At 60.9% G+C, this 57,671-nt stretch carries 42 protein-coding genes and 1 tRNA gene (1 of these 43 running past the window's edge); 17 read left to right on the top strand and 26 right to left on the bottom strand.

The genetic code is table 11. The annotated features are described in order from the left end of the window. Together cynS and A37A_RS0111975 are read right to left on the bottom strand one after the other, a co-directional pair. A protein-coding gene (gene cynS, locus A37A_RS0111980) for a cyanase (RefSeq protein WP_020494392.1) crosses the window boundary here: on the bottom strand, window positions 1-97 show its beginning. The gene continues 347 nt to the left of window position 1, outside the view; only the first 97 of its 444 coding nucleotides appear in the window; the start codon lies at window positions 95-97; the stop codon falls past the left edge of the window. A 40-nt stretch (window positions 98-137) separates the two neighbouring features. Beyond that, a tRNA-Leu gene (locus tag A37A_RS0111975) sits at window positions 138-219 on the bottom strand. A 135-nt stretch (window positions 220-354) separates the two neighbouring features. On the opposite strand from A37A_RS0111975, the gene A37A_RS0111970 reads away from it, so the two are divergent. Further along, window positions 355-1,452 carry a beta-propeller fold lactonase family protein gene (locus A37A_RS0111970; protein WP_018291732.1) on the top strand — a complete coding sequence of 366 codons (1,098 nt, stop codon included), beginning with the start codon at window positions 355-357 and terminating at the stop codon, window positions 1,450-1,452. An 18-nt stretch (window positions 1,453-1,470) separates the two neighbouring features. Here the strand turns inward: A37A_RS0111970 and A37A_RS0111965 are convergent, their stop codons facing one another. The 7 genes from A37A_RS0111965 to A37A_RS0111935 form a co-directional block, all read right to left on the bottom strand. Then, window positions 1,471-2,214, bottom strand: a complete 744-nt coding sequence (locus A37A_RS0111965) for a hypothetical protein (protein WP_018291731.1) — start codon at window positions 2,212-2,214, stop codon at window positions 1,471-1,473. Window positions 2,215-2,290: 76 nt separating this feature from the next. Further along, complete coding sequence (locus A37A_RS17385; RefSeq protein WP_196799614.1) at window positions 2,291-2,794, bottom strand: c-type cytochrome; 504 nt, start codon at window positions 2,792-2,794, stop codon at window positions 2,291-2,293. Window positions 2,795-2,831: 37 nt separating this feature from the next. After that, window positions 2,832-4,445, bottom strand: a complete 1,614-nt coding sequence (locus A37A_RS17380; protein ID WP_018291729.1) for a quinoprotein dehydrogenase-associated putative ABC transporter substrate-binding protein — start codon at window positions 4,443-4,445, stop codon at window positions 2,832-2,834. A 21-nt stretch (window positions 4,446-4,466) separates the two neighbouring features. Continuing rightward, entirely contained in the window at window positions 4,467-6,290 is a 1,824-nt protein-coding gene (locus tag A37A_RS0111950; RefSeq protein WP_018291728.1) for a PQQ-dependent dehydrogenase, methanol/ethanol family, read from the bottom strand. A gap of 202 nt (window positions 6,291-6,492) precedes the next feature. Beyond that, window positions 6,493-7,875 carry a sigma-54 dependent transcriptional regulator gene (locus A37A_RS0111945; RefSeq protein WP_018291727.1) on the bottom strand — a complete coding sequence of 461 codons (1,383 nt, stop codon included), beginning with the start codon at window positions 7,873-7,875 and terminating at the stop codon, window positions 6,493-6,495. Continuing rightward, window positions 7,850-9,322, bottom strand: coding sequence for an ATP-binding protein (locus A37A_RS0111940; RefSeq protein ID WP_020494390.1), 1,473 nt, complete (start codon window positions 9,320-9,322; stop codon window positions 7,850-7,852). The genes A37A_RS0111945 and A37A_RS0111940 overlap by 26 nt, the downstream gene beginning before the upstream one ends. A 57-nt stretch (window positions 9,323-9,379) precedes the next feature. Further along, window positions 9,380-11,824: a TonB-dependent receptor gene (locus A37A_RS0111935; protein WP_018291725.1), complete on the bottom strand. Its 2,445-nt coding sequence runs from the start codon at window positions 11,822-11,824 to the stop codon at window positions 9,380-9,382. Window positions 11,825-12,050: 226 nt separating this feature from the next. Here A37A_RS0111935 and A37A_RS20745 point away from each other — a divergent pair, with 226 nt between their 5' ends. Beyond that, window positions 12,051-12,653 (top strand): hypothetical protein, encoded by a 603-nt coding sequence (locus A37A_RS20745; RefSeq protein ID WP_018291724.1) that lies wholly within the window; start codon window positions 12,051-12,053, stop codon window positions 12,651-12,653. On the opposite strand, the gene glgB is transcribed toward A37A_RS20745, so the two are convergent. The 6 genes from glgB to A37A_RS18510 form a co-directional block, all read right to left on the bottom strand. Continuing rightward, window positions 12,650-14,629, bottom strand: a complete 1,980-nt coding sequence (gene glgB, locus A37A_RS0111920; RefSeq protein WP_018291723.1) for a 1,4-alpha-glucan branching protein GlgB — start codon at window positions 14,627-14,629, stop codon at window positions 12,650-12,652. The genes A37A_RS20745 and glgB overlap by 4 nt on opposite strands. After that, on the bottom strand, window positions 14,626-16,185 hold the full coding sequence (locus tag A37A_RS0111915) for a hypothetical protein (protein ID WP_018291722.1): 1,560 nt from the start codon (window positions 16,183-16,185) through the stop codon (window positions 14,626-14,628). Before A37A_RS0111915 ends, glgB begins: the two co-directional genes overlap by 4 nt. Before the next feature lie 66 nt (window positions 16,186-16,251). Further along, complete coding sequence (locus tag A37A_RS0111910) at window positions 16,252-18,192, bottom strand: alpha-1,4-glucan--maltose-1-phosphate maltosyltransferase (RefSeq protein ID WP_020494385.1); 1,941 nt, start codon at window positions 18,190-18,192, stop codon at window positions 16,252-16,254. An 89-nt stretch (window positions 18,193-18,281) separates the two neighbouring features. Further along, window positions 18,282-19,637, bottom strand: a complete 1,356-nt coding sequence (locus A37A_RS0111905) for an Nramp family divalent metal transporter (RefSeq protein ID WP_018291720.1) — start codon at window positions 19,635-19,637, stop codon at window positions 18,282-18,284. After that, window positions 19,627-20,388: a metal-dependent transcriptional regulator gene (locus A37A_RS0111900; protein ID WP_018291719.1), complete on the bottom strand. Its 762-nt coding sequence runs from the start codon at window positions 20,386-20,388 to the stop codon at window positions 19,627-19,629. The genes A37A_RS0111905 and A37A_RS0111900 overlap by 11 nt, the downstream gene beginning before the upstream one ends. 76 nt (window positions 20,389-20,464) lie before the next feature. Next, on the bottom strand, window positions 20,465-21,133 hold the full coding sequence (locus A37A_RS18510; RefSeq protein ID WP_018291718.1) for a 4'-phosphopantetheinyl transferase superfamily protein: 669 nt from the start codon (window positions 21,131-21,133) through the stop codon (window positions 20,465-20,467). Between the two features lie 133 nt (window positions 21,134-21,266). On the opposite strand from A37A_RS18510, the gene A37A_RS0111890 reads away from it, so the two are divergent. After that, window positions 21,267-24,455: an efflux RND transporter permease subunit gene (locus A37A_RS0111890; RefSeq protein WP_018291717.1), complete on the top strand. Its 3,189-nt coding sequence runs from the start codon at window positions 21,267-21,269 to the stop codon at window positions 24,453-24,455. A gap of 242 nt (window positions 24,456-24,697) precedes the next feature. On the opposite strand, the gene A37A_RS0111885 is transcribed toward A37A_RS0111890, so the two are convergent. Further along, the gene (locus A37A_RS0111885; RefSeq protein WP_018291716.1) at window positions 24,698-26,038 is read right to left on the bottom strand and encodes a sugar phosphate isomerase/epimerase; all 1,341 of its coding nucleotides are present in this window, start codon (window positions 26,036-26,038) and stop codon (window positions 24,698-24,700) included. A gap of 69 nt (window positions 26,039-26,107) precedes the next feature. Further along, the gene (locus A37A_RS0111880) at window positions 26,108-26,851 is read right to left on the bottom strand and encodes a hypothetical protein (protein WP_018291715.1); all 744 of its coding nucleotides are present in this window, start codon (window positions 26,849-26,851) and stop codon (window positions 26,108-26,110) included. A gap of 273 nt (window positions 26,852-27,124) precedes the next feature. On the opposite strand from A37A_RS0111880, the gene A37A_RS0111875 reads away from it, so the two are divergent. The 5 genes from A37A_RS0111875 to A37A_RS17370 all read left to right on the top strand — a co-directional run bounded on the left by A37A_RS0111875 (window position 27,125) and on the right by A37A_RS17370 (window position 32,332). After that, window positions 27,125-27,337: a hypothetical protein gene (locus A37A_RS0111875; protein WP_018291714.1), complete on the top strand. Its 213-nt coding sequence runs from the start codon at window positions 27,125-27,127 to the stop codon at window positions 27,335-27,337. A gap of 125 nt (window positions 27,338-27,462) precedes the next feature. Then, complete coding sequence (locus A37A_RS0111870) at window positions 27,463-28,932, top strand: PAS domain-containing sensor histidine kinase (protein ID WP_018291713.1); 1,470 nt, start codon at window positions 27,463-27,465, stop codon at window positions 28,930-28,932. Continuing rightward, entirely contained in the window at window positions 28,917-30,260 is a 1,344-nt protein-coding gene (locus A37A_RS0111865) for a sigma-54 dependent transcriptional regulator (protein WP_018291712.1), read from the top strand. The genes A37A_RS0111870 and A37A_RS0111865 overlap by 16 nt, the downstream gene beginning before the upstream one ends. Before the next feature lie 160 nt (window positions 30,261-30,420). Next, a complete protein-coding gene (locus A37A_RS0111860; RefSeq protein WP_018291711.1) occupies window positions 30,421-31,671 on the top strand; it encodes an AAA family ATPase in 1,251 nt (416 codons plus the stop codon). Further along, window positions 31,664-32,332 (top strand): hypothetical protein, encoded by a 669-nt coding sequence (locus tag A37A_RS17370; RefSeq protein WP_018291710.1) that lies wholly within the window; start codon window positions 31,664-31,666, stop codon window positions 32,330-32,332. The genes A37A_RS0111860 and A37A_RS17370 overlap by 8 nt, the downstream gene beginning before the upstream one ends. On the opposite strand, the gene A37A_RS0111850 is transcribed toward A37A_RS17370, so the two are convergent. Beyond that, the gene (locus A37A_RS0111850; protein ID WP_018291709.1) at window positions 32,329-32,892 is read right to left on the bottom strand and encodes a flavin reductase family protein; all 564 of its coding nucleotides are present in this window, start codon (window positions 32,890-32,892) and stop codon (window positions 32,329-32,331) included. The two genes, A37A_RS17370 and A37A_RS0111850, sit on opposite strands and share 4 nt — an antisense overlap. 182 nt (window positions 32,893-33,074) lie before the next feature. Between A37A_RS0111850 and A37A_RS0111845 the strand changes: the two genes are divergently transcribed. After that, window positions 33,075-33,968, top strand: a complete 894-nt coding sequence (locus tag A37A_RS0111845) for an NAD(P)-dependent oxidoreductase (RefSeq protein ID WP_020494383.1) — start codon at window positions 33,075-33,077, stop codon at window positions 33,966-33,968. Between the two features lie 5 nt (window positions 33,969-33,973). Here A37A_RS0111845 and A37A_RS0111840 read toward each other — a convergent pair whose 3' ends face one another. Beyond that, the gene (locus A37A_RS0111840) at window positions 33,974-34,789 is read right to left on the bottom strand and encodes an alpha/beta fold hydrolase (RefSeq protein WP_018291707.1); all 816 of its coding nucleotides are present in this window, start codon (window positions 34,787-34,789) and stop codon (window positions 33,974-33,976) included. A gap of 178 nt (window positions 34,790-34,967) precedes the next feature. Between A37A_RS0111840 and A37A_RS0111830 the strand changes: the two genes are divergently transcribed. After that, a complete protein-coding gene (locus tag A37A_RS0111830) occupies window positions 34,968-35,741 on the top strand; it encodes an SDR family oxidoreductase (protein ID WP_018291705.1) in 774 nt (257 codons plus the stop codon). 419 nt (window positions 35,742-36,160) lie between these two features. Then, window positions 36,161-39,259: a DUF748 domain-containing protein gene (locus A37A_RS0111825; RefSeq protein ID WP_018291704.1), complete on the top strand. Its 3,099-nt coding sequence runs from the start codon at window positions 36,161-36,163 to the stop codon at window positions 39,257-39,259. Window positions 39,260-39,359: 100 nt separating this feature from the next. On the opposite strand, the gene A37A_RS18505 is transcribed toward A37A_RS0111825, so the two are convergent. Both A37A_RS18505 and A37A_RS0111815 read right to left on the bottom strand, forming a co-directional pair. Further along, window positions 39,360-39,884: a DUF29 domain-containing protein gene (locus A37A_RS18505; RefSeq protein WP_020494382.1), complete on the bottom strand. Its 525-nt coding sequence runs from the start codon at window positions 39,882-39,884 to the stop codon at window positions 39,360-39,362. An 87-nt stretch (window positions 39,885-39,971) separates the two neighbouring features. Further along, entirely contained in the window at window positions 39,972-40,151 is a 180-nt protein-coding gene (locus A37A_RS0111815) for a hypothetical protein (RefSeq protein ID WP_026195807.1), read from the bottom strand. A gap of 235 nt (window positions 40,152-40,386) precedes the next feature. On the opposite strand from A37A_RS0111815, the gene A37A_RS0111810 reads away from it, so the two are divergent. Then, the gene (locus A37A_RS0111810) at window positions 40,387-40,794 is read left to right on the top strand and encodes a hypothetical protein (protein WP_018291701.1); all 408 of its coding nucleotides are present in this window, start codon (window positions 40,387-40,389) and stop codon (window positions 40,792-40,794) included. Between the two features lie 100 nt (window positions 40,795-40,894). Here A37A_RS0111810 and A37A_RS17360 read toward each other — a convergent pair whose 3' ends face one another. After that, window positions 40,895-41,893 carry an aminoglycoside phosphotransferase family protein gene (locus A37A_RS17360; RefSeq protein ID WP_018291700.1) on the bottom strand — a complete coding sequence of 333 codons (999 nt, stop codon included), beginning with the start codon at window positions 41,891-41,893 and terminating at the stop codon, window positions 40,895-40,897. A 963-nt stretch (window positions 41,894-42,856) separates the two neighbouring features. Then, window positions 42,857-43,774 (bottom strand): sugar phosphate nucleotidyltransferase, encoded by a 918-nt coding sequence (locus A37A_RS0111800; protein WP_231363924.1) that lies wholly within the window; start codon window positions 43,772-43,774, stop codon window positions 42,857-42,859. Window positions 43,775-43,913: 139 nt separating this feature from the next. On the opposite strand from A37A_RS0111800, the gene A37A_RS18500 reads away from it, so the two are divergent. The 4 genes from A37A_RS18500 to A37A_RS0111780 all read left to right on the top strand — a co-directional run bounded on the left by A37A_RS18500 (window position 43,914) and on the right by A37A_RS0111780 (window position 48,061). Continuing rightward, the gene (locus tag A37A_RS18500; protein ID WP_196799611.1) at window positions 43,914-44,735 is read left to right on the top strand and encodes a Slp family lipoprotein; all 822 of its coding nucleotides are present in this window, start codon (window positions 43,914-43,916) and stop codon (window positions 44,733-44,735) included. A gap of 145 nt (window positions 44,736-44,880) precedes the next feature. Then, window positions 44,881-45,720: an arsenite methyltransferase gene (locus A37A_RS0111790; RefSeq protein WP_018291698.1), complete on the top strand. Its 840-nt coding sequence runs from the start codon at window positions 44,881-44,883 to the stop codon at window positions 45,718-45,720. Window positions 45,721-45,957: 237 nt separating this feature from the next. Then, complete coding sequence (locus A37A_RS0111785) at window positions 45,958-46,272, top strand: hypothetical protein (RefSeq protein WP_018291696.1); 315 nt, start codon at window positions 45,958-45,960, stop codon at window positions 46,270-46,272. 283 nt (window positions 46,273-46,555) lie between these two features. Next, window positions 46,556-48,061, top strand: a complete 1,506-nt coding sequence (locus A37A_RS0111780; RefSeq protein WP_231363916.1) for an IS1634 family transposase — start codon at window positions 46,556-46,558, stop codon at window positions 48,059-48,061. 267 nt (window positions 48,062-48,328) lie between these two features. Here the strand turns inward: A37A_RS0111780 and A37A_RS0111770 are convergent, their stop codons facing one another. The 3 genes from A37A_RS0111770 to A37A_RS0111750 form a co-directional block, all read right to left on the bottom strand. After that, complete coding sequence (locus tag A37A_RS0111770) at window positions 48,329-53,515, bottom strand: AAA domain-containing protein (RefSeq protein WP_018291694.1); 5,187 nt, start codon at window positions 53,513-53,515, stop codon at window positions 48,329-48,331. After that, the gene (locus tag A37A_RS0111765) at window positions 53,505-53,795 is read right to left on the bottom strand and encodes a hypothetical protein (RefSeq protein ID WP_020494379.1); all 291 of its coding nucleotides are present in this window, start codon (window positions 53,793-53,795) and stop codon (window positions 53,505-53,507) included. Before A37A_RS0111765 ends, A37A_RS0111770 begins: the two co-directional genes overlap by 11 nt. 1,375 nt (window positions 53,796-55,170) lie before the next feature. Then, the gene (locus tag A37A_RS0111750) at window positions 55,171-55,842 is read right to left on the bottom strand and encodes a HEPN domain-containing protein (RefSeq protein ID WP_018291690.1); all 672 of its coding nucleotides are present in this window, start codon (window positions 55,840-55,842) and stop codon (window positions 55,171-55,173) included. A 719-nt stretch (window positions 55,843-56,561) separates the two neighbouring features. Between A37A_RS0111750 and A37A_RS0111735 the strand changes: the two genes are divergently transcribed. After that, a complete protein-coding gene (locus A37A_RS0111735) occupies window positions 56,562-57,398 on the top strand; it encodes a hypothetical protein (protein ID WP_018291688.1) in 837 nt (278 codons plus the stop codon). Window positions 57,399-57,671: the final 273 nt, after the last annotated feature.

Genomic DNA, 57,671 nt, shown 5'->3' with positions numbered 1-57,671 from the left:
CTTTGCTCGCACCAAGGGTCCGAGCGATCGATTCCCACGGGAGCTCTTTTCGGATCTTCGCAGCAAGAATGAGTTGGGTGAGTTCGGATCGGGTCACGGATCGTTCCCTCTTCGCGGAGTGGATGCGCTGCAGGAACTGCGCTCGAGAGGACTCGAACCTCCACGGGTTTCCCCACAAGCACCTCAAGCTTGCGCGTCTGCCGGTTCCGCCACGAGCGCGCGCGTCCGACGTAGAGGACACTTTACGTTCGGCCGGAACTTCGGCGCAACCCAAAAGCCTATGCGATCGGGAAATCCGTGGAGGGTTGCACCGGCCTATTGTCATTGCCGGTACTGCTTGGTAAGACAATGCTTATGAGGAAAGCGGGTGTTGTCGTTCCGAGTTTCTGGCTTCGGTGCGGCTCCGCCATCGCGGTTTTCACAACCATCGCATGGCTCGTCACGGCGAATCCGGGAGATGCCGCTACCGCCTACGTGAGTGTGGAGCCTGTCGGGGTCGTGGCGATCAACTTGGAAAAGATGGTGATCACGCGGCGTTTCCCTCTCCGCAAGTCGGGGCCTCGAGGGATCGGGGTGACTCGAGATGGCCGCTACGTCGTGACCGCCGACAAGGCGAGCCAGGACGTGGCGGTGATCGATCTGAAGAAAAGGCATGTCGTCCGGCGGATCCCGATCGGTCCCAAGCCCGAGTTCCTCAAGTTCAGCCTGGATGGACGCCACTTCTTCGTCGCCCACGAGCCGGCTTCCGAAGGGCCTCCCCCGAAGGGACCGCAGACCGAGGCCGAAAAAAAAGCCCAAGAGGAGGCTGCCGAGAAAACACCCGCGCGGATCGTGGAAATTGACGTGGCAAGCTGGCAAGTCGTCCGGACTTTTCCTGCGAGCGTGGATACGGAAGGGATCGAACTCTCCGCCGATGGAAAAAGGCTTCTCTGCGCCAACGAATCGGAAGATTCGCTGCGGGTCTACGACTTGGAGACCGGCGCCGAAGTTCAGCGGGTGAATCTCCGTCCGTACGGCAGCCGCCCGCGAGGGGTCAAGCGCTCTCCCGACGGAAGAGAGATTCTCGTCTCACTGGAAAGTTCTAGCAACGTGGTCGTGCTGGATCAGCAGATGAACTTTGTCGCCTCGGTACCTACTGGGGCAGGGCCGTATGGAATCTCATTCGATCCGGACGGCGAGCATTTCCTGGTCGCTACTTCCCGCGCGGAAAAACTGCAGGTTTTTGACGCCCGGAGCCGGAAGCTGGTCAAAGAGATGAAGGTAGGAAAGAGGTGCTGGCATTTTACCTTCACGCCCGACGGGGAACGGATTCTCGCGGCGTGTGGACGTTCCAACGAGGTGCTGGTTTTTGACGCCAAGAGCTACCGGCTGCTCAAGGTCTTGGGCGACATTCCGCTGCCTTGGGGTGTGGTTTCCTATCCCCGGGCTTACGGGAGCCTGGATCTCCCGTAGACGAAGGGGAGGCGGCGATTAGCGGTACCAAGCTTTCCATTCCACGTGGAGCGTGGTGTAGGCTTCCGGAGAGGAGATCCGCCGGAAGTGCCACCAGACCGTGCTTCCTTGGACCCGATATCCGGCGGGAAGAACGCGGACCACTTGATTCGTGAGAAACTCCTGAAAGGTGGGCGGGGGGCTACCTCCCATCCCGAATGCGGGAGTTTGGCGAAAGGAGGCATACATCTTTCCCAGGTCGACGACGATCCAGTAATCTTCGATTGGAGGACGCCAGCCGCCCCATTGGATCGTGTCTTCAAAAAAATCGATCTTTTGGCTCGGGGCGCGCGGAAGGACCCGCTGGAGAGCATCGGTCCGGAGCTCGATTGGTCGACCGGAGGGAAACCTTATGTTGTCCCAATACTGGTTGCCGATTTTCTGTACGCGGAGCAGGCGCCCGTCGATTGAATCCCGGTATTCGAGATAGGGCTGTCGGGGGAGCTCGGCATGATAGGTGGGCAACACAACCGTCGGGCCGAAATTGCGGAAACGCGAGAGGAAGACCTCCCGCAACAGCGGTTCTCGGCTTCCGTCGTGTCCCGGGGAAAGAAAGAGGGTGTAGTATTTTCGGGCAGAGACAAGCTGAACGAATTGGGCGAGGGAGGGCTGGACCGCTACTGAGAACGTAAGGCCAAAAAGCAGGAGAGCGCCAGCCGCGCGGAAGAAGGAATCGCAGCGCTTCCTGTGGGGGCTCCCGAGGGAAGGGGGCGAGGCGGCCACAGGAAGACCCGGGAAGGCCGTTTCGAAAACGGGCCCGCAGCCTGACCTCCTGCCGACCGCCTCGATCGCGGTGCGACTACCAGTTCCGAAGCTTGGGATCGCCTCGGTAGATGGAGCGCACGTAGGCGAGCACCTTCCAGATTTCATCGTCGCTCATGACGCTGCCGAAGGGCGGCATCGGTGCCACGACGTTCTCACGCCCAATGCGCGTGTACCCCTTCTTCTGGAGTTCGACGCTACCGTACTTGACGAGCTCGAAGAGGGTCTTGTCTTCGCTGCCGTAGACCCAAGTGTCGTTGATGACGGGTGGACACATCCCTCCACCCCCCATTCCTCCATGGCAGCCGTTGCAGCTTCGGCCAAACCAGAGTTTTCTCCCTTCCGCGATTGCCTGCGGATTGTCGGTGTATGGGTTCTTCATCGCGCCACCTCCGGCGGAAGCGGACGGTTGTCCGGCGGGCGCCGGGGTCGACTGGGGTGCTGCGGGCTGCTGCTGCGCCCCGGCAGCGGTCAGCCAGAGGCCAGCCAAGCCCGGTATCAAATAGCGTGTCCAAGACGTAGTTCGTTTTCCTCTTTTCATGATCTCCAGTAGTTGTCGCCTCGAATTCCGCCCGAATTTATCGGACGGGAGGCGTAGTCTTCCTTAGCGGACCACTCGCTCTTTCCAATAGGGAAGCGAGAGTGTGATATCCCCTTTCCTGTGCGAGGGCGAGTGCCGTCTTCCCTTCACGGTTTCGCTGGTCAGGTCGGCCTCCCGCGCGCAGAAGAAGTTCAACGATCGGTTGTCGGTTGCGAGAGACCGCCAGCATGAGCGGGGTAATCCCTGCGGGATTGGCAGCGTTGGGGTCGGCAGCCTTATCGAGCAGCGTGCGGACGACGGCCTCTGAACCGGAAGCCGCAGCAAACATCAAAGGGGTGTAGCCTCCGGAGCCACTCCTCCCATTCACCGGAGCCCCATGGGAAAGCAGAAGCAAGACGAGTTCGGGATCGGAGCCGCTCGCCGCAAGCGCCAGAGGAGACCAGCCGTCTTTGGCCGTTTGGGAGGGATTCGCTCCGTGTTCGAGCAGGAGCCGCGCGGTTTCGTGATTCCCTTTGGAGACCGCGAAGAGAAGTGGAGTCCATCCATCGGGGTCGGACAGGTTCGGGTTGGCTCCCTTTTCCACGAGAAGCCGGGCCATTGGCCATTCTTCCGTGCGGATGGCATTGAGCAAGGGGGTGAAGCCAAGGTTGTCGGGTTGATTGATGGCCCGCGGATCCTTGGCCAAGAACTTTTCGGCGGCCGAAAGATCCCCTGCTGCCACGCAGTCCTGCAAGGAACCGTGTTCGGTCGTCACGGCGCGGGAGGGGGTCGGAGGAGTAGGCAGCGGCTTGTAGGCTCCCTCATGGGCGGGGAGATCGCCATCGACGATACATTCCGAACAGTGGACGAGCGGCACGCCGAACTCGGTCAAGATCCTCCTGATTTCGGCCTTGTGCTCTTCCATTGCGCGATTGAGACCATCGCGAAGGCTCTTGTCCCCCTTGGGGACGGCGAGCGCCATCGCGTATTCCAGCGGAACGGTCTCTTCCATCGTGTTGAGAGGTGTGATGTCGAGTGGGGCTCCGGTCTTGGCGACATAGTATCCGGCCATGGGCCCCCAGATCGCGCAGGCATCGAGCGTACCCTGGATCACCTGCTCGACTTGCTCGGCGGGATGCTGCTCCGGATGTACCCGCGAATCGTAAAAGATGTAGTGGACGACCGTGTTGTGCTGGATTCCATGGTTCCGGAGCGCATCGCGTGCGGCCGAGGCTTGAAAGACGCCGATCCGGAGGTTCTTGAGGATAGGGTCGTCGAGCGACCGGATGTGGAGGTTGCGATCCTTCCGGGTCACGAGGACAAAAGTCGACTTGTAATAAGGCTTGGTCGGAAGAGCCAACTCGAAGTCGGGCGGCATGTCGAAGAGGACGTCGCAGCGGTTTGCGTTCAGGGTGGTCCGGACAAGCCCTCGTTCGTAGTAAGTGTACCAGAAGTATTCGAGCGGCTTGCCCAGCCCTTGGGCCAGCAACGCGGAGATCTTGTTTTGGAAGCCTTCGCCCCGGCTATTGGAGAGGGGCATATTCCCCGGGTCGCCGCAGACCCGCAGGGGAAGGTCTGAAGGCTGCGCGGAGAGAACACAAAGGGAGGACAGAAAAAGGAAGAGGGCGGACCGCCCCCAGGGGAACAGTCCGCCCTTTCCTGTTAGATGCATGGATCTAAACGATCTATCGATTTACTGCACGCAAAACGTGTAGAGCGTGCCTCCCATCGGGACGTTGTAGAAGCCATTCTCTCCAGCCATGCCGGCGACACCGAGTGCGCCGTACGGATCCGCCGGGTCAAGGCCGGCGGTCACCGGGAGACCGATCCACCCGCCGATGCCGGTCAGGATCGAAATGTACTGCTTGCCACCCACCTCATAGGAGATCGGGTTGCCGATGATGCCGGAGCCTAGCTTCTGCTGCCAGAGAACCTTGCCGGAGTTGCGGTCGACCGCTCGGAACCATCCATCGAGGGTCCCGTAGAAAGCAAGGCCACCGTCGGTAACCAAGGCGCCGCTCCAGGTCGGGAAGCGCTCCGGAATGTCCCAGCGTGCTTTGCCCGTGATGACGTCGAACGCCTTGAAACGTCCCATGACTCCAGGCTTTTCCGGCTTCATGAGAACGTTGGCGAAGACGTAGACGCTGCCCTGGTTGGTGTGGGCGCGCTCCATCGGCTCCAAGGTCATGCCCCAGTTGTTGGTGGGCGCATAGAAGACGTTGGCTTCCTTCGGGTCGACGGCGACGGGCTGCTGGTCTTTGCCGCCTTGAGCCGAGGGGTAGGCTTGCACGGCTTTGCCGACCTCGAACGGAGAGTGCTCCTTGACCTTCACAGGACGCCCGGTCTTCATATCGATCTTCTCGGCCCAGTTAGCCGTCACGAACTTGTTGGCGCGAATGATCGTGCCGTCCGTGCGGTTGAGCACATAGCAGAACCCGTTGCGATCGAAGTGAACCAGGCAAGGCTTCTTGGCGCCATCGACGTTGATGTCGACGAGCACGTCTTCATTGATGGCGTCGTAGTCCCACTCATCGAACGGGGTCAGCTGGTAGCCCCAAACGGCCGCGCCGGTATCAGGTTTCCGGGCGAAAACGGTCATCGACCACTTGTTATCCCACTTCCACGGTTCGTTGGCCTCCTCGAAGGTCTTGGCCTCGGTCCGGTAGCTGGGGCTCCAGAGGCCGGGATTGCCCGTGTTGTAGTAGACCAGGTCGAGCTTGGGATCATAGCTATACCAACCCCAGGCGCAGCCACCGCCGCGCTTCCACTCCTCGTCGGGGTAGCTTTTGACTCCGAGATCCTGACCGGCCTGACCATACTCGGGATGCTTGCTGTTGAAGTCGGAGCCGAGAAGGACGTCCGAGTCGGGGCCAGTGCTGTAGGCCTGCCAGACCATCTTGCCCGAGTTGAGATCGAAGGCGGCAAAGCGGCCGCGCGCGCCGAACTCATCCCCACCGTATCCGGTGAAGACCTTGTCCCTGACGATGATTGGGGCGGGAGTACTCGTCTCGCCCTTGTCGAGATCGGCAAACTTGGTCTTCCAGAGCTCTTTGCCCGTGTTGGCGTCCAAGCAGACCACATACCCGTCCAGGGTATTGAAGACGACCTTGCCATCGGCGTAGGAAGCGCCGCGGTTGACTGTGTCGCAGCAGGCGGTAGAAACCGCCTTGTCGTCCTGTTTGGGCACATACTTCCACAGGACTTCGTACGATCCTCCCTTGGAGAGATCGAGCGCCCACACGATGTTGGGATAGGAACTCACCACATACATGCGGTCGCCGATGACGAGCGGCTGACCTTCATGGCCGCGAAGCGTTCCTGTGGAGAACGACCACGCCATGTGCAGGCTTTTGACGTTCTGCGTATTGATCTGCTTTAAGCTGCTGTGGCGCGTGTTGCCGTAATCTTTGCCCGGAGCTGCCCAGTTCTTGGGATTCTCCGTGAGTTTTAGTACTTCCTCGTTCGAATACGCCGACGGAATCGCCGCCGCGGCGCCAACTGCCAGTGCCAGGAGCATCCTGGCAGAGAGCTTCTTCCTGCTTTTTGGGAACCACATTTGGGTAACCTCCTCCGTTTGGGTTGCTGGAGTCTTGCCCTACGGGCATTTCTCCTCAAGGTGCATTGCAGGCGATAGCTTCTTTGCAGGTGACGGTCAAGCGCAAAAATGGTGCTGCGGAGTAAAGGAAAGGAAGGGACGAGACCCGTACGCGGTGGCGCTCTCATCCCGCGGCAATGCCGTGCTTTTCCATGCGGTAGCGGAGGATGTCCCGAGTCATGCCTAACTGGCGGGCGGCTTGGGAGATGTTCTGCCGCGATGTTTCCAGTGCCTGTTGGAGCAGCCGTTTTTCGATCTCGGCGAAGGACAGCCCTTCCCGCAGAAGCAGACGGATCGCATCGTCGCCACTCGTCAAGGGCTCCACCAGTCCGCCAACGGGGTGCCCCGGCCAGGCAAAGTCCGCGGGGTGGAGCGTCTCCTCTTTCGACCAGAGAACCGCCTGTTCGATCGCGTGCGAAAGCTCCCGGACATTGCCCGGCCATGGGTATCCCTGCAAGGTCGCGACGGCGTCTGCAGAGAGCGTTCGGCCAATCTTTCCGTAGCGGGTGCCGTGGATGCGGAGGAAGTGATTTGCCAGCAGAAGGACGTCGTCGGTCCGCTCCCGCAAGGGGGACAGCTCGAGATGAACTACGCGGAGTCGATAGTAGAGGTCGGCTCGAAAGGTTCCTTCTCGAATCGAGGTTTCCAGGGGCCGGTTGGTTGCGGCGAGAATCCAAGGATCGACCTTCCGATCGCGAACGCTTCCCAGACGCCGGACCGTCTTGCGTTCGATCGCTGTCAGGAGCTTCCCTTGCAGGGGAAGAGGGAGATCCCCGATCTCGTCGAGAAACAGAGTGCCCTTGTCGGCGGCTTCCATCAGCCCGAGCTTGGCCGCCGAAGCCCCGGTGAAAGCTCCCCGCTCGTAGCCGAAGATCTCGGTTTCGACCAGGCTTTCCGGAAGCGCCACGCAATTGATGGACAGGAAGGCCTCGTTGCGACGAGAGCTCCGATGATGGAGGAGCCGGGCCACCACATCCTTCCCAGTGCCGGTCTCTCCGGAGATCAAAACGGTGGGGAGCCCTTGGCTTCCGTCGAGCTGGCTTAGCTGCTCGATCTTTTCGCGCAGAGAGCGGATGGCCGATGACTCGCCGATCAGGATCGGCTCGTCGAGACTCCGGTAGTAGGCGAGCTCCTGCTTGAGGCGGACTGTCTCTTCGACCCGATCGACCAGCATACGTAGCCGGTCGAGGTCGAGGGGCTTTTGAAGATATTCGAAGGCGCCGAGCTTCATCACGGCGACCGCGTCCTCGACGGAGGCATAGGCAGTGAAGACCACGGCCGATAGGCCGGGATGGATGGCCCGCGCTCGGCGGAGAATCTCGGGTCCTGAGAGGCTCGGCAGACGGGCATCCAGGAGAAGCAGGTCGGGAGCGGAGAGTGCGGCTTGGCGGAGGCCTTCTTCACCGTCGAAGGCGAGAGCCACTTCATGGCCTTGGGCCGTGAGAAGCTCGTGGATCGACCGGGCGAGGTTTCGTTCGTCCTCAACCAGGAGAATGTTGAGCCCCATTGCTCCCTTCGGTGGCGGAGGGGAAGAGCAGGGTAATCCGTGTTCCCTGGCCGCGCCGGCTCTTCACCGTCATCTCTCCTCCGTTTCGGCTAACGTAGCGTTCCACGATGGCCAGACCCAAGCCCGAACCTTCGGGCCGTGTCGTGAAAAAGGGCTCGGTCACGCGAGGCAGATGCTCCTCAGCAATCCCTTCTCCATCGTCTTCGATTTCCAGGTAGACCCGACCGTCCCGTCGGACACCCGAACTCAGCCGGATGCGGCCGCGTTCGCCGAGGGCCGCCAGGGCATTCGCCAGAATTTCGAGCAGGACCTGCTCCATCTGGGCCGGATCGAAACGGACCAGGGGGAGCTCGGGGTTCAGGGAGAGATCGATCACGACGTCCTTCCCTTCGCCTTTGGCCAGAGACGGTACGGTGGTTTCGGCGAGCGCATTGAGGCTGCCGACCATCGGTCTCGGCGAAAGCGGCTTGGCGAAAGTCAGTAGCTGGCGGATCCTGCGGTCGAGCCGATCGGTTTCGTGGAGGATCTCCTCGAGGGTATCCGTAGTCGAGGCGGAGGGGCCGGGCTTGAGGAGAGCGACTTGCGCCAGTGCGCGAATGCTGGCCAACGGGTTGCGAATCCCGTGAGCGACGGCGGCGGCGGTGGCGCCGATGGAGGCCATCCGCTCGGTTTGGACGATCTTCTCCTGCGAAGCCTTAAGCTCGCTGGCCATCTGGCGGAAGGCCAAGGCGAGGTCGCGGAGATCCCCCGAGGGAGGGATCTCCGGAACCGCCTCGAGATCCCCGCGGCCGATGCGCCGGGCGGATTCGACTAGGTTGAGCAACGGACGTCCGATCCCCTGAGCGAGCCAGAGCGAGACGAGTGTCGCCAGCCCCAGTCCGGCAAGAAAGCAGAACGGAACCAGGAGAGTCGCGGTCTCCTTGAGGAGGCGGGCCTTCTCTCGAGCCCGATCGATGGCCCCTTGATGAAAAAGCCGTTCGAGAGTTCGGGCCGATTGGCGGAACGGGCCGTCGAGGAACGCTTCCAGAGCGTCGACTCCGGCAAACGAAGGATTGCTCCCCGGAAGAGCGGGCCGATCGAGAAGCTCCCGGCCACGCCTTTCGAGCAGAAGCGCATTTCCCTCGACGGCGGCGAGCGCCTCCTTTTCTTCCTTACCGTGAGCGAGGGAACGGCAGCGGCCAAGGAGCGCGCGCATCTGATCGGCAAAAGAAACAAACTGGGCGCGGGCCTTGGGATCCTTGCCCCCGAGGGCATCGGCCACTTCGCCGACTTCGCGCAGGGCGAAGAGCTCGAGATCGCTCAGCTGCGAAAGCTGGGTAAGCTCCTCTCCCACCTGCTCGACCCGCTTCTGGCTGCGCAACGCGATCCAGGCTGCCTCGACGGAGAGCGCTGCGGCCAGGACGAAGAACAAGCCCGACGCGAGGCGGATCCGTGTTGCGATCTTCACGATGGCTGGTTTTGCCACGGAGCGCCGATTCCTTCCTCGCAACCGGCGTCGGGGCGGTCAAAACTGGAGGCGGACCCCACCCCAGACACCGAAGGGCGATCCCGGCGTCACGAACGGAACGATGGTTCCTCCGTGGGGAGCTCCGGTAAAGACATTTTGGCTGATGAGGCCCGCACTCGCGTATTGCTCATCATAGAGATTGGTCGCAAAGGCGAAGATCTGGCAGTGCTTGTTGATCGTATAATAGGTTTGCAGGTTGAGCACGGCGAAGCCGGTCAGCATTGGATAGACATTGGCCCAGTCCCCGTAGAGCACCCGGCTCGAATAGTACTGGAAGTCCATCGAAACCTGCCACTGCGGAAGGAGCTGATAAGTGATTCCCGCCTTTACCATCATCTCGGGCAGGTTGGGTTGCCGGTCTCCCGGCTGGACGGGCACTGCCGCGCTCACGGCGTTTTGCAGGACGAGCGGGCTTTGAAAGGTTGCTTCGAGGAAGGACCAGTTCGCGAACCAGGTGAGCTTCTTGTAGCTGCCCTGGAGGGTGACCTCGACGCCCTGATTTTGCTCCTCGCCGATGTTCTGGAAAAATCCGGCGCTCGAATGGCCGGTCTGCTCGAACATAATGTTGTTGGAGATGCCGGTCCGATAAAAGGAGAAGGCCCAGTCTATGCTCCCCGGAGTGAGCTTGCCGCGGAAGCCGCTCTCGAAGGTCTGGGCCAGCACCGGAGAGAGGGCGGGATCGCCCAGTTGTGCCACGGGCAGGATCACCGGAATCGCGGGGTTGGCTCCGGTGATCTCGCCCACCATGGGCGGTCGGAAGCTCTCGCTGTAGTTAAAGAAGAAGGTGAGATCCTTAAGGGTCGGGTCGGAAACGCCGAAGGCGGCGAGCGGCTGGAGGGTAAAGCCCGCGGCGGGGGTGACCTGCTGAAAGCGCTCGGCCGCCGCCAGGGAAACCGTCTCCCCGCTGTTCTCGACCCCGGTGCCCCCGATCACCATCTGCGCGTAGTTGTCCCTCAGGGCACCCGTTAGGTGGAACCAGGGCGTGGGCGAAAAGGTGTCGGTTAGGTAGAGGCCAACGTAATCGCTGAACGTCGGCACGGAAAACTGATCCTGGAAGGGATAGCCGGGAATCGTGATGTTGTTGTAATTGGCTCCCATCGCGGCCGGGTAGAAGCCCGAGCCGAAAAAACATTGCGCCCAATCGAAGCTGGCTCCCGCCACCGCATAGTTTTCCATGCCGGCGAAGCTCTTCTCCCACTGGAGCTGGAGCCGGGCTCCCGCACCCGTCTGGGCGATCGAGCCGAAATCCCATTCTCCCGCAGGGATGGGCATCCCGTTTGCATTCAATGCCTGACCAGCCAGAGGATAGTTGAAGCCCAAGAATTGATCGACGTTGTTGGCGATATTGCCGTTGCTGAAGTTATAGTTGGACTCGCGGAAGTAGGCGTTTCCTCCTAGCGTAAGCTCATCGGTGAGCTTTTGCGAGGCGAGCAGGTTGACCATGTTGAGATTGTCATATTGGGGATTCGGCCCGGTATAGATCATCGAGTTCCCGCCGGTGGCAATCATGTCGAGGGGAGTGGGCCCCAGGATGTTCAGCAGGTTGTCGGCCCCGATGTATTCCAAATGAACGTCGGTCTGCTCCGTATGGTAGCCGACCTTGGCGAAGAGCTGCTTGACGTAGCTCGAGCTCTGCTGGCGCCAGCCGTCCTGGCTCATCCAGTTGCCGCTCAAGAACCAGTCCCAGTGTCCCTTGTAGCCTCCGTGCTGGAACTCCAGGTCGTTGGTGCCCCAGACCCCCGCGTAGTCCTGAAGCATCGAGCCCGGGCTGCTTCTGCCGTTCTTGGTCTGCATCACGAGGGCTCCTCCCAGTGTGTTCTGGCCGTAAATCGGGTTGGAGCCCGGGACCATCTCCATGTTCTGGATGGCGAGCTCTGGAACGTAGTCCCAGAGCAGGTTGTTGGTAAAGGGCTCGTTGATCCGGACGCCATCCAGGAAGACGGAGATCCCCACGGGAGTTCCGGGAACGGGCGAGGCGGCGAATCCCCGGTAGTTGATGTTGGGGAGGAAGGGGTTTCCGTTCATGTTGACCTCGTTGACACTCGCCATGTTTCGCTCCATGAATTCGGGCAAGCTAAACTCTTCCTGCTGCAGCCAGGTCTTCCCCTGCTGGATCTGATAATCGCCCGGCAGGTTTTGCAGCGGTTGTCCCATTCCCGGCAGAGGGGTGACGGCGACCACCTCGACCTCGGGCATTTGGGACATTGCCTTTTCGAGATCGGATTGGCTTTTGGCCGGATGCTTCGGTTGCTGGAGGGCGCTGCGGAGCTTGCGGTCGGTTGGGGTGTCTTCCGCCGGCGGTGGGGCTTCGCCGGATGGGCGCAAGGATGCGCTCGGCGGGTCGTCGACTCCTTGGGCGACGGAACTCGGCGCGGCCGAGGCGGCCAGGAGGAGAAGCGGAAGGACGAGGACCGGCACAAGGGACTGTCGCAATCGCGCCATTGCGGGTCGTTCTCTAGCAAGAAGCAGGCCAAAGAGAATGCTGTCTTGTTGGAACGGTCATTTCCAGGTCAAGGAAGCGAGACGTTGAGCGAACCGGCCCACGAGATCTGCTTCAGGGTCGGGGCACCATACGCGGAACCGGGTGAAATTTCACTCAGGAAAAGGTAGTTGTCCGAGCCAGCAAAAGGGAGTTGCGCGGCGGAGAGGCATCGTCCCACGGCGAACCATGGCTAAGCAATCGGGAGAGACAGGGCAGGTGAGGATGAGTTTTGCGGATCTGGCTCGTGCGGCTCGGGAGGTGGTCGCGGAGGCGGGCAAATGGATCGCTGGTCCCGGCGAGGAGCGGGAGAAGCCTTTGCGGATAAGCGGCCGGCGCGTCGAGCAGACCAAGGCGGAGGCGGTCCGCCGCGCCCGGCGGGGCGGGGGAACGATGGGAGACAAGGAGGAAAAGGTCGCGGCCGCTTCCTCCTCCGAGCGGCTGCGGCAGTGGCACCGGGAGTTCTTTCGACATTCGCGCCGCTTCGGATGGGCCTCGGAGCTTCTCCAGTCGGAGGAATGGCGGAAGGCGGGCCGGGCCCTGGCCGAAGAGCGGCTGCGGGATTCGGCGATCCATCTGGCCCAAGCCGGCTTGCGGATCGGATCCGAAGGGCTGGGGACGGTGATCGGGGGACTGCTCGGCGCGGAGACGGGGCCCGGTGCCGCCGTGGCGGCCTGGGCCGGCGGGACGTTTCTCGGCGCGCTCGGGGCGCGAGCCGCCGGCGCCTTGAGCGTTCACCTTTCCCCGGAAGGCCGAAAGCCCTTGGGGCGGGGCAAGGAGAGAGCGCGCTAGAGTGTTCTCTTAAAGGCCAGCACCGAAAGCGGGGGTAGCGTCAGGTTGAGCGAGTGGGGCTGCCCCTGCCACGGAAGCCAGTCGGCCTCGAGGCCGCCCAGGTTCCCCATCCCGCTGCCCCCGAACTCGAGCGCGTCGCTGTTGGCGATCTCCCGCCAGTAGCCGGCGAAGGGCGCGCCCACCCGGTAGCCGATTCGGGGAACCGGGGTGAGGTTGAAGGCGCAGAGGATCTGCTCCCGCCCGTCCTTCGACTTGCGGAGGAAGCTGATCACGCTGCTCTCCGCGTCCGTGAAGTCGATCCAGGAAAAGCCGTGGCCGGTGAAGTTGTCCTCGTAGAGCGCGCGCTCCTGCCCATAGAGCTGGTTGAGGGAGCGGACCCACTGGAGCAGCTGGTTGTGTCTTCCTTCGGAGGCGAGATGCCAGTCAAGGCTGACCTCGTGATACCACTCATTCCACTGTCCGAACTCTCCTCCCATGAAGAGCAGCTTGTGGCCGACGAAGAAAAACATGTAGCCGAAGAGCGCTCGCAGGTTGGCGAACTTCTGCCAGTCGTCCCCTGGCATCTTGGCGATCAGCGAGCCTTTCCCGTGGACGATCTCGTCGTGGGAGAGGGGGAGGATGAAGTTTTCATGCCAGGCATACCAGGCGCTGAAGGTGAGGCAGTGCTGGTGGTACTTCCGGTAGATCGGATCGCGGGAGAAGTAGTCGAGCGTGTCATGCATCCACCCCATGTTCCACTTGAATCCGAAGCCCAAGCCACCCATGTAGACCGGGCGGCTCACCATCGGATAGGAGGTCGACTCTTCCGCGATGAGCTGGATGCCGGAAAATTCCCCGTAGAGCTGCTCGCTCAAGGTGCGGAGAAAGTGGATCGCCTCGAGATTTTCGTTTCCCCCGTACTGGTTGGGGATCCATTCCCCGTGTCGGCGGGAGTAGTCAAGATAGAGCATCGAGGCGACCGCGTCGATCCGGAAGGCGTCCACATGATACTTCTCGAACCAGAACCGGGCGCTGCTCAGCAGGAAGGCGCGGACCTCGTTGCGGCCGTAGTTGAAGATATAGCTCCCCCAGTCCGGATGAAACCCCTGGCGCGGGTCGGCATGCTCGTAGAGGTGGGTGCCGTCGAAGAGCCCCAGGCCGTGACCGTCGGTGGCGAAGTGGGAGGGGACCCAGTCGAGGATCACCCCGATCCCTTGCTGGTGGAGATGCTCGACGAAATACATGAAATCCTGTGGCGTGCCGAAGCGGCTGGTTGGCGCGAAGTAGCCGATCGTCTGGTAGCCCCAGGAGCCCGAGAAGGGATGCTCCATGATCGGCAGGAGCTCCACGTGGGTAAAGCCCATCGCCTTGACATGGGCGGCCACTTGCGGGGCGATCTCCCGGTAGGTGAGGCATCGATGACCCTCCTCCGGGACCCGTCGCCATGAGCCCAAGTGTACCTCGTAGATCGACCAGGGGGCGTTGAGCGCATTCCGTGCCGCGCGCTGCTCCATCCATTCGCGGTCGTTCCACTCGTAGGAGATGTCCCAGAGAACCGAGGCGCTTCTGGGCGGGACCTCCCAGAGGAAGGCGTAGGGATCGCTCTTCACCGTGGTCAAGCCCTGCTGCTTCGAACGGATGAAGTATTTGTACAGGGACCCGCTCCCGGGCCCGGGGACGAACGTTTCCCAGACGCCGGTTCCGTCCTCCCGGAGGGTCAGGGGAGCGGCATCCGGCTCCCAGTCGTTGAAATCGCCGATTACGGAGACCGCTTCGGCGTTGGGAGCCCAGACGGCAAAATAGGCGCCCTTTTCCCCTTTCCTGGTGAGCAGGTGGCCGCCGAGCTTTTCGTGGAGCCGGGCGTGGTTGCCTTGGCGGAAGAGAAAGGTGTCGGTCTCTCCCCAAATCTCGGGAAGCTCCCGGCGAGGCGCCGAAGCCTTCGAGATGCGCCCCAGTTCGTTCGTGTCGGCTCTCCGATCGGTTTCTTTATCCCTCATAGGCTCCCATTCTCCTCTGATTGTCGGCTCCCTTCCAGGAGTTCTTCGACGCCGCGCAACGGAATTTCCACCCAGGCCGGACGGTTGTTTCGCTCGTAGCCCACTTCGTAGACCGCCTTCTCCAGGACGAAGAAATCGAGGAGTGTCCCGCGCCCAGCCGGAGTCGTCGGCAGGAAGGGTGCCTTGCCGGCGGCCACGAAGTAGCCTTCGAGGAACCGCCGCGTCGCCCAGCGCCGCCAGCCGTTGGCGGCGGCAAGCCGCCGGCTTCGCTTCTCCCCCGTCTCCCCTTGCAGGAAGATGGGGGCGAGGGCGGCGTAGTGAAACGAGCGGACGATTCCCGCCACGTCGCGGAGCGCCAGGTTCTTGCGCCGCCTTTCGGCCAGCGAGCGCTCGGGCTCTCCCTCGAAGTCGATCAGCACGAAATCGTCTTCGGTGGTCAGGACTTGTCCGAGATGGTAGTCGCCGTGGATCCGGATCTTCACGTGGTCAGCTGGCAAGCGGAGGATGGCGCGGAAGCGGGCTTCAATTCGCGGAAAGAGCTTCGCCAGATGCTCCTCTTCGACGCTGAGCGGGACTTCCGGGGGTCCGTGAGGCATCCCGAAGGAGCGCCGGAGCAGGCCGAGGGCTCCGTCGAAAAAGAGGGGAGTCTCCTCTTCGGACAGAGGCTCCGGCCCAAAGGCCGGGTCGTCCGTCGGCCTCGCCATCGCCAGATGGAACTCGGCGGTCCGTCTCCCCAAAAGCTCCCAGCTCGGCCGGGAAGCGTCCTCTTCGGGATGGAGCTCTCCTGACTGCTGCATCCACTCGCTCGCCGCCGCCAGAGCGAGGGTCCATGCGTCGGATCGGTGGGGAACCGCCTCGGTCAAGAGCCCGAGCAGGATCGGAGGGCGGTTCTGCGGCACGTAATCGAGCCGGCCACCGTAACGGGGGGCGTGAGGGAAGCCGAGGACGCCGGAGAGGTGTTCGTGGACCTCGGCATCGGGATTGGGGCCTCCTTCGAGCTTCCGGTAGAGCTTAAAAAAGAGGCGGCTTCCGAAGAGGAGCGAGCTGTTGCTCTGCTCCCGCCCGAGCAGCCGGGAATCTTTCGGGAGCTCGCCCGAAGCGTCCAGCTCGGCCAGAAGCGGACCTCTCTTCCCTCGCAGGATTCCTTGGGGCCCCAACAGCTCCTTCTCTTCAGCGAGCAGATCGAGCAGGGTGCGGCCAAAAAGCGGATCCCCGGTCGCTTCCCAAAGGCTCTGCGGCGAGGAGGCGGAGAGGGGGCCGATCCGGTCCCCATCCACCAAGCCGGTTGGCGAAAGATCCCCGGCCATCCGGACGGGCAGCGAGAAGAGGGCGGTCTCGCCCGCGGCGAAGCGAACCTGGAGGAGGAGGAGGCGCAGCCCCGCCTCCCGCGGACCGAGGCGAAAGGCGTCGGCCACCCAGACTTCCTCGAGGGCCCGGGCCTTTCCGGCAAACCAGCGGCGGCGCAGCAGAAAAGGAGGAAGGAGCTGTTCCGCCAGCCTCCGTCCCTCGGCGGAAAACCAGAATCGTTCGGTCAGCGGATCGGAGTCGGAGCGCACCCTTCTATCCTTGCCAAAGCCGAGGCCGCTGGGCAATACGCCTCCGAACTTTGTGAGACATGCCGGCTAGTCCGGCGCGTATTGCGTCACCCAGAAGAGGTGCGCCGGGCTGACCGCAGGATCGAGGCGAACATAGTTGCTCCCATCGTGCCAAGTATAGCTCGTGTCGGACAGCAGATCGCTGACTTGAAAGGGCTTCCGCGAATCGATACCGAACTCTTCCGCCGGGAAGCGGACCCAGCCCGATTGAGGATGGGCATCCATGTTGACGACCGCCAGGACCACATCCCCGCGGTCGGCGCTTGCCTTCGCATAAGCGAGCAGAGAGGGGTTGTCGGTTTCGCAGAAGCGGAGGTTGTTGGTTTCCTGGAGCGCGCGGTGGGTGTTGCGGATGTGGTTGACCCGGGCGATCTCGGCCTTGAGGTTTCCGGGCGCGTTCCAGTCCCAGTGGCGGAGCTGGTATTTTTCCGAGTCGAGATACTCCTCCTTCCCGGGCACCAGGGCCTCTCGGACGCAGAGCTCGAAGGCGGGACCGTAGATGCCGTAGTTCGAGGAGAGGGTCGCGGCCAGGATCAGCCGCTGCAGGAAGGTGGAGCGCGCTCCCTGCTGGAGGTAGACTGGGAGGATATCGGGGGTGTTCGGCCAGAAGTTTGACCGGAAGAACTCCCGGACAGGCGGGGAAGTCAGCTCGGTGAGATATTCCCGCAGCTCGGAAGGAGTCGCCCGCCACGTAAAGTAGGTATATCCCTGGGAGAAGCCGCATTTGGCCAGATGGTAGAGAATCTTGGGACGAGTAAAGGCCTCCGCGAGAAGAATCACATCGGGATAGGCCGCCTTTAGATCGGCGATCAGCCACTCCCAGAATGCCATCGGCTTGGTGTGAGGGTTGTCCACCCGGAAGATCCTCACGCCGCGCTCGATCCAAAAGACGAAGATGCTTCGGAGCTCTTCCCACAAAGATCGCCACTCCGCACATTCAAAGTCGAAGGGAATGATGTCCTGGTACTTCTTGGGTGGGTTCTCCGCGTACTGGACGGTCCCGTCCGGCCGCCACCGGAACCAGTCGGGATGCTCCTGGACATAGGGATGGTCAGGGCTGCACTGAAAAGCGATGTCCAGGGCAAGGTCCAAGCCGTACTCCTTGGCCCGCGCCTGCAGGCGGTGGAAGTCTTCCCAGCCCCCGAGCTCGGGATGGATGGATTTGTGTCCTCCTTCCTCCGAGCCGATCGCCCAGGGGCTCCCCACGTCGTCGGGTCCGGAGATGGTCGTGTTGTTTTTCCCTTTCCGATGGTGATGGCCGATCGGATGGATCGGGGGCAGATAGAGTACGTCGAAGCCGAGTGCTGCGATCTCCGGAAGCAGCCGCTCGCAATCGCCAAAGGTTCCGTGCCGGCCGGGTTCGGCGGCCCACGACCGCGGGAAGAGCTCATACCAAGAGCTGAAGAGGGCCTTAGGAGGATCGACGAGGATCTTCCGGGCAGCGGGTGCCTCGGAAGCCAAGCTTCGGTCGGAAAAGCGACGGGCCAGTTCGGCCAGCGCGGGATTCCGAGCCACGAGCCCCCGCTCTTCGATCGGCAGGGAGCGGTTGCGCAGAAGGGCGGCCCATTCCTGCAGCCGCTTTGCCTCCGGCTTCGGCGCCCGAAGCGCCGCCGCGTTGAGCAGATCGGCACCGAGGGAAAGCTCGACACTGATCTCTTCTCCGCCGTCGGCCTTTTTGTGGAAGCCTTCGAGCCAGGTGACGAAATGATCGACCCAGGCGACGACCTGGCATTCATAGAAGCCGAGCTTTTCCAAGAGGAACTCTGCTTGCCATTCGTCGTTGCCGAGCTCGCGCATCGGCAGCTCGCGCCACTCGGGCTCCGCCTGGTGGCGATAGCGGAGTCGAACCTCGATGCGATCGTGGCCATCGGAAAAGACATGAGCCTGCACAAGAAGCGTTTCGCCGAGAGCCCGCTTGACCGGAAACCGGGCATCGTCGATTTCCGGAAGAATGCGGTGGATCACCACACGCCGTCTGCCGTCAGTGGGCCAGGAGCGAGCTTCCATTGGTGCGGGGAAAGACTGAGTCGTCCTAGAACTCAGAAAAGACCTCTACTCTATTGAGAGGCGTGAAAAAGAAACCGGGCAAGCAGAAAAACGTTGAGTCCGATGACAACGGTGCTGATGACCCATCCGGCCACTCGCGTCCAAATCGAATTTCGCAGCGGCCCCATCCAGCGGCTGCTTTGCGTAAAGAGGAGGAGGGGGATGAGGGCGAAGGCGATGCCGAAGCTTAAGACGACTTGCGAAGCCACGAGAAGTTGCGTCATGTCGACTCCCAAGGAAATTGCCAGGATTGCCGGCAGCATCGTGACCAGACGTCGAACCCAGATGGGAATGGCAAAGCCGACGAACCCCTCCATGATCACTTGCCCCGCGAGGGTTCCCACTGCGGATGAGGAGAGGCCGGAGGCGAGCAGCGACAGGGCGAAGGCCGCTGCGGCGAGCTTGCCGAGCAGGGGCCAGAGGGCGCGATAGGCTTGGGTGATGCCGTCCTCCCCGCCCGGAGGAGACCCGGCAAAAGCCGCGGCCGACATGACCAGCATGGCCAGGTTGATCATGCCGGCAATCGTCATCGCCAGGGAGACATCGATCTGCGAAAGGCGGATCAGCTTCCGTTTTTCCTCGAGCCGTCGGGCGGGAATCCGCCGCTGGGTGAGGGCCGAATGGAGATAGATCGCGTGCGGCATCACCGTAGCTCCCATGATTCCCGCGGCCAAGTAGGCTCCCTCGGCGCCAGGAAGGCTGGGAAGAAGAAGGCCGTGCAGGGTGGCCGAGGGTGAGGGATGGATCCAGAAGAGCTCGAAGGCGTAGCAAAGCGCAATAAACCCAACGAAGATCGTCAACAGGACTTCCAGGTAGCGAAAGCCGCGCGGCCGCAGCCCAAGGATCAGGAAGGAGAGGACGCCGGTCAGCAGGGCGCCGATTCCCAGCGGAATGCCGAAGAGGAGTTGGAAGCCGAGGGAGGCTCCGAGGAACTCCGCCAGATCGGTGGCGATCGCCATTAGTTCGGCCTGGATCCAGTAGCCGAGACGAAGAAAAGGATGAGGGAGAGCATCACGGATGCATTCGGGGAGATTTTTCCCCGTGACGATGCCCAGCTTGGCCGAGAGACCTTGCACGAACATGGCGATGAGGTTCGACCAGAGCACCACCCAGAGGAGCTGGTAGCCGTGCCGCGTTCCACTCTCGATGTTCGTCGCATAGTTGCCGGGGTCGATGTAGGCGATTGCCGCGATGAAGGCGGGTCCCAGGAAAGGAAGATATCGGCCGACTCGTCCCGTCGAGCCGCTGGAGAGCACCGCTCCAGCGCCCTCCCTCACCCAGGCATCCCATCCACCCCCAGTCGCCGGCTCGATCGGCTTTGGATTCCACAGCGTTCCTCCCGGACGACGGGATGGATCATTGCTCATGGGCCACGGGTCGTCCGGTTCCTTCTCTCGTTTTCGGTTGCGCGGAGGAAGGGTGCGGGGCGACGTCGACCAAAAGATGAGCGGCAAGAAGGGCTGGGACGAGGAAGCGGCTCCCCCCGACCAGGAGCGAGATTCCGTCGGGATGGGTGCCGGCGACTTCGATCGCCCTGCCGGGAAGGAGATCGAGCCTCTCCACTAAGTTGAGCGCGTCCTGATCCTGCAGGGTCACCCGGCGAATGGTTCCCCGGCTCCCCTTGGGGAGGAGGGCCAGCGTGGTAAGATGCTCGTCTTCCTTCAAAGCCAACTCCCGTGTGGGGATCGGATCCCCATGCGGATCCCGATCGGGATCGGCGAGCAGCTCGGCTACCTTTTGTTCGAAGCGCTCGCTGATCACATGCTCCAGCGCTTCGGCCTCCTCGTGGACCTCGTCCCAGCGATAGCCGAGCGTCCGGGAAAGAAAGGCTTCCAGGAGACGATGGTGTCGAACGATTTCCACCGCGATCCGCCGACCCGTTTCGGTCAAATGGACCGCCCGATAGGGGGCTCGTTCCACTAGGCCCTCTTCGGCGAGCCTCTTGAGCATTCCTGTCACCGACGCCGGTCGGACCCCGATGCGTTCCGCCAAGAGCTGAGTGGTGGCACCCTGCGACGCGTCGTTCAACAGAAAGATCTGCTTCAAATAGTCCTGCTGCGAGGGGCTCAGGCTTGCCGAACCTTTGTGGGGTTCGCGTCCCTCTCCAGCATCATTCATCCGTAGAAAAAAGTTAGCCGATCCTAATCAAACTCGTCAATGGAAACTGCTCCAGCGGGTTTCGGCCTGAAGCGCCTCAAGCATCGGGAGAGAACTCCTCCATCGAGACCACGAGCTTTTCCGGTTGAGGATGCGAGACGGCCAGCGCGCAAAAGGAGCCGTCCTCCCGAAGCCAGCTGTTTACGGTCCATGTGGCACCGTCCGCTTCCGGAGGATCGACGGTTTCCCAGCAGGACCCATTGCGCCGGGCGAAGCGGAAGGAGCGGGGAGAGCGGTAGAGACCCATGCCGCAGCCCTTGAGGAATGCTTCCTTTTTTGTCCAGATGCGAAGAAACGCCGTCGTCTGCTCCCCCGACGGCGAGCAGGTGACATCCCACGCTTCTTCGGGCAAAAGAAAACGCCAGGCAAGCCGGAGAGGATCTTTGCGCGGGAGCCTGGCCTCGAGGTCGATGCCGACCGGGAAGCTCGCCACCGCCGCCATCCACCGGTCGTCCGAATGGGACAGGTTGAACCAGAGGCCCAACGAGTCTGGGAGCAGCGGCTTGCCCCACGGGTTCTTCTGGAGGGGAACCTCTTCGGGGCGGGCGCCGATGTAGCCGGCGAGAAGACGGCGCAAAACCGTCTCGCTTCGGAGAGCCTGGGGCCGGCCCGGAGGACGCACGTCTTCCTCTCCGCCCACAGGAAGCGTCGAAAACCGTGAGGCGAAGAGATGAACGGTGGACGGGTCGGGGAAGGGAAGAGCCATGGAAATTGGACCGACCTATCGCCTGGAGTAGGCTTCCGGGCAAGCTCTTTTGCCGGATTCGCTTGAAAGGCGTTTCTCCGCATGGGAGCTTAGCCGTGCCTCCGGTGGGGAGACTGGGGGGAAGTCCAGCCCGGTGCTTGAACGAATCTTTGCGTTTTCCCTTCGGCACAGAGGAGGAGTTCTGCTGGCCGTCGTCGGCCTGGTCGGCTTTGGGGTCTGGGCCGCTCTCCATCTGCCGATCGATGCCGTTCCCGACATCTCCACGGTCCAGGTCCAGGTCAACACGGCCGTTCCCTCTCTGGCTCCGGAAGAGATCGAAAAACTCGTCACCATGCCGATGGAAAGGGAGCTCACGGCGATGCCGAACCTCGAGGAGATGCGCTCGATCAGCAAGTTCGGCCTTTCCCAGGTCACGCTGATCTTTCGGGACGGCACGGATATCTACCGGAGCCGGCAGCTGGTCAGCGAGCGGCTGCTTCGCGCCGTCGATCAAATTCCTCCCGGTCTTTCGCCCTCTCTTGCGCCGATTGCGACCGGACTGGGCGAGATCTTCTTCTACACGCTCGACTACGGCGCGGAAGCCAAGCAAAAGCCCGCCACGCGCTTCGAGCAGCTCCTCGAGCTCAAGCTGCTCCAGGACTTCACCGTGAAGCCGATGCTGCGGATGGTACCGGGAGTGATCGACGTCAACGTGATCGGAGGCTATGACAAGCAGGTCGTCATCATGCCGACACCGGATCGTCTCACCCACCTGGGCATGACGGTTGCCGACCTTGCGGAGATCGTCGGGAAGAACGTGGAGAATGTGGGTGGGAGCGTCATCCAATCCGCCGGGCAGCAGATCGTCGTGCGCGCCCCGACTCGGGTCGAGACCCTCTCGGACATCGAACGGCTTCCGCTCAAGTATCGGGCTGGTCCCTATCCGGTTCTTGTCCGGGACGTCGCGCGAGTCGCCATTGGCGCAAGGATTCGGACGGGAGCGGCTACTTCCAACGGCGGTGAGACCGTCTTGGGAACCGTGCTGATGCTCGTGGGCCAGAACAGCCGTATCGTCGCGCAACGCGTCGCAGAGAAAATCCGAGAAATCCAGCGACGGCTTCCTGACGGTGTCGAGATTCATCCCGTCTACAATCGAGCCAAGGTGGTGGAGCGGACCATTCACACCGTTCGAAACAATCTGGCCGAAGGGGCGATGCTCGTGGCAGCCGTCCTCTTTCTCCTCTTGGGAAGCGGGAAAGCGGCCGCCGGGGTGGCGTCGATCATCCCACTCGCCTTCCTTGTCGCGCTCTGCGGCATGGTCGTCGGCGGAATTTCCGGAAACTTGATGAGTCTGGGCGCCATTGACTTCGGACTGGTGGTCGAAGGGTCGGTCGTGGTTGTCGAGAACGGCATGCGCCGGCTGGCCGAGCAGAGTCACCTGCTGCGGCGGAGCCTGATGGATGGGGAGCGGCGGAACCTTCTCCTGTCATCGTGCCGGGAAGTGGGCTCTTCGGTCTTCTTCGGTGTCGTGATCATCACCCTGGTCTACGTGCCGATCTTCGCGCTGACCGGGGTCGCCGGGAAGACCTTCCGCCCCATGGCGACCACGGTCATTTTCGCCTTGGTCGGCTCGCTCCTCCTGAGCTTTACCTTCATGCCCGCGCTCGCTTCCCTTCTCTTTTCCGGACCAGTACGGGAAAAGGAGAGCTGGCTCGTTCGCCTCGCAAAGTGGATCTACCGTCCGATTCTCGAAGGAGCCATCCGGATCGGCCCGCTTGTGGTCCTGGTCGCCCTCGGGATTTTTGCCTCCGCCCTCTGGCTCTTTCGGACGATGGGGGCGGACTTCATGCCTACCCTCGATGAAGGGGCCTATGCGATCAATGTCTACCGAGCCAACAGCGTCGGGCTCGAGGCGTCTGTGGGAATGGAGGAAAACACCGAAGCGGTGGTGCGGCGGAAGATCCCGGAGGTCACCCATGTCTTCGGGCGGACCGGAGTTTCCGACATCGCCACCGATCCGGCGAGCCCGAATGAGGCCGATCTCTACGTCTTTTTCCGTCCGCGCCCCCAATGGCGAAAAGAACACGGAAAGCCGATCCGGAAGGAGACCCTCGAAAACGAAATCGCCCGAGCGATCGAGCTCCGGGTACCAGGCCAGATGTTGATCTTCTCCCAACCGATCGAAAATCGCTTCAACGAAATGCTCCAGGGGGTACGCTCGGATGTCGCGATCAAGATCTTTGGCGAGGACTACGACCAGATTGAGAAGCTGGCTCTCCAGGTTCGGCGGATCGTTGGCTCGATCCGCGGGGTGAACAACATCGTTCTCGAATCCTCCGGCCGAGCGCCTTCCTTGGAGTTTGTTCCCGATCGGGAGGCGATGGCCCGCTACAACGTCCAAGCGGCCGAAATTAACGACGCAATCGCCATTGGGCTGGGAGGAAAGCAGGTTGGGCTGCTCGTCGACGGGGTCCGCTGGTATCCCATCGTGGTTCGGTTCTCCGATCCAAATCGGGCGGAACCCCTGAGGGCACTCCAGCTACCGGTCCGCTCAGAGGCGGGTGGACTGATCCCGCTGCGGCAGGTCGTCTCCGCCCGGATGGTCGACCGTGTCCGCGCTTTCTTTCGGGAAAACGGTGTGCGGCGGCTGGCCGTCCTTGTCAACCTGGAGGATCGCGATATCGACTCCTTTGTGAACGAGGCCCGAGCTCGGATTGCACGCGAAGTCGTCTTTCCCAAAGGATACTTTGTCGAATTCGGCGGACAGTACCGGAATCTTCAGGAAGCGCGGGCGCGCCTGGCCATCGTGGTGCCGATCGCCCTTTTCCTGATCTTTGTGCTCCTCTACCTCCATTCACGGAGCCTGTGGCAGAGCCTTCTTCTTTTCCTGAGCGTGCCGCTCGCGGTAACGGGCGGAATCTTCTCCCTCTGGGCGAGCGGCATTCCGTTCAGCATCTCGGCTGCCGTCGGTTTCCTTGCCCTATCCGGGATCGCCGTGCTGGGCGCGCTTGTGTTGGTCTCCTTTTTCAATCGGCTTCTTGCCCAAGGACTTTCCCTTGACGAGGCCGTTCGGCGCGGCTGTCTTACCCGACTTCGTCCGATTTTGACGACCGCCCTGGTCGCTAGCCTCGGTTTTCTGCCGATGGCGCTGGCGCAAGGTCCCGGAGCCGAAGTCCAGCGGCCGCTGGCCGTCGTCGTCATCGGAGGGGTACTCTCTTCCACGGCTCTCAATCTTCTGCTGGTTCCCATCCTTTTCCGCTGGGGGGTCCAGCTCTTTGGATTTCCGCGAAATCCATGCCGGCCGGACGAGGCGGAAGCCGGCGAAGCGGCTGTTTCTCGCTAGCGGGAGTCCGCCTCCTCTCCCTCGCATCGGCCTCCGCCGGGGAAGGCGCACTCGCCGTTCTAGCCAGCATGGCTCACAAAGTTCGTACCCGAGGCGCGGAGAATGGGCCTGGATGCAAGGCGAAGTGCAGGTTTTCCCCCGGAGCTGTATGACGACATACTGCGAGGAGGGAAACCCGAGCCCCGACGAAGCAGCCGGGTCCATTTTGCAAGCCGCAGGAGAACGCTTGCGGAACATGCAGGCTAGATCCCCGCCCATGCCGGTTCGTGCCCGAGGAGGCCCACGGTGAGCTGCCGCAGCGCTATTAGACCGGAAAGCGGATCGGCCGTCTCTTGGGGCAGAACCGCCTCCAACAGGAAGACTCCGGAAAAAGCGCTCCGGCGCAGGGCGGCGAGCCAACGCGGCCAGTCGATCTTCCCCTGGCCGGGAGCAAGGTGGTCATCGGTGACGCCTCGATTGTCGTTGACATGGAGGGCGATCACTCGGTCGCCGAGGAGCTCGTAAACCCGTTCCAGGGGCCAGGAATGCCACAGGAAGCAGTGGCCCGTGTCGAAGCAGATCCCCATCTCTTCCTTGGGATAGGGCTTGACGAGCTCGAGCAGGAGATGTGGATCGGCGGTCAGGAGGTGCGGCAGGAGGGTCTCGACGGCGATGGCGACGCCGTGGGCGCGGGCCTCCTGGTGAAGGAGCGAAAGAGTCTCCCGCACGGATTCGATCCGCGCCGGGCGCTCCGCTTCCGGAACCCATGCACGTTCGGCGGCGGAGCCATGCACCACCAAGGCCTGCGCTTCCACCGCCGCGGCAGCGCGAACCGCTTCGATCAGCAGGGCCACGGTGTTCTTTCGGTGAATCGGATCGGGTTCGCTGGGATCGGTCTCTGTCGAATAGGGAGCGTGGAAGCTCGTCGCCCGTAGGCCCAGATTGCGCAGGCTCCTCCGGACGGCCGCGATCTCCGCGGGCTCGCGCCAGTCGAAGGGTGTGCGGCAGCGGGGGTCCCCCGTCCAGAGCTCGACCGCATCGAAGCCCGCTCGGGCGATCCATGGAAGCACCTCCCGAATCGGCTTAGAGTAGAACACCCCGGTCGAGATCCCGATCTCCATCCATCCCTTTCCCTTGATAGTCCGCAACGTTGAAGCCGCAGAAAGGCCGCCAGCAGTACCCCTTTTCCTGGTGGCTGACGCATTGAGATCGATTTCGCGATCGACCCCGGTTTTCACGAGCCCCGAAAAGAGCCGGACGTAAAAACGGGCGCGCGCTGCCGCCTCGTACTTTTCCCAGAGGTCCCCCCAGCCATGGTTCTCTTCGTACCGCGCGCAGACCAGGCCGGCGATTTGAGAGGGCTCCCAACCGGAGGCGAGCAGCACGCGGGTCAGCGCTTGCAAGCCGGTCGGTTTCAACAGGTGGGGGTTGGGGTCGCGGAGGCAGTGAGCGATACAGGGCGGCAGCTCGCGCGGGCAGCCGGTCCGGTCTTGCCGGATCTCCCTCATCTCGCGGTGAGCCCGGGCCAAGGCGGATTGCTCATAGTCCGCAAGCCATCCGGGGATCGACGGAGCGGCATCGGGGATTTCGACCGTGCTCTCCACGGCCAGCCGGGCGGCCCGGTCCCAATCGACTCGGATCTCCAGGAGTTCTTCGAGACGGGAGCCTGGGAATCATGGCAGGAGGAGCGGAATGGGGAGCTCCCGGCCGGCCTGTTCCCCATACCTTTCTCGGAGGACGCGGCATTTCTGGTAGGAAGAGAAGGGGCAGCGCGTCGCCCGCCGCGGCAGTGGATCGCCGAAGAGGGAGAGATCGAGCGAAACCGCCTCGCGCCAGCCTCTCGGGCCGATCCGCCCGACCGCGACGTCGGTCGGGACGGCTGGGATGCGCTCCATCCCGTCCGCGGGAAGCGATTCGTATTCGCGAAAGATCCGGTAGACCAGATACTCGAAGAGGCGACCCAACGTCTCGTAGGCCGCCGCCTCCCGAGGAGGAAAGGCGCACCCGAAGCGGGCTGCGAAGCGATCGCCCCATTCGACCAGGTGCGGGGAAGCCGAGCCATGGGCGGCCAGCAGCGGGAAGGTCTCCGAATCCTTCGGGATCCGGAAGGCGAAATGGTATCCCTGGCCGGTCAGGATGGTCAGCGGCTCGATCCCATAAGCGCCGAAGGAGCGGCGGATCACCCGGTAGAGCGGCTCGATCCTGGAGAAGACCTCCGCCGGCCGGAAGAACACTTCGGCCGGGTAGTCCCAGTTGATATATTCGATGTCCAGGATTCCCAAGAGCGCGATTCGATCCCAGATCGACCGAAGGATATCCGCTCCTGCGTCGAGCAGCTCCGCAAAGCGCTTCTTCTCCACCGACGCATGGGGCTCGGGCGAAACGCCTTGTCCTATCGCGACGCCGTAGCCGACCAAGTAAGTGCAGGAAAAGGCTTCGGGCTCTTCCCCGGGATTCCGCCGCAGTACTCGGCGATCCGGCGACGCACCGAATCGTGGGCGTAATAATCCCGAATGGCGCTCATCCTCATGTCAAACTAACCTGCCTGAAGCCGCTGCGCCGCGAAAGGTGGGAAAATCGTTCCTACGCCGCCCCGGCGACATCCGAAGCAAGACTTCAGGCACCCCTGTCCGGCTCTCGGGGGAGGGCGGAGCGACAGGCGTAACCCGCTTCGTTCAAGAAACATAAAAATGGCAAAACCCACGGAATATTGTGGCGGAACCAAGCCCGATTGGGCATGCTTGGCGAGCATGAAAACCCGGCTGTCTCTCCTCTCCCTTGTAGGTAAGGTTCTGGTTGCCGCTTCGCTTCTGGCCATTGTCGCCTGCTCCGAAAAGCCCAAGCCGCAGCCGACACAGCAGACGCCCGCTCCGACCTACCAGCCGCTCGATCATAAGAGTTGAGCAAAGCTGCGAAGGAAGGAGGGCGCGGGCGCCCTTCCGCCCGCCTCGTTCTCGGGAAAGAGGCTCGCTTTGAGGGTTGAGTTGGAGTAAAGTACCGCCGCTCAACCCAACCGTTTGCCAGTCCTATGTTTCGCTCGATGCGGGGACGGCTCATCGGCCTGCTGCTCTTGCTCGTTGCCGCTACGGTCTCGGCCGGGACCCTGATGGTGGCTCTCTTCCGCCAATCGACCGCCGCACGCGCGGAGCAGGCCCAAGCCGAAATCGGGAGGGCCTGCGATGGGATCGTCGAGGGCTACGGCACCCTTGCAGCTCGATCGCCGGAAAGTGCTTCCGAGACATCTCAAGCTCCTTTTCGAGCGAGCTTGACCGCAGTGATTCGCCGCGCCTTGCACGACCGATCCGGCCTCGAGGGAGGCATCTGGCAGGAAGGGAAGGGCTCCCTGGCCTATGCCTTTCCCACCTATCCGGGCGAGAGGGCCAAGACCGATGTGCCGGAAGCCGAGCTTCCTCGGATCGAAGCCGTCAATCACGTCGCTCTTTCCGAGAATCATGGGATCGTCCGGAAGTACGCTTTCCCGTCGCAAACCCTCCTGGTAACGGCTTCACCTCTTCCCGGGCCGATCCCTGGCTTGACGGCATGGACGATGACTCGGGTCTTCCCTTTCGCCGGGCGTAGCTACCGGCTTCTGATGGCGGGCTTAACGACCCTCTTTGCCACCGTCCTGGTTGCTGTCGGCTTCTTGACGAGTTTTACTCTTAGCTGGTCGCGTCATGTCGGGCGCATGGAAAATGCTCTGCAGGCGCACGACCTCACCGATCTGCCCGTCCTGGCTCCCACCGGCGAGCGGGAGCTCGACCGGATCGTTTCGGCGCTCAACGATGCGGGGGCACGGCTCTCCGAAGCGCGAAGGAAAGCCGACGGTCTTGCCCGCCAGGTAGCGGCGGCCGAACGGCTGGCAGCGATCGGGCGCGTCTCCGCCGGCATCGCTCACGAGATTCGCAACCCGATCGCCGCCATGCGGCTCAAGGCCGAAAACGCGTTGAGCGGTGACGGCCGTAGCAAGGACAGTGCTCTGAAGATGATCGTAGGTCAGATCGAGCGACTCGACGCCCTGATCCGCCGTCTCCTGTCGGTAACGGAAAAGGAGAAGCTCCGCCGCGAAGCGGTGGAGCTTGAGCCCTTTCTCGCCTCGTGTATCTCCGCCCTCGCGGAACTCGCGAAGGCCAAGGGCGTCGTCCTCGTTTCTTGCTCCGAGGCCAAGGGAGGATGGTTTGATCCTGAGCAGGTCCGCCGCGCTCTCGACAACCTCCTGCGCAACGCGATCGAGGCAGCGCCTGGGGGGACGGAGGTCACGCTCCGGGCTCGCCGGACTCCCGAGGGCCTGGTCTTCTCGGTTCACGACGAGGGGAGCGGCCCGCCTACGCGGGTTCGAGAGCAGCTCTTCGAGCCGTTCGTCACCGGCCGAGCGGGGGGAACAGGGCTTGGACTCTCGATTGTCCGTGAGGTCGCTTCCGCGCACGGAGGCACGGCAAGGCTGCTCGACAAGGGGGTCGGCACAACCTTCGAACTGATTCTCCCATGGCCACGATCCTGATCGTCGACGACGATGCGGCGCTTTCCGAAGTCCTCGCCGAAACCGTCCGCAGCCTCGGTCACGAAGCGCGCACCGCCGCCTCGGGTCCAGAGGCGCTGGCGGCTTTGGCCCGAGGGCCGACCGATGGAGTTTTGCTCGACCTGCGGTTGCCGGGAATGGACGGCCTTCCACTGCTTGAGCGCATTCGCGCAAGAGCCGGCGCCCCACCCGTCGCGGTGTTGACGGCCCACGCCACCGCGACGAATACGATCGAAGCGATGCGCCTGGGTGCCTTTGACCATTTAACCAAGCCCATCGGCCGTGCCGACCTCGCCCGCCTCCTGAGTGAGATGCTGGCGGCAAAAGCCGGGCTCGGCCCCCTCCGGACGGAATCTCGGCCTGTCGAGTTCATCGGCTCCAGCGAAGCGATGCGAAAGATCCAAAAGACCATCGGGATGGTGGCCGACAGCGGCGCGACGGTCTTCATCCAGGGGGAGACCGGAACGGGCAAGGAGCTGGTCGCCCGCGCAATCCACGACCACGGCCGGCGCCGTGCCAAGCCGTTCGTCGCCGTCAACTGCGCGGCGATTCCGGCTGAGCTTTGGGAAAGCGAGCTCTTCGGCCATCTTCGGGGCTCTTTTACAGGCGCCCATGCCGATCGGCAGGGAGCTTTCCAGGAGGCCGACGGAGGGACTCTCTTCCTCGACGAGATCGGCGACATGCCCCTTTCGCTGCAGCCGAAGATCCTCCGCGCCCTCCAGGAGCGGGTGATTACCCCGATCGGCGGCAAACCCGTTCCCGTCGATGTCCGGGTCATCTCCGCCACTAATCAGGATCTTTCCGAGCGGGTTCGGGAAGGGGCCTTTCGCGAGGATCTTTTCTACCGGCTCCATGTCCTGCCGATCCATCTGCCTCCGCTCCGGGAGCGGATCGCCGACATTCTCCCCCTGGCCGAGCACTTCTTGGCCCCCGCCGGCAAGTGGCTCGGTCCCGACGCCGCCGCGCGGCTGATTCAGCACCGCTGGCGAGGAAACGTGCGGGAGCTGCGGAACGTCCTGGAGAGGGCGGCTGTCCTTGTCCGCGGGGAAAAGATCACGGCCTCCGATCTCGATCTCAATTCCGAAGAGGCGAGCCCCACTTCCTTCGACTGGCCCGAGGAGAATCTCCCTGCGGCGATCGCCCGCTTGGAGGAGCTGCTGATCCGCCGCGCCCTCGGCAAAAGCGGCGGCAACCGCGCGGAAGCAGCTCGCGCCCTCGGCATTCATCGCCAGCTCCTCTACACCAAGATGCGCCGGTACGGACTATGCCCCTCGGAAGGCAAGCCCGAGGAGGCGGAAGGAGGAGGGTAGGGGCCGAGAAATCGTCCGGACAGGGTTGCCATCCCGATTAATCTGGGCAATAGGAATATTGAAAGATCGTTGGATTGAGCCGCCCGGCCTAAAAGGGCTGGAAGTGCCGGAAGGGGGGTGTCGGGTGTGGCAACCCCTGGCTTGAGAGCGGGAGGATTCCGTGCTTGAGGAACTACGTGTCCAAGGTTTTAAGTCGCTTGGCGACGTTAGTATTTCTTGCCCGCAACTGACCGTCCTCTTCGGCCCGAACGCCGCAGGCAAGAGCAACCTGCTGGAGTCGATCGAAGCCCTCTCCCGCATCGCGACGCTCCGGACGATTCCCGACGCGCTCGCGCATCCCATTCGGGGTCAGCCGATCGAAGCATTCGCCTTTCCGGGCGAAGGCTTGCCCGGGCTTCTCAGCATGAGGCGGGCGACCTTCACGTTGGAAGCGCGGATTCGCATCAATCCGGATTCGTACCGTTATCGGATCATAGTGGCGATCGATCCAGGCTCGGGCAGCCTTAGTGTCGACGATGAGTATCTGGCAAGGCTAGCGCGCGACGGCAGCCCCAAGGGGAGGGCCGTCATCGAGAGGGTGGGCACGGAGCTCCATATTCGCAGGAAGAGCAAGCCCGCTCACCCGCGCCAGGAAAGGATCGGGCTGAATCATTCCGTTCTCTCGGACGCCCGCTTTGCCGGATCGGAGTATGAGGCGCTGGAGCGGATGCGAAACGAGCTTTCGGGCTGGCGCATCTACTACCTGGATCCTCGAGTGGCCATGCGGGCCGCACAGCCGCCTTCGGATGTGCAGGACATCGGCGTTCTCGGGGATGGCATCGCTCCTTTTCTTTTCAAGCTTCGTAAGGAAAAACCAAAGCACTTCGACGCGATCCGACGCACCCTTCGCTCGCTGATTCCAAGCATTGAAGATTTAACGGTGGATCTGGATAAACGGCGGGGCACGCTCGACATCCTGATCCGCCAAGAGGGGATCGACTACTCCTCCCGAGTCGTGTCCGAAGGAACGCTCCGCGTGCTCGCGCTTTGCGCGATTGCGGTCAACCCGTGGGCAGGATCTCTCATCGCCTTTGAGGAGCCGGAGAACGGCGTTCATCCTCGCCGGTTGGAGTTAGTCGCCCAGCTCCTTTTCTCCTTGGCTTTCGAGCAAAGCAGGCAAGTGCTGGTGACGACGCATTCCCCTCTTCTCTGCGGCATGGCTCTCAAGGAAGCGCGCAAGGAAGCGCGCGAGCGGCCCAGAGGACAGGTCGAGCTCGTCAACGTGAAAAGGGAGAGCAGGCAGACTAGGTTCGACCCCTTCGATCCCACAGGTCCGCTATTCGATGATCCGGAGATCCGGGAAGGACTCGCGGCCCGGAACGAGGAGGGGTTGTTTGAAAGCCTCCTGCTTCGCGGCATAATCGATGCGTAGCCTCGTCCTGGTCGACCTTTTCGCGGAAGACCGCGCTCATGAAGAGCTACTCGCGCCGCTAATCCGCCGGATCGCGGAGGAAGAGCGCATTTCTGTGGAAGTAAAGATCCGATCCGCCCGCGGCGGACAGGGGCGCGCACTAGAAGAGTTGAAGCTCTACCAGAGGAGTCTTGCTTTGGGGTTTGTCCATACATCGCCGGATCTTCTGGTTGTGGCGATCGATGGAAATTGTGTGAGCGCCGCCAGAAAACGGCAGGAAATTGAACAACGAACCGACCCGTCGCTCAGGGACCGGCTTGTGGCAGCGTGCCCGGATCCTCACATCGAGCGTTGGTACATGGCCGATGCTCATTCCTTCCGGTGCGTCGTCGGAGAAACGCCGAATGTCGGTCAAAAGAAGTGCGAACGCGCATTTTACAAGAAGGCTTTCGTGGACGCGATTCGAGCGACGGGATGCCCCTCGCCGTTGAGTGGAATCGAGTTTGCCGCGGATTTGGCTAAAAAGATGGATCTCTATCGGGCGGGGCAGGAGGACGGTTCGCTCAAAGACTTCATTGATGCGCTGCGTAGCGCGCTGCGACGGCACAAACAGGGTGGACTTCTCCCGTTAGCTCGGCAACGAACCGATGACGGACCGAAAGTCGCGGACCAGCCGCTCTAGTCGAGCAGCTCCGGCCGGAACTTCGCTCGCCGGCTGAGAATCTTTCCCGAAACCATGAAGACGCCGTTTCCGGTATAGTGGAGGGTTTCGGGATGCTTGGGCCTACGAGCCGCTCGGGCGTACACCACCTCGAAGACGAAGAAGTTGTACTTCCGGACGAGGCTGTCGTCGGCGAGGCGGCACTCGAAGCAGGCACAGCACTCGCGGATGCTCGGGGCGTTCACGACCCGGCTCTCCTCCGGGGTGAGCCCGAAGGTGGCGAACTTGTCGACCTCGGCTCCGGTGGTGTTGCCGATCCCGACGACTTCGTCCAGGAGCGCTCTGGTGGGCAGGTTGATCACGCACTCTCCGCTCTCCCGGATCAGCCGGAAGCTATGGTTGCTCTCGGCGATCACGCAGCCGACCAGCGAAGGCGTGAACTCCATCACCGTGTGCCATCCCATCGTCATGATGTTCCTTTCTTCGCCCAGAGCCGAGGAGACGAGGACGATCGGTCCAGGCTCGAGGTAACACCGGACCTTTTCCACCGGGAATTCGGCTTTTTGGAAGCGACCTTTCATGGAAGGCAGAGGACTCGATGGGTAGCACAAGCGCGAAAGGGCCGCCATTCCCAAGCAAGCAAATCCTTGGCTTTTCCGGGTCCGTTGCCGCAGCATGGAGTCTGCGCCCGATCGGTTGCTTTACCGGGCATCGAAGAGGAGGGCGTCCGGTCGAAGGCGCGCCCTGGCGGAAGGAGAATCCTATGCGAATCGGTTTTGTGGGCTTGGGTCGGATGGGTTCGGCGATGGCTGCGCGGCTCCTGGCCGCCGGAGGGGATCTCAAGGTCTGGAATCGGAGTCTCGACTGCACTGAGCCTCTGCAACAGCAAGGAGGGACCGTCATCCGGGATCTTCGGGATCTCGCGGATCGGGAAATCGTCTTTACCATGCTAGCGGACGATGCCGCGCTTCGGGCGGTCGTCCTGGGCGATCCGGGTCTCCTGGCGATTCTCCAGGAGGGGGCGATCCATGTTTCCTGCAGCACGATCACCGTGGCGCTATCCGAGGAGCTTGGCCAGCGGCATCGGGAGAGGCGCCAGGAGTACCTCGCCCTGCCCGTTTTCGGTCGCCCCGAGGCGGCCGCCGCCGGAAAGCTCGTGCTGGTGGCGGGAGGCAAGCTCGCGCTGCTCGACCGTCTCCGGCCGCTGCTCGCGCCGCTGGGCCAGCCGCTCTTCCATGTGGGCGAACGGCCCGAGCAGGCCAACTTGGTCAAGCTGAGCGGCAACTTCCTCTTGGCGACGGTGATCGAATCCCTAGGGGAATCCATGGCCCTTGTCGAGAAGGGCGGAATCGATCGCCATGCTTACCTCGAACTCCTCACGAGTACTCTCTTTTCGGCTCCCGTCTACAGGACCTATGGGGGCCTGATCGCAAACCGCTCCGTTCGGCCCGCGGCATTCCTGGCGACCTTGGGGCAGAAAGATCTTCGGCTTGCCATGGAGGCGGCGGACGCTCTCCGCGTCCCGATGCCGTTTGCAGGACCCTTGCGCGATCGCTTCCTGGCGCTGGCCGCTCGAGGGGAGACGGATGTCGACTGGGCGGCTATCGGGATCGAAGCCGCCCGTGAGGCGGGGCTTGATCCTGCGAAGCCCGAGTAGCCCTCCTACTTGGCGCTCTTGTCTGACACGTCGAGCCAGCGCTGGAGAATGAGGGCCACGCGCTCCGGCTGCTCAAAGGGGGCGAAGTGGCCGGCATCGGGAATCTCGACGTACTCCACACTGCCGCCGCCCTGGCGGATCTCTTCGGCCAGAAGGCGCATGTCGGATGGCGTGCTGGCAGGATCTTCCCCGCCGGCAAGAACACAGCAGGGGACGCGGATCGTCCAGGCCGTGGCGATCGAGTCGGGCCGGGCCGCAAGACCCTCCTGGACGGCAACCAGGCCTTCGGCGGACACGGTCTCCATCATCTCCCGGGCCGCGTCGACCTTTTCCGGCCACCGCTGGCGGGCGCTCGGGCCGATCAGGGAGTGGAGCTGCTCTTCGATGAACTCCGCAATCCTTCCCTCGCGAATCTTAGCGAGGTTCGCTAGGCGCCTGGCTCGGACGGCTTCCGTATCCGCCTGTGGCCGGGAGCAGCAGAAAGCTAGCCCGCAGACGCGTGCGGGCATCGCGCGCCAAATCTCAAAGAGCGTATAGCCGCCAATCGAACAGCCGGCGAAAAACGCCTTGGCGATTGCGAGGTGGTCGAGGAGACGGGCCGTGTCCTCCGCGAGTTTTTCTACCGTGATGGGGCCCAGTCCGGCCTCCGATCGCCCGTGGCCGCGAAGATCGGGAAGAATGACCTGGAAGTTGGGAGCCAGAGTCTCGGCGAGCGGGAGCCAGAAGCGATGGTCCACCGGGGTTGGGTGGAGCAGAACCACCGCGGGCCCGGCGCCAACCGTGGTGAAGAAGAGCGTCGCGTCGCCCGAAGGGAAGGTCATGACTTGAGACTCTTAACAAAACCCAGCCGATCCGAAAAGAAGCCCCAGGAGAGCGCTTGGGAGAGAGGCAGGCTAAAGAAGCTTGCCACATGGGGCTCTCGTGGGCGAGCGGGAATCCGTCCCGTTTTGCTTTTCTTTTCACGCATAGGGCTTTAGGCTGCTCGCACCTCGAAATTCCATGAGCACTCACTCGATTAAAGGGAAAACCGTCCTGATCGCCGGAGGAGCGAAAAACCTTGGCGGCCTCATTGCGCGAGATCTCGCGGAGCACGAAGCCAAAGCGGTCGCGATCCACTACAACAGTTCATCTGCCAAGAAGGCCGTGGACGAGACCATCGCCGCGATCCAGTCCGCGGGGGCCAAAGCGGTCGCCTTTTGTGCCGACTTGACCACGGCGGGGGCCATGGAGCGGCTGTTCGCCGACGCGATCTCCGCGATCGGCCGGCCCGACATCGCCATCAACACGGTGGGCAAGGTCCTCAAGAAGCCGATGACGGAGATCTCGGAATCCGAATATGACCAGATGAGCGCGGTCAATGCCAAGGCTGCCTTCTTCTTCCTGAAGGAAGCCGGCAGGCATCTGAGGGATAATGGGAAGATTTGTACCCTGGTGACCTCCCTGCTGGGGGCCTTCACCCCATTCTACTCAGCGTACGCCGGCACTAAGGCCCCGGTGGAGCATTTCACTCGGGCGGCAGCCAAGGAGTTCGGAGACCGCGGGATCTCGGTGACCGCGATCGGGCCAGGTCCGATGGACACTCCTTTTTTCTACCCGGCGGAAGGCACGGAGGCTGTCGCCTACCACAAGACCGCAGCGGCTCTCTCGAAGTTTTCCAAGACCGGCCTGACCGACATCCAAGATATCGTGCCGTGGATCCGCTTCTTGGTCTCGGACGGCTGGTGGATGACCGGCCAGACGATCCTCGTCAACGGCGGTTACACCACGAAATAGAGGCTCCGAGCCCTTGCTCTCCTGGAAGGGCAGGGCGGTGCGCCTACATAACCTGCCTGTCTCGCAAGCGTTCTCCTGCGGCTTGCGAAATAGGCCCGGCTGCCTTGTTGGGACTTGGGTTTTTGGTCCTCCTCGCAGCATGTCGTCATACAACTCTGGGGGGAAAGCCGACGCCCGGCCTTGCATCCAGGTCCATTCGCTGCGTCTCGAGTACGAACTTTGTAAGATCTGCAGGCTTGCCAGGCGCGGTCGAAGCCTCGTAGAGGATCGCCGCCGCAGGACGGAAGGGGGTGCCGCTTTTGAATGGCTCGCCTCCCGGCGGCTTCCGTTGTCGAAGCGCCTTGTCACCTCCGGGCGGATACTCCTTCTTTTGACAGGGAGGGATAAAAGCAGAATCTTAACAAAAAAATTGCGCGACAATGAGATTCCACACCCTTTACAAACACCGGGTTCCCCTGCTTGCTCTGATCGCGGTGATTTTTGCCGCGCCTCTTCTCCTGGCCACCGTTTTCTCCCACTTCATCAGCAGCGAAACCCTCCGCGCGTACTTGGAACGCCAGATGAACAGCCACCTGAAGGAGTACACGGTCCGTGTCGGCCGGGCCTATTTCCATCCTCTTTCCTTTTCCCTCGACCTGGACGAACTGCTCCTGATGCAGGACAGCCATCCCTTTCCGCCGGTGGCCCATCTCAAGCGGATCCATGCGAGCGTCCACTGGTATGAAATATGGAGAGGGAAGCTCGTGGCCAGTTTCCGATTCGAGCATCCAGCGCTGAACATCGATGTGAACAACATCAATGAGGAAAGGAAGAGCAAGGTCCCCCTCGGGAAGAAGGGCTGGCAGGATGCCATTCAGTCGATCTACCCCCTGAAAATCAACCTGCTGACGATCCGAGACGGCGAGATCACCTATGTGAACGTCAAGCCCTACAAACCCCTGCACGCCCACGCGATCAACCTCACGGCGAAAAACATACGGAACACCCTCCGCGTCTTCCAGGCCTATCCCTCTCCGGTGCAAGGCGAAGGAGTGATCTTCGATTCAGGGACATTTGCCTTGGACGGCCGGGCCAATTTTCTGCAGCAGCCCTTTGCCGGCTTTCAGGGCCGCTTCACGCTCGCGAATATCGATCTGATCTATTTCAACCCCTTGTTGATCGACAAGAACCTGCTGGTTCGCAAGGATGGCTTCCTCTACGTCAAGGGAACCCTGGAAAATGCACCCCGGAAGACCGACCTCGACATCGAGGAGATCCTGCTCAAGGAGATCGGGATCGACTACCTGAACCTTCCCGAGAGGGTCGTCGCGGAACGGGAGACGGTCAAGCGGGCGATGAAGGCGGCCGCCGGCTTACGGAACAAGACGGAAACCAAGATCCGGCTGCGTAAGGTCGAAATCAGCGACGCCACGTTCGGGTACGAAGATAAGACGATCCAGCCGAGCGTTCGCTTCTCGATCGAGCACACGAATCTCTCGCTCCGCAATATCAGCAACCAGTACGCGGACGGCGCGGGATCCTTCCGGCTGGACGGAAAGTTCATGGGTCAGTCGGGGATCGCCATCCATGGGGACTACTGGCTGGAGAAGAATCGGCTCAAGGGGGAGATCGATCTCCAGCGCATCTTCCTGTCCCACTTCCTCCCGTATCTGGAAAAGGAGCGGAACCTTCGGATCCGCAGCGGGGCCATTTCCCTCGCGGGCAATGTGGATTATGCCCCGAGCTCTTCCCATCTCGAGGTCAAGCAGGCGGACATCGACGATCTGAATGTCGACTATCTCCACCTGCCGGAGACGGTCCAACGGGAGAAGGAGCGGGCTGAGCGGGTCGAGAAAAGCGCCAAGAACCTGACCAACAACGCGGAAAAAACATTCAAAATCGATTCGGCGAACATCCGGGGTGCCCGCTTCTCCTATGAGGACAGGACGGCCAAACCGGGCTTCCGGTTCTACATCGACCAGACCAACATTTCCCTCAAGAACGTCAGCAACCAGTTCGCGGACGGTCCGGGAGACTTCGAGCTCGACGGGAAGTTCATGGGCGAGGCGGGGATCGCCATCCACGGGGACTACTGGATGGAAAAGAAGCGACTAATCGGCGGAGTCAACCTCGAGCGCGTCTCCTTGGCCTATTTCACCCCTTTTTTGGAAAAGGAGCAGAACTTCCGGGTGCGCAGTGGGGTCGTCTCGGTCGCCGGGAAGGTCGACTATTCCCCCCACGATTCCGATCTCGATATCCAGCAGGCGGAGATCGAAGGGCTTAAAATCGATTATGTCCATCGTCGCGAAACCGCGAAGAAGGAAAAGGAAAAGGTTGGCAAGGCGCTGAAAAGCTCTAAGAGCCTGGTCAACAATTCCACAAAGAAGATCAAGATCGAGTCCGTGAAGGTCAAGGACGCCTGCTTCGTCTACGAAGACAAGGAGGCGCGTCCGAACTTCCGGCTCTCCCTCGACCAGACGAACCTCTCCCTCCAAAACATCAGCAACCAGTTCGCCGACGGTCCCGCAACCGTCCAGTTGGACGGGAAATTCATGGGCTCCGGAAGCGTCGATCTCGAAGGATCGTACTTGCTAGAAAAGAGCCAGCTCGCGTCGAAGTTCTCCCTTGAGGAGATTTCGCTCCTCCCCCTATCGCCTTTCCTGGCGCGCGATCCGAACCTCAAGGTGCGCAAGGGGATCGTCTCGGCCAGCGGCAGCCTGAACTATTCCGCCCGAAAGAGCGACTTGGTCGTCGATCGCGCGAACATCCAGGGGCTCCGCGTCGACTACGTACACCTGCGCTCCACGGCCGCAAAAGAGAAGGAGAAGTTCCGCAAAGTCACCCGGTCGGTGCAACGGGAGAGCAATCGGTCCGATCAGAAATTCAAGATTGATCTGGTCAAGCTGGAGGATTGCGTCTTCGCTTACACCGACCAGGCGACCGATCCCCCTTACGAGCTCTTCCTCTCCGGGGCGCACGGGCAGCTCGTCAATCTGAGCAACCAGCGGGCCGAGGGACTCTCCCATCTCGATCTCCAGGGGAAGTTCATGGGAACCGGAAATACCGAAATCCGCAGCACCTTCCTCTCCGAGACGAAGCGCCCCGATCTCAATCTCTGGATCGCGATAGATCGGACGCAGATGGCGGTGATGAGCGATTTCTTCAAGGCCTACGGCAAGTTCGACGTGAAATCGGGCCTCTTCTCTTTTTATTCGGCGCTCAAGATTCGGGGCGCGGAAATGGACGGATATGCGAAGCCCTTCCTGAAGGATATGGAGGTCTATGAAAAAGACCCAGCGAAGCGGAGCGACTTCGGCCACTGGATCTACCTCAAGACGGTGAGCGGCGTTACCAAGGTCTTGAAAAACAGCCACAGAGAGGTGGCGACCAAGACTCGCATCTCCGGATCCTTGTCGAACCCGAGCGTCGATGTCATGCAGGCGGTTGGCAACCTGATCCGAAACGCGCTCCTGGAAGCCATCACCCCGGGGTTCGAAGAGGAGAAAGGGAGCGGCCGGGCCCTCTCTTCGGGCCGGTAAGGGTCCGGGGCGCGGCACCGCCGCCCGCAACCCCGTTCGGACCCAATCTTGCCGCCGCAGGACCTCCGAGACGAAAGACCCTAGCCCGCTGTGAAGCAGCCTACATCCGGTAGGGCGGAGGCTTCACGCGCTGCTCGAGTTGCGCGCGGGTGAAATAAATATCCTTCCTCAGGAGTTCGCCAATCTTCCAGGGACACGCTTGCGGAAGATCCTTCTCGGTTACAGGCTGATGGATCTTGCCCTGCTCGTACATCTCTTCGGACTTATCCACAAGTCTCCCGCACGCCGTTTGATACGCTTGCTGGACGATCTCGTCCAACCCGTGCTTCAGGCTTGGGTTTTCCTCCAGCAAGCGAGGAAGCTGCCGTCGGTCCTCATTGACGGTACGTTCCCATCCACGCCCATCCCTCCGTGGATCTCTAGTGAGGTAGGCGATGTAGAGAAGATGTTCCATCAAGGTTTCAAGCCGACTTCGCAACTGGCTCCGCTCACTCCGTCCCAAGGTTTCTACCTCCTCGATTAGGTTAGCCAGATCCACATCGCCGAACCGCCCCTCGCGCAACAGCCGAGCCGTCTCCTGCGTCCAAGCGTAGAAGTCGCGCTCGTAGAGCTTCTTCGCCGTCATGTAGGGACGATCATGTTGCATCGAGGCGGCCGCAAGCGGAAAATGTCGTCGGAACGATTGCCGTCCGCGCTACCTGTAGCCCCTTTGTTACGACCAGCGGCCTTCCGCATGCCGTGCGGCGACGACCGCATTGGCTTCCCGGATGGCGCGCGCCTCGTCTCCGGTCCGTTCCAACCGTTCGTTGGCGATCTTCGCCCAGAGCTCCTTCAAGGCTGTGGTCGTTGCCTTGTGCGTATGTCGTTCGGCGTCGTCCGGTGTCCAGGGCATTTGCTCGTGGTTGGTGGCCGCAGGCGGTTCATCCGCCTGGGGCTTCGATCTTCCGTAAAGAATGGGTGGTTTCTGAACCGTGCGCAACTCTTCGGGTTGGCCAGGCGGGCCACTGCCTCGTACTTGCCGGGCCGCCGGAGGATTCTTCGGACGATCCGGGGCGATCGGCTCATGGCTGCGATCACCGCCACTCCGAGCTTGACCTCCCATCGCGGTTGCGACTTCATAAGAAGTGATGCAACTTAAACCGAGCCATGCGGTTGCGATTGCGGCGATCTGGTTTGCGCTCGGCACTTCGGCATGGGCGTCCAAAGCGTACTGGTACGACATTCATGCAGCCCGCGCCGCCGCCAAGGGTCCTGTCATCAAGCAGATCGGTCCCGAATACGACGAAAAGCCCGGGATCCCGATCTACCTTGGCGGTACGCCGGCTCGCTACCATATCCTGGGGGCGATCTACATCGACGAGAGTCGGCTCATCGAGGATGGCCGGCTCATCGGCTCGACTTGGCGTCCGGTCGAACGGGTGGCTGTCGCGCATGGGGGCTGCGGGGTGATCCTGTTCACGAAGGCGGAGAAAAAGCGCTACTCCCGGGTATCGGGAGATCTCTCCGAGCAGCTTTGGGTCTGGTGCTATCGGTAAGGAGCGGGGGAGAGCTGTAAGCTTTCGGCTGCTCGTGGCTCCTGAAAGAATCCTCTCCTCCGGCGGAGCCGCTCTCTAGTCAGCGTGTCTCGCGAGCGTTCTACCGCGAGGCGGCGAGGCAAAGCTCGACCTGTTCCCGGAGCGGCTCGAGCCCCGGGATTCTCTGGAGCACCTCGGCCAGGAGACGCAGGGCAATGGGAATGTGGCAGAGGAACTCCGCCTTTTTCTTGACCAATCCGAGATAGCCGTAGGCTCCCAGCGCCTGCATGAGCCGCTGGAGCGCCGCCCAATCGAACGCTTCTCCGAGATCTTCCGGCGGAGTCAGGAAGGCCTCCCGCCATAAAGACCCATAATAGGCCCGGAGCTCTTCTCTCCGCTCCGCGTCGAGGGCGACGTAGGGATCGTAGAGGAGGGAGGCCAGATCGTAGGATGCCAGCCCGAGCCGCATCCCTTGGAAATCGATGATAAAGGCTTGCCCCTCCCGGATCAGGACGTTTTGCGACTGAAAATCCCGATGGATCAGATGGCGCGGGAAGGCCGGAAGGGCCTCGGCGATCCGGGTCAGCCGTGGAAGTACTGACAGGCGGGCAAGCGTGCCCGCTTCCAGGTGAAAGAAACCCCCGAGACAGTTCGTAAAAAAATAGGCTTGTTCCCAGGCATAGAGCTCCCGGGTAAACGGGGGTTCGGTCCATAGGCTCTCGAGCCTTGCGGCGCCCCGGGAGTGGAGGATGAAGATCTCCCGCAAGGCCGAACGATAGAGGGGCCTCAGCTCCCGCCAGGGTGCATGGCGATAGCTCCATAGATCGGAGTCTCCCAGATCCTCGAGCCAGAGCAGCCCGCGTTCCGGATCCTGACCGTAGACCCGGGGGCAGCGAACCCCCAAGGAATGGAGAAACTCGCCCAGGGGGCCGTACCGCGCGTTTTCGGGCCGGCTCTCTCCGTAATGGACGAGGATCAGCGAACGCTTTGGCTCGATCTGGATCCGATAAAAGCTCCGATCCGATCCTCCTTTTTCCAGCTTGGTGATCGAGGTCCGGTCCAACTGTCCAAGGGGTACGCGACGGGCGGTTTCCGACAAGAGTTGATCGAGGGGGATCATCTAGCCGCCATTTCTCGTGCGCCGTGAAAAGGGTGCATCGCCCAGTGGGGAGGGAGTGATCTCCACCCGGCAACTATTGCTCCAGCTGGAAGCACCCGGAGCGGCTACTGGTGGTAACGCCGGTGGTCGAAGCCTCTGGGGGAAAAGGCCCGGGAAGCGGGTCAGCGAGCAAGCAGGCCCTAAGGAAAGTGAACGCTGAACAAAGCCTCGAAACGGGCAATGCGGACGCCGAGCTCGTGAGAGAGAAGCGAAGGCCGTTGTCTCCCTGGGAAGGAGAGCAATACGTGCACTGGGGAGAGCCGCCGGGGTATTGGGCGAGGGCATGCGTGCAAAGGACGATGCATCAACACGGGAGGCCCATCTGGCCGGGAGCTCGGGCTGGCCCCGAGCGGACCGACCGCTGCCCTGCGAGGGGCCGAAGCGGGACCAAGTGGGAGTCGGATAGGTCCATACTACCTGTGAGCTCGGAGAAAGTCCGGGGGAGGGAAGGGGCCTTAGTTCAAGGGAAACGTCGGAAGGAGCGAGAACGGAGAGTGGCGGTACGCCTACAACCTCCCTTGCGTGTTCGGAGGCTCCAGATGACGTTGCAGGAGAAAGCGAAGGCAAGTTCGATCTCATCTCCCTCGGGAGCTGTACGTGGAGCTTACCGTGGGCATAATCCTGCACCAACCTTGTCCGGAAGCCGAATGCGGGAAATCCGCCTGTTCGGTTTGATGAGCGGGGAGTGGAAACGGCCGATAGGGAGAGATACTCAGGCACTGTCATACCGAAAGGGGCAACTCCCGCTATGGCTCTCCTACGTCGCACCGCGCCACTCCTCGACTCCACACAAATTTCATGGCCGAGGCGCCGGTGTTCCACCGGAGTTGTATGAGAACATGCTGCAAGGATGGAAAACCAAGCGTAACGAAGCAGACAAGCCTATTGTGCAAGCCGCAGGAGCAAGCTTGTGAGAAATGGCGGCTAAACATCTGCATCCGTGAGCTTCCCCTTGGCAAGACGGAAGTCGCGGACGATGCAGCGCTCGAGGCTGCTGCGGGGTGCTACCTCCGCGCCTTCCCAAAGGACCGAGTCGCGCAGAAGAGCCCCGCTCCCCACCCGGCATCGCGCTCCGATCGCCGTCGCACCTTCGAGAACGGCATCCGGAGCCACCTGAGCCGTGGGGTCCACCCAGCAGAGGGGAGCCCACTCGCCCGGATTGCAATCTAGCTCGCGGTGGACCGACAAATAGGCTTCGCGGGTCCCGAGGTCGAACCAGCGCCCCCGGTCGAGGACGATTCCCCCGATCCTGCCGGATCGGCGGATCACCTCGAGGAAGACGGGGATCAGCGAGACGGCGCCGCTTACCGGGATCCAGCGGAGAAAGTCGGGGGAGAGGACCGCGATCCCCGTATAGAGGAATCGAGGCGCATCTTCCCTTCCGAGGCTTCCGTGGATGTCGATGACCTTTCCTCTCTTCGGATCGAAGCGGACGCGAAGCGCCGGGCCGTCGGATCGGAGAACCAGCGTAGCCAGATCGTCACCCGCTAGATGCTGCTCGATGGCCTCCTCGATCGGCAGGTCGGTAAGGATATCTCCGTTGTGGATCAGGAAGGGCCGATCCCCGAAAAGACCCCCTACGTTGCGCACTCCGCCGGCGGTATCGAGCAGGACGGGCTCGTGGCGCAACCGAATCTCATGGCCCCGGTACCGCCCTTCGGGAAAGACCGCCCCGAAGGCTTCCGGAGCATGGTGGGTGTTCACCACGAAATCCTCGATGCCGACCTGGATGAGCTGATCGAACGCGTAGGTAATGAGCGGCTTGTTGCCGACGGGAATCAACGGTTTGGGCCGTCCCTCCGTGAGAGGCCTCAGGCGGGTCCCAAGTCCGGCGGCGAGCACGAAGGCCGTCGGAGCCAAGGAAGGAAGAGATCGCACAAGCAGAGAAAATGGTCGGTCTGATCGCGAGGAAGCTCCGTGCTTCCCTCCCGCACCGGCGGGAGTGGGCGACCCAAGGTCTTATGCGACTCGCCAGGAGAACTTGCAAACCCAATCGCGCGGAGGAGTGGCGTGCACCTCACCCTTTTGGTTTCGTGATGCGGATCTCGCTCTGCGGGAAGTCTCGGAGCCCGCCCGATTCCCGCAACTCGATCCGTCGGCTGAGGGCGCCGGGCTTGTGAAGAAGCCTCTCTTATGGGAGGCTCTCTTCATGCTCTCCCATTCCGCCCCTCTCGGGCGATCGATTCCAGGTTTCCTTACCTCCTGCGGCTTGTTGGTTGCACTCTTCCTCGGCCCTCTTTTCGCCGCGCGGGGCGAGTCGGTTCCCAACTGGTATCGCAAACAGGCGAAAAACCAACCTTCCTTTGAAGAGATCCAAGCAAACCCGGAGGCCTACATCGGGCAGATTGTCATCCTGGGTGGAACGATCGTGCAGGCCGAGAATCGGAAGAGCGCCTCCTTCCTCCAGATTGTGGAAAGACCTTTGGCCAAGGGGTGGGGTTCGTATCGGCCGAAGAGGACGATCGAGAGTTCCGGTCGCTTTTACGCCGAAAGCCGCGATTTTCTCGATCCCACAAACTTTCAGAAGGAAGACCCGATTACGGTCGCCGGGCGGATTGTGGCTGTGGAACCCGGCATGATCGGCCAACAGAGCTATCGTTTCCCCGTGATTCATGCGACTTGGCTCCATCTCTGGGCATCTCATCGGCCATCGGAAAACGAAGGCGGTCGGGCGGGAGCCAATTCCGGAATGGGCATGGGGATGGGTGGAATGGGAATGGGCGCGATGGGCATGGGTGGAATGGGAATGTATGGGCCCATGGGCGGGATGTACGGCCCGATGGGAGGGATGCCCCCTTACTAAGGAATCGGAATCCCTGTCGAGTCTCATCGAGGCGATCCACGTCCTCATCCCGCTCGCGTTCCGCCACGAGCAAACGTATTCCCTTGTTGACGGGATGCTCATTTCTATGATATTGGAAATATTGTAACAACAAGGAGGCCTCGCTGTGGAGAAGCAACCCTCGATTCAGGAGCTCGTGCAAGCCCGCTACGCGGAAGAGGCTCGGCGAGTCCGCCGCGACGTGAGTCCATCGGCCTGCTGTTGCGGGAAGGCGGCGCCCGCTTCCGGAGGCTGCTCGATTTCCTCGAACCTCTACCAAGCGGGAGAAACAGTAGGGTTACCCCACGAAGCCCTTGCCGCTTCTCTCGGATGTGCCAACCCGATTGCCCTCGCGCAGTTGCAGGTCGGTGAAACGGTTCTGGATCTTGGCTCCGGGGGAGGGATCGACGTTCTCCTCTCAGCACGGCGAGTCGGCCCGCAGGGAAAGGCCTATGGTCTCGACATGACCGATGAGATGTTGGAGCTCGCTCGCGAGAACCAACGCAACGCCGGTTTAGACAATGTCGAGTTCCTGAAAGGCGAGATCGAGAACATTCCCCTTCCCGACCACTTCGTCGATGTAATCCTGTCCAATTGTGTCATCAATCTCTCGGCCGACAAGGATCGAGCGCTTGCGGAAGCCTTCCGGGTCCTCAAGCCGGGCGGACGGATTGCCCTTGCGGACATCGTCATCCGAGGAGAGTTGCCGGCCGAACTCCGCCAAAACGGAGAGGCCTGGACTGGTTGCATCGCCGGAGCTTTGGAGGAATCGGAATACCGGACGAAGCTCGCCACCGCCGGTTTTACCGACATCCGGATCGAGCCGGCCCGAAGCTATTCCGCCTCCGATGCCCTGGAGTTTCTCCAGACGCTGAAGACCGCAGAGCTCGATGCGGAGGTCCTGGCGCCACTCCTGGAGGGGAAATTCATCAGCGCTTTCATCCGCGCTCGGAAGCCGGGGCGGTAACCAGCACATCTCACAAGGTGCGTAGGCGCACGCCCGATCAGCAGCGGACGGCGATTGTCTAGGAGGTAAGCATGCGAACCCTGACAGCTAGAGGCTTCCGAAGCTTTCGGTGCTTGCGGATCGCCGCTTTCCTCAAAGCCGGAAAGCTGAGGTTGGATCTTCCCATCGTAACCTCATAACCCACGAAAAACAGCGAAGAGGCACATTTACCATCCTCTCACGGGCGAGGTACACTCTATGCGGGGCGAATACGTGGCGGCGTGGTTCTTGGATACCGATTACGATGGGATGAGCTTCCACATCTGCCAGACCTTTTTCCCGGGCGACCTACACGCCTGGGATAAGCTCCAGGACGCCCTCAAGGCCTGGATTGCCCCTGAGTCCTTCGAGCGGATGCGCGGCATAGTGTCCTTTCCGTTTAAATCGGGCGAGCATCAGCGCATCGCGGTGAAGGTGATTGATGACCGTGGGAATGATGTGGTGCACGCGGTTGCATTGGATAGCACCACCTACCAACCAAGGATTAGACCATGTATCAGTCGTTCGAAGTGAGCAATTATCGTTGCATTAGTAAGCTAACCGAACTTCCGGACGAAAAGTCAGCGAGACAAGACACGAAGAGGAAAGAGCGAAAAGCCCGTAGCCAGAATATAAATAGAGTTTAGCTACTTTCGTGTTGATGAGTAGTAAGATGGTGTGTATCATCTAAGCCAGAGTGTACATCCAGCGCGTCCGACGCATCCAGAACGGCAAGACCTACGAGTCGGTTCTTTTGCGGGAATCAGTCCGCACTCCGAAGGGACCTCGAGCCCGGACGGTTCTTCATTTGAACCGGATGCCGCCTGAACTCCAATCGGCCATCATCGCGGCTGTCGAAGGCAAGGAGATGGTTGCTCTGCCGGATTTGGAAGTCTCCGCAGTCCTGAACTACGGGGGCTTGGCGGTTTTACGGGAGGCATGGGAGCGGTTTGGATTGGAGAGGCTTTTTGCGTCGATTCCGGAAGAAAGGCAGAGGAAGCTTTTGCTGGCGATGATCTTTGGGCGGATCCTTTTCCCCAGTTCGAAGCTGGCGCTTCGGGAGAAAGCGGTAGGGAGCTTGCTCGCCCGCTCTTGTGGACTGGAGCAGGACGAAGCCTTCGACGAAGAGGATCTTTACGGGGCGATGGACGCGCTGGATGGGCGCTGGAGCGGGATCGAGCGGTGGCTCTATCGGGAGGCCTTCCCCGGAGGAGTGAGTCTTGTGCTTTACGATCTGACGAGCGTCTACTTCGAGGGGGACGGACCGAAGGGGCTGGCGCGGTACGGCTACAGCAGGGACCACCGGCAAGATCGCCAGCAAGTCCTCTTGGCGGTGGCGACCGATCTGGAAGGCATCCCGCTTCACGTGGAAGTGCTTCGGGGGAACCGGTCGGACAGCACGACGTTGACCGGGCTTTTGGTGAACTTGCGGCGTCGGCTCCGGATCCGAGAGGCTACCTTCGTCTTCGATGGCGGGATGAAGAGCCGGTGGAACCTGGAGATGCTGACGGGTCTAGAACTCCAATACGTGACTCGGGCGAACCAATCGAAGCTGCGGGAGCTGGTGAAACTCCTTCCTCGGGACTCCCAGCCGGAGCTTTGGGACAAGACGCGCCTTTTGGAGATCGAGCAGGACGGGGTGGGGTATGTGATCGCCGGAGGAGAAGAACGGGCGTTTCGGGATGCGAACAGGAGAAAGAGGCGGGTGGCGCGAGGGGAAGAGGAACTCAAGGCACTGGCGGAGTCGCTTCCCAAGGGCATCGATCCTGTCCAGCTCGGGAGTCGGGTCGGGCGGAGGCTGGAGCGGCTCAAAGCTCACAAATACTTCCTCTACGGGATCGACGGAACAGGAAGGTTCTTTTGGAAACGCAATGAGGAGGCGATCCGGCAGGAAGCATCGCTCGACGGCTGGTATCTTTTGGAGACCAATCTTCCCGTGCAAAAAGCGGCTCCCGAGACGGTGCTCCGTCATTACAAAGGCCTTGCCGCCGTCGAATCGGCCTTCTCTGATCTGAAAAGCTCGCTTGAGGTCCGCCCCGTCTATCACTGGCGCCCCGATCGGGTCCGCAACCATGTTCGGATCTGCTTCCTGGCCTACTGGCTGACCGCCAAGCTTTCCCAGGAATGGAAGAAGCTTGGGGTGACCGAAGACGTTCGTCGGATCCTCCAGCAACTCCAGTCGATCCGAGTCGGCACCCTTTACGCCGCAGGCAAGGACTTAGGAAAGCGCCTTGCCCATATCCCGAAGCCGCTGGAGAGCTGGATCGACCGACTCGGCATCCGCTCTCTCTTCCGAAATCCGCCGGCCTGGGCGACAGCGTAGCCATAAAGAAAAATCCGGTTGTTCTCTCGCAACCACTTGCGATTTTTGGCCCGGAAGTTCGGTTCGGTCAACGCACTGCTCCAAAAACTCGACCTGCTCCCGCTTTTTGCTCGCCCGCCCAAATGGGGCATGTAGGCAGAACGAAAAACTCTTAACGTTCTGTTGCAATCACTTCCGATACCACACAGCGGAGGTTCGGCTAAGAGTTTTAGCACAGTGGGCTGTACGGTGGGCGGTCTACTCAGGACGAGCTGGCAGGCCGGACTCTCATGCCAGCCCCCGCCGGCGGTAACCCTCGAGAATCTTCGCTAGGTACCTTCTGCGAGCCTCTGTCAATCGCGGACATCTATAGTGCTCAAGTAGCTTCCGCATAACCGCCTCGTCACTCTGCATGCTGTCAGCGGCTGGACCCGGCAAGCGATCGAGCACCAAAAATAACTCTGACGGAGGAATCTCCAAGAGATCCCGTTGTCCCGCGGGTCGTTCTCTGACCCTGGGAGCACCGGTGAGCCGCAGAACTTGCGACTCAAGCGAGAGGTCACCGAGTTCATCTTCCACGACAATCTCCCCCGCCTTCTGCATGCCGTACAAGGCTCTACTCAGGAGGCTCTTCACGGCTTTCCCGGCACGGTGCAACGTAGGACAGCGCTCTATGTATAGCTTGAAGAGCAAGCGCTTGGTGAGCGGGCCTCCCCTTTCTATTATCTGGCGGAGCGCCGTTCGCACGTTGGTTTCCGCAGCACTGCGCGGATCGGGGAAGCGGGATTCCTGCGAATGCTTGGCCGAGGGTGCAGGCCATAGCCCCCCCTCAATCTCGCTAGGAAGCTCCTTCTCGGGCTCCCAATGCTCGTCTGGTTCTTCGTCGTCCTCGTGCTCAGCTAGCCGGGCCTCCCCTGCTGTAACGCTTGGCGCTACTTCTTCGGATTCTTCTGTTATCTCACCTCCTTCCCTGCCTATGGGCCGAATATCTAGATCTTTGCATGCCTCCATAATCCGACGTACAGCGCGATCTCGCTCCGTGTAATACTCCGACTCCCGAACACGGACGAATGTCCACCCTGCTCGCTCCAGCCGCCGCTGTCGAGCTGCGTCCTGCCCAAATCTCTCGGTTCCATGCCAGGCCTCGCCGTCACACTCCACAGCGAGCCGATTGCCTACTCCCTCAACTACAAAATCGATTCGATAGTCTGCGACCTCGTACTGTGGGCGAACCCTGTAGTTCCTACGGAGCAGCTCCAATGCCACGTCCACTTCGAACCAGCTCTCGTAGGGATCTGGCTGGCTGCCCCGCCCCCTAGGCCGACGCAACGCCTCGCGTTCCAGCCGATCCAGCTCTTCGTAGACGGCGTCTAGCTGCGCGGAGCTGCTAAAGAAGTGCAGGAGTCGCCAGCGTAGATCCTCAGGGTTAAGGTCGTGCTCCCCAACGCTATGGGAGAGCGTCACCTGATCTCGGGCCCGGCTCATGGCGACGTTGAAGCGCCGTTTGTAGTCTAGGCCGGTCAAGGTCCTGAAATTGTGATTGGGCGCGACGACAAGCGACAGGAAAATCACGTCCCTCTGGTCACCCTGGAAGGTCGCAGGTACTCCACAGCGCAGTTTCCTCTCCTCACGAACCTTGGAATCAAGCATCTCGGCCAGTTTCCTTTCAATGAACTCTGCCTGGGCGTGACCCTGCAGAACGATGACCCCCATTGTCTTCCCTTCATAGGCTTTGTCATCTATACACGCGCGGATTCGCTCCGCGATCGCTTCCGCCTCGGCACGATTGATAATTCGCTGACCCTCGCCTTCGCACGCGCCTTGGTGAACAAACTGTGACTTCAGCGGTGACAGTCGCTTGGGAGGAGGCTGGCGCAACGGTATCAAGGGAGCGTCTGTGTAACACAGGTCGTTGCTGAAACGAATAATCTCGGGCACGCAGCGAAAATGCTCGCGAAGGGAGATCACGTTTCCGAAAGCGCGTTCGGCATGATCATAGAGACTTGTGTCAGGGCGGAACTCTTCACGGAAACGAAACTCGCCCAGACAATCACCCGCGAGGCGCGCGATGTCGTCTTCACGGATGCCGACCGCCTCGGGGCTATTCTGTTTATCGTCGCCGACAACGATGATACGCTTTGCCAGGAGAAGCAGCGCCAGGGCCTCGATTCCGGCTTGTGAAGCCTCATCCACGATCACCGTATCGAAGACCCCTGGCGTTGGGGCCGTGGTCTCCCACACTTTGTGGAGGGGCATGATCCAGGCCGGCATCTTCGGGATGCAGGCCATCAAATACTGGCGGGCTGTTCGTCGGTGCTTATAGGCGTGTTTACCCGTTCCCTTTCCAATGCGGGCAACCACCTTTGTCCAAGCCGTGAGGTTTTGCTCCGTCGTGTCGTCCAGACGCTCGAAGAAGGACTTCCAGGCTTTGAGCGCCGAAAGTTCCTTAATTTTCTCCTCGATCCTGTGCGGCAATTGATCGTTTATTCTAGTGAGCTCCTCGTAGCGCGTCGGATCCGTCACCCTGCGGAGCCAGGCTCTTGCAGCGGCCCAGGCCCACGCCTGTTTGAGGTGGTGTAGCCGACCCTTCCAATCTGGATTGCCTTGAGCCTCCCGCAGTAGACTTACAAGCTGAGGACACACCACACGAATTGTGTCCAGCAGCTCCTGGTAGCGCCGAAGGCGATCTCTTTCCAGTCTGAGGCTTTCCCGCACATGCCAAGCGTCGTTCCACTTCTGCAGGTCACGGTTCTCGCTGGCTTGGGCGAGCTCAGTCATGCAGGGGTGCACATCCTCATGGCGAAGGCTCTTGATTGCGCGCCGCCACGCTTCCACCGGTTCTCGTGCCCGAAGTACCTGGCGCCGGGCTAGTTCAGCGTCGATCAAGCAACGCCATCTTGAACGCTCATCACGTTCCGCAAGCGCCACTCTCCTATCGGCAGGGACGGTCTCCAAGACTACGCGATCTAGGGATCTGAAGAGCTCCAGCAGGTGGCGGAGCTCCTGGTCCAGCTCTGAAACCATCCGTGCTGCACGCCTAGGATCGTCGAGTCTGGGGCTTATACTGGCCGGCCACACCTTATAAAACTCCTTAAGGCAAGCCCTCAATTCCAAGAAGCCAACGAGCACGGCGAGCGAGTCTGGGGTATATGGTTTGCTTCCGTCGACTCGGCAGCGTTCCTCGACGTAGCAGGTCTCTCGGACGACGCGAGGAACAAGAAACCATAGGCCTCGTCGACCACCGTTTCCAAAGTGCTCACGTCGTCGCCGGGCATCGGCCAGGAGCTCTGCCTCATCCACGTCGGACGGAAGGTGAATCGGCACAGCGCCCGCACGCCCGCGTGCTGCGTCAATCCGGTTAATGAGGTCAGTAACCTCCCGTGCGAGTTGACCCCAACGGGCATCTCCGCCAGCCAGCAAATCCTTCAGGATCTTGTCTGTCAGGTCGACACCAAGTATTCGGCCCGCCCGGGTCGCGCGTTCCTCCAGTTGACTTAGACATGCCCTACATGCCTCCAGAGTCTCCTCAGAAAATTGCTCAAGCGGACCCAGCTGTTCCTCGCGCAGCCCCGCATGCGCAACCTCCGCTGCACGTTCTGCGGTACTCAGCTTCTCGATTGCTTCTGCGAACTCGCCGGGATTAGGAAGGGAAAACGCCCCGATCTCCAGGCGAATCTCTTTCAAGCGCTCTTCAGTCAAGGCGGCATGAACGTCGGCGAGGAACTCGATATCCTCAGGCTGGAGAGGGCAGCAATTCTGATCATCCGGCAATTCGGGAAACCAGCCGTACGCGTCCCTTTCCTTCTCGCTCCGTCTCGCGATCTGGGCAGCAGTTCCATGATACCCACCAGGAAGGCTGTGTGAATGGGTTTCGGCTTCGCGACACTCGCGCAGTTGGCGGTCAATCTCCGCAAGTCCATCGTCAAGTTCGCGGAGTTCCTTTTCCAAACGCTCGATCTTGATCTCACCCCGCGCCCGCTCCTCGCCTCTCCATTCGCTCTTCCGCGAAAGGATACCCCGCACGCTATCTTCCAGGAGCCGATGGTCCTCGCGGCTCGAGCCCAAAGCCGTGACGCATAGGTCCCGGATGCCGGGCGGTAACAGATCCCGCAGCACCGTCAACGCCTTGTGTGCGTGGGCCGTGACCAGCACACGTTTACCTGTTGCCAGGAGATGACAGATCAGATTAGCGATGGTGTGACTCTTTCCAGTCCCCGGAGGCCCCTTTACAAGCACGTAGGGGCGCTTTCTGAGACACTCAACGATCCGCCGTTGTTCGTCGTTTGTGGGGAGGGGGTAGTAGAGTCGTCCATCGTCTCCATCGCTAAGGTCGAAATCGGCGTCGAGTCCTCCGACTGCAGAATAACTCGACGGTCCGCCCTCGCTCACGAAACGGTCCCAAGGCGCTGTTGTTGCAAGGGCCGCCTCGCCCTCATAAGCCTGCAGAAAACGGCCAATCAGTTCCTCATACGCCTTGGGGCGCCGCTCACGGAGAACGAGCGCAGGTGCGTAGAGGATTCGAAATATCTCGTCCGGCCGTTCGAACGGCTTCCAGGCGTTTTCGTCGACTTCGCCATCTGCGCTCGCCTTGTTCGCGATAATTCGGAGGATCTCAGCGACCCTTGCCTTGTCCCAAGCCCGAACGTCAAGCTCCTCCAGCAGGTCTTCGATATCGGTTCCCTGCAGGCGAGGTTGGTCTTGGAGTTCCAGCATGTCCAGCTCAACACTGAAACTCTCAAAGGAGGTACCCGGACCTACTCCAAGGACACCTCGCCCCGCATCGAGGGTGATTTCAGCAGGGGCCGTGAGAAGGTGGCGTTTCACGGTCGAGCCGGTTGAATCCCGCCACTGGAGGAGTCCTACCGCCAGTAGCAGTTCATAGCGCTCCTCGGCTTCCTCCAGCCGCCGGTGCATGAAATCCGCTGTCTCATAGACGTCTTGAACCTGTTTCCACCATCGCATTTCCTGCGCCCAAGGTTTCCACTGGTTATCAAGATACTCGAGCCAAGCATCCTGCACCTGGGGGTAATCCTTAAGGTGCCGGACCTCTGGGAGTTTCTCTACTGACGCATGGGTTCCCCCAGGCCGTGCGTCTGGATCTGTCAGGCGCTTGTCAATAAGGGGAGTCATTTGGAGATTAAGAAGGTCGATGAGCTGAGATGGCTCCTTGTCGATGTACTCCTCTGGGTGGTCCTGAAATCTCTGAGAGATCCAGTCTTGAAGTTCCTTGGACAGGGGCGGGAACCGTGGCCTGTGCTTCTTGCGAACCTCCAGCCAGAGATCAGGGATATTCTGAGCGTTATCTGCGATAAATGCTGACCTGCATGCGTCCCGCCAAGTTTGAGGAAGGTCGCGTGGGAGGTCAGCCAACCAGAGAAGTCTATCGGCGTCTTCGTAAGCCGATATGCGCTTCTGGCGGAGCCAGGCCGTCTCCTTGAGAAAGGAGAGAAGTGCTTTGTCTTTCTTACCAATCATTCCACAGCGCCTTCACGTTTCTGGCGATCGCGATGAGGTGCTCCCCATCCGTCCGACCAATGGAAGCGGTTTTTAGACTGATAGTTTGGGTGTCTTTTCCTCCCCCAGGGTTTGAATCGAGAGGGGCGGGCAGCAACGGGCCGTTGCCAGTCCCCTCCCGGTTCGTTCTTGGGGTTTCTTCCAATACCTCTAAGGGTGTCTGGTATTCAAGCCCCAGATGCAGCCGCTCCCTGTTGTAGAAGGCAAAATACTCCGCCAGTACGTGCGTCAACTCGGCCACCGTTCGAGGTTGACCGGCGAACCTGAGCCGAACTTTTTCCACTCTGATGCGGAAGGCATGGCAGCAGAGGTTTAGCCTCCATTTCTCGTGCGCCGTGGAAAGGGTGCATCATCCAGTGGGGAGGGAGTGATCTCCACCCGGCAACTATTGCTCCAGCCGGAAGCATCCGGAAGGGTTTCCCTGGTAACGCCAGTTGCCGCAACCTTTGGAAAAAGGCCGGAAATGGGGAAACTGTGCGGCAAGGCGGTGATGATCCTTCCGTCGCCGCTGTCTTAGCGATTGATTCACCGGATTGCGAAAAATGGTTTTACAAATAAGTCTTAACTAGACGGTGATTGCGTAATGGAATCCTGAATGTGGCCAGTCAAGAGGGAAATCACGCGAGCGTGCCGCCTTCACATGCAGAAGAATGTCTTCGAGAAGGAGAACAGCGCTTTCAAGACGCTGTCCAGCGAAGTCAATTCCGTCTCGAAGACGTAGGCTTTTTCGAGGCCGCCTGCGTGGTCAACCCCTCACTATCCGGGAACGAGTCTGGTAACTTTCTTGAGAGGGTAATGGCGCTTCATCCGGCGCTGGTGGATTGGCCGCTCTGGGTAGACACTCGGCGGCGCAATTTGGGAGAGTTCCATCCCCGCGTTGATTCAGGGGCGGTGGAATGTCAAGTCATCGGCGGAAAGTACTCCGTGGCGTTACCACAGTTTTGGAGAATCGAGCTCATCGGTCGCTTTTTTGTAGAAGCTGTGTTTGAGGAAGATACAGTCGATAGGGTTTCAACACGCGTGCTGGATCCATGTTGGAGAAGCCGCCGTGTGATTGATGCGATAAAGTACTGCTTAGCTTTTGCAAAAGAACTCGGTGTCGGAGCGAATACCCGTCTTGAGTTTGCGTTTAGATGGACTGGCCTGCAGAGAAGAGTCCTTCGTCAGGGCGTGCCGTGGTGTGGGCTTGGTAAGAGGCCTTCCCAACGAGCCGATGTTCTATCTCAAACTGCTCTACCCGTATTAGCAGGAAGGGCGGAGATCCTCGATTCCGCTAGGTATGCTCTCGCTCCGTTGCTTGACCTTTTCGGTGAAACGGTTTCTCCGCGAGAATCGTTGGAAAAGTGGCGTCCGGATTTCTGGGAGCAATCGCCTTAGCCGAGTTCCCGCGTGCGCCGTCGAGAAGGTGCATCGCCCCGTGAAGAGACCGTTTTCCTCAACTGAGAACTGTCTGAAATTCCACGGTCTCCTAAAGTGATGGCGCCAGAACGGAAAAACCGTGGCGTTCTGCTGCAATCAGTTGCGACACTACACAGCGGAAGTTCGGATAACTCCCTCCCCACTGGGCGATGCACCCTTTTCACGGCGCAAGCGGCAAATCCGTTGATGATATCTTGTCAACTGCTAGCGTCAGCTCGCACCACGAAGTTCTTAAAGTGGAATTCTAGGAAATCGTGTACGTTTTTTAACATCTCTTTTACGCGGTAATGTGTATATTGATCGAACTCTCCGTGAACGGCATGATTACGTATATCTCCCCAAGCTGACATGTCTTTTAGAGTAAGGGAATTAATAATACCATTTTCGAAAAGTGTTTTGCCAAGTGACGAAATATTGTTGCTGGACCCGACGACGTAGCCATGATTCGCGCATAACTTACGCAAACCGTGCTCGAGAACCGCTCCGACAAGGCACGCGGCTGGATCTTTATATCCTTCCTCTACAAGGTATTCGGCACTATCAAGAAAGGAATCGAATATGTCCGCCGATATGTGCCATTCGAGCTTCCTTAATCCGTTGTTTTTAACATCTTCTCGAAAAGCTTTCAAAATCTCCATGCCACCCTTAACGTTAGAGCGATATGAATCGGCAACAGTTTTAAACGTCTCGACGTATGTGTGTTTCTCACTCAAACAGTTGTTCAGGAACGTGAGGCATTTTGCTTTCCATCCTATAAACAATCCGAAATCGACGTTGTATGGAGGTGTCGGAGACGGACTACGAAGAAGGTTGTCGGCTTCCAAAATTAATTTATCAAGCCTGGTCAGAATCTCTTGTTGGTTAGACATTGGCAATGTCTTTCCGATTTATTTCAATGATCTGGGTGAGGTACTCCCCATCCGTCCGACCAATGGAAGCGGTTTTTAGACTGATAGTTTGGGTGTCTTTTCCTCCCCCGGGTTTGAATCGAGAGGGGCTGGAGGAACGAAAGCGTTACCAGATCCCCTCGCGGTTCGTTGTTGGGGTTTCTTCCAATACCTCTAAGGGCGTCTGGTATTCAAGCCCCAGATGCAGCCGCTCCCTCTTGTAGAACCGGAAGTAGCTGTTAGGTCCCGGATGATTGCGTACTTCTTTGTGGAAGAGATGCGGAGGGGAGTGTTGCCATGTTTTGAGAGCCTGAGGCAAGCTTTCATATTTTATCCCGATTTCTCACCGATAGCGAGCATACCGGAAGGAAAAAGGGCTGGCGACTTGGAAACAGGTTGGGTTGATGGGCAGGCTAGGCTACCGGAGGGATGCGGCCAAGGCGAGCTTTCTGGATGTGAATGCGTGGATCACGGCTAGGCTTGGCAACGGCAAGAAGAAGGCCAACGCTCCGGCGTAGGCGGGAAGATGGAAAAGCGTTGGACAAGTAGGCCAAGACAAACGCAGAAGCATTCCAATCGGTTTAATAGTATAAGTTGAACGTATGGAAGAAGCCCCGACGCAGACAGCGGCTCCCGCTGCCACGAAACCCCCGGAAACGTCCGGCAACCCATCATCGCTTGTGCCCGAGGGGCAGGACTGGGTGGCGTTCTTTCGCGCCGTGATCGTCCTCGGTGCGCGGCTCAATCCAGAGAAAACCCGTGGCAATGTCAATTGCCCCTGCCATGACGACGACAAACGCAGCCTGCACCTGGCGCTGGAGGATGGAAAATTCCGGTTCGAGAGCAAGGCGGGATGCTCCCAGGAAGCGCTAGCTGCGAAGTTTTGGCATAACCAAGTCTTTGCCCCGCCAAAACCGACTATGGCCCCGGAACCGTCAAAGCGGCCGGTGGACCCGGAACCGGCGACGGTCGCCAACTGTCCGGCCAACGATTCGCAACCATTCCTTAACGTCCTTCCCGGCAAGATCCCGCTCGCTTTGTGGCCCGGCTGGATTCCGGGGAGCGGACTCACGTTGATTGACGGCTACCCTGGAGACGGCAACGCGGCGGCATCTCTTTCGATTCTGGCCAACTTGTCCAACGGTAGGATTCCGGGGAGCGGCGAGGCGTGCCAGCCGTCGAAGGTAGCCTGCTTTTGCACCAAAGATCTGGAAGACATCGTTTTGAGCAAGCTTCTGGCCGCCGGGACGAAACGCGAAATGATCCTGTTTCCCGATTGGCGGAAACAACGGTCGCTTTCCGCCTGGGCACCCATCTTGCGCACCCAGGAAGTCAAGATCGCCTACTTGGACCTACTGCCGCATTTCGTTGGGAATGCGGGGCGCGACGGGGAGGAGTTCGACCAAAGGCTAGCGGAGGTCATCGACGCCTTCCGTGAAAACGGCATTGCCATCCTCGCGTGCCCCGGAATCGTGAAAGCTCCCATCCGGGGGGCGAGCCGCAACCGGCCCATGTTTGGTGAAAATCGACTATTTTGACGATGGCTCCAGGGTTGGGGAACGAACTTTTGCAAAAATGTAGTGCCACACTGTGAATAACTTTATCGTATGCTAGTGGCCTTTGTAGCTTGCTATTCTCGATGATAAACGGTAATGCTATTTCATGTTTCTACGCACCCTGCGGTTGCGTCGGAAGGACGGGAGCGAGGCGGAGTATGTTCGGTTGGTGGAAAGCTACCGGGAAAAGGGACAGGTCAAGCAGCGGATTGTCGCGACTCTCGGCCGCAAGGATCTCTTGGCGCCCCACTTGGA

The organism is Verrucomicrobium sp. 3C (genome assembly GCF_000379365.1).
Taxonomy (GTDB): domain Bacteria; phylum Verrucomicrobiota; class Verrucomicrobiia; order Methylacidiphilales; family Methylacidiphilaceae; genus Methylacidimicrobium.
Note: the sequence above shows the minus strand (reverse complement) of the source record. Positions and strands in the feature narration are given on the sequence as shown.

What these genes read in the sequence shown, in the direction of transcription:
- glgB (WP_018291723.1), bottom strand. Translation starts at nt 14,629, where the DNA reads ATGAGGGATAAAGAAACCGATCGGAGAGCCGACACGAACGAACTGGGG.
- A37A_RS18510 (WP_018291718.1), bottom strand. Translation starts at nt 21,133, where the DNA reads ATGGCTCTTCCCTTCCCCGACCCGTCCACCGTTCATCTCTTCGCCTCA.
- A37A_RS0111945 (WP_018291727.1), bottom strand. Translation starts at nt 7,875, where the DNA reads ATGGGGCTCAACATTCTCCTGGTTGAGGACGAACGAAACCTCGCCCGG.
- A37A_RS0111865 (WP_018291712.1), top strand. Translation starts at nt 28,917, where the DNA reads ATGGCCACGATCCTGATCGTCGACGACGATGCGGCGCTTTCCGAAGTC.
- A37A_RS0111825 (WP_018291704.1), top strand. Translation starts at nt 36,161, where the DNA reads ATGAGATTCCACACCCTTTACAAACACCGGGTTCCCCTGCTTGCTCTG.
- A37A_RS0111870 (WP_018291713.1), top strand. Translation starts at nt 27,463, where the DNA reads ATGTTTCGCTCGATGCGGGGACGGCTCATCGGCCTGCTGCTCTTGCTC.
- A37A_RS17380 (WP_018291729.1), bottom strand. Translation starts at nt 4,445, where the DNA reads ATGCATCTAACAGGAAAGGGCGGACTGTTCCCCTGGGGGCGGTCCGCC.
- A37A_RS20745 (WP_018291724.1), top strand. Translation starts at nt 12,051, where the DNA reads ATGGCTAAGCAATCGGGAGAGACAGGGCAGGTGAGGATGAGTTTTGCG.
- A37A_RS0111770 (WP_018291694.1), bottom strand. Translation starts at nt 53,515, where the DNA reads ATGATTGGTAAGAAAGACAAAGCACTTCTCTCCTTTCTCAAGGAGACG.
- A37A_RS0111785 (WP_018291696.1), top strand. Translation starts at nt 45,958, where the DNA reads ATGCGGGGCGAATACGTGGCGGCGTGGTTCTTGGATACCGATTACGAT.
- A37A_RS0111840 (WP_018291707.1), bottom strand. Translation starts at nt 34,789, where the DNA reads ATGACCTTCCCTTCGGGCGACGCGACGCTCTTCTTCACCACGGTTGGC.
- A37A_RS0111900 (WP_018291719.1), bottom strand. Translation starts at nt 20,388, where the DNA reads ATGAATGATGCTGGAGAGGGACGCGAACCCCACAAAGGTTCGGCAAGC.
- A37A_RS0111935 (WP_018291725.1), bottom strand. Translation starts at nt 11,824, where the DNA reads ATGGCGCGATTGCGACAGTCCCTTGTGCCGGTCCTCGTCCTTCCGCTT.
- A37A_RS0111970 (WP_018291732.1), top strand. Translation starts at nt 355, where the DNA reads ATGAGGAAAGCGGGTGTTGTCGTTCCGAGTTTCTGGCTTCGGTGCGGC.
- A37A_RS17385 (WP_196799614.1), bottom strand. Translation starts at nt 2,794, where the DNA reads ATGAAAAGAGGAAAACGAACTACGTCTTGGACACGCTATTTGATACCG.
- A37A_RS18505 (WP_020494382.1), bottom strand. Translation starts at nt 39,884, where the DNA reads ATGACGGCGAAGAAGCTCTACGAGCGCGACTTCTACGCTTGGACGCAG.
- A37A_RS0111750 (WP_018291690.1), bottom strand. Translation starts at nt 55,842, where the DNA reads ATGTCTAACCAACAAGAGATTCTGACCAGGCTTGATAAATTAATTTTG.
- A37A_RS0111815 (WP_026195807.1), bottom strand. Translation starts at nt 40,151, where the DNA reads ATGCCCTGGACACCGGACGACGCCGAACGACATACGCACAAGGCAACG.
- A37A_RS17360 (WP_018291700.1), bottom strand. Translation starts at nt 41,893, where the DNA reads ATGATCCCCCTCGATCAACTCTTGTCGGAAACCGCCCGTCGCGTACCC.
- A37A_RS0111850 (WP_018291709.1), bottom strand. Translation starts at nt 32,892, where the DNA reads ATGAAAGGTCGCTTCCAAAAAGCCGAATTCCCGGTGGAAAAGGTCCGG.
- A37A_RS17370 (WP_018291710.1), top strand. Translation starts at nt 31,664, where the DNA reads ATGCGTAGCCTCGTCCTGGTCGACCTTTTCGCGGAAGACCGCGCTCAT.
- A37A_RS0111875 (WP_018291714.1), top strand. Translation starts at nt 27,125, where the DNA reads ATGGCAAAACCCACGGAATATTGTGGCGGAACCAAGCCCGATTGGGCA.
- A37A_RS0111780 (WP_231363916.1), top strand. Translation starts at nt 46,556, where the DNA reads ATGCCGCCTGAACTCCAATCGGCCATCATCGCGGCTGTCGAAGGCAAG.
- A37A_RS0111845 (WP_020494383.1), top strand. Translation starts at nt 33,075, where the DNA reads ATGCGAATCGGTTTTGTGGGCTTGGGTCGGATGGGTTCGGCGATGGCT.
- A37A_RS0111830 (WP_018291705.1), top strand. Translation starts at nt 34,968, where the DNA reads ATGAGCACTCACTCGATTAAAGGGAAAACCGTCCTGATCGCCGGAGGA.
- A37A_RS0111905 (WP_018291720.1), bottom strand. Translation starts at nt 19,637, where the DNA reads ATGAGCAATGATCCATCCCGTCGTCCGGGAGGAACGCTGTGGAATCCA.
- A37A_RS0111950 (WP_018291728.1), bottom strand. Translation starts at nt 6,290, where the DNA reads ATGCTCCTGGCACTGGCAGTTGGCGCCGCGGCGGCGATTCCGTCGGCG.
- A37A_RS0111810 (WP_018291701.1), top strand. Translation starts at nt 40,387, where the DNA reads ATGCAACTTAAACCGAGCCATGCGGTTGCGATTGCGGCGATCTGGTTT.